This window comes from Curtobacterium guangdongense, from assembly GCF_049341845.1.
In the GTDB taxonomy this organism is placed as follows: domain Bacteria; phylum Actinomycetota; class Actinomycetes; order Actinomycetales; family Microbacteriaceae; genus Curtobacterium; species Curtobacterium guangdongense.
This window is the reverse complement of record NZ_JBMPIT010000001.1, coordinates 338,570-394,692: the sequence shown is the minus strand read 5'-3', so window position 1 is coordinate 394,692 and position 56,123 is coordinate 338,570. Positions and strand designations below refer to the sequence as shown.

The 56,123-nt window shown below is 71.2% G+C and carries 54 protein-coding genes (1 of these 54 cut by a window edge); 20 read left to right on the top strand and 34 right to left on the bottom strand.

Annotation, left to right across the window (positions count from 1 at the left end; all coding sequences use genetic code 11):
- Positions 1–64: 64 nt before the first annotated feature.
- On the top strand, positions 65–802 hold the full coding sequence (locus tag ACO0E1_RS01870; protein ID WP_422872619.1) for an SDR family oxidoreductase: 738 nt from the start codon (positions 65–67) through the stop codon (positions 800–802).
- Positions 803–814: 12 nt separating this feature from the next.
- On the opposite strand, the gene ACO0E1_RS01865 is transcribed toward ACO0E1_RS01870, so the two are convergent.
- The 3 genes from ACO0E1_RS01865 to ACO0E1_RS01855 are packed head-to-tail and all read right to left on the bottom strand — an operon-like array spanning position 815 to position 4,019.
- Positions 815–1,882, bottom strand: coding sequence for a threonine aldolase family protein (locus ACO0E1_RS01865; protein ID WP_422872618.1), 1,068 nt, complete (start codon positions 1,880–1,882; stop codon positions 815–817).
- Positions 1,879–2,556, bottom strand: a complete 678-nt coding sequence (locus ACO0E1_RS01860; RefSeq protein ID WP_422872617.1) for an SDR family NAD(P)-dependent oxidoreductase — start codon at positions 2,554–2,556, stop codon at positions 1,879–1,881. Before ACO0E1_RS01860 ends, ACO0E1_RS01865 begins: the two co-directional genes overlap by 4 nt.
- Entirely contained in the window at positions 2,553–4,019 is a 1,467-nt protein-coding gene (locus ACO0E1_RS01855; protein WP_422872616.1) for a DUF6421 family protein, read from the bottom strand. Before ACO0E1_RS01855 ends, ACO0E1_RS01860 begins: the two co-directional genes overlap by 4 nt.
- Before the next feature lie 194 nt (positions 4,020–4,213).
- Between ACO0E1_RS01855 and ACO0E1_RS01850 the strand changes: the two genes are divergently transcribed.
- Complete coding sequence (locus tag ACO0E1_RS01850) at positions 4,214–4,945, top strand: HAD family hydrolase (protein WP_422872729.1); 732 nt, start codon at positions 4,214–4,216, stop codon at positions 4,943–4,945.
- On the opposite strand, the gene ACO0E1_RS01845 is transcribed toward ACO0E1_RS01850, so the two are convergent.
- Together ACO0E1_RS01845 and ACO0E1_RS01840 are read right to left on the bottom strand one after the other, a co-directional pair.
- Positions 4,850–5,263, bottom strand: coding sequence for a hypothetical protein (locus tag ACO0E1_RS01845; protein WP_422872615.1), 414 nt, complete (start codon positions 5,261–5,263; stop codon positions 4,850–4,852). The two genes, ACO0E1_RS01850 and ACO0E1_RS01845, sit on opposite strands and share 96 nt — an antisense overlap.
- A 70-nt stretch (positions 5,264–5,333) precedes the next feature.
- Positions 5,334–6,311, bottom strand: coding sequence for an SDR family NAD(P)-dependent oxidoreductase (locus ACO0E1_RS01840; protein WP_422872614.1), 978 nt, complete (start codon positions 6,309–6,311; stop codon positions 5,334–5,336).
- A 132-nt stretch (positions 6,312–6,443) separates the two neighbouring features.
- On the opposite strand from ACO0E1_RS01840, the gene ACO0E1_RS01835 reads away from it, so the two are divergent.
- Positions 6,444–7,058, top strand: coding sequence for a TetR/AcrR family transcriptional regulator (locus tag ACO0E1_RS01835; RefSeq protein WP_422872613.1), 615 nt, complete (start codon positions 6,444–6,446; stop codon positions 7,056–7,058).
- 13 nt (positions 7,059–7,071) lie between these two features.
- On the opposite strand, the gene ACO0E1_RS01830 is transcribed toward ACO0E1_RS01835, so the two are convergent.
- Positions 7,072–7,728 (bottom strand): response regulator, encoded by a 657-nt coding sequence (locus ACO0E1_RS01830; protein ID WP_422872612.1) that lies wholly within the window; start codon positions 7,726–7,728, stop codon positions 7,072–7,074.
- Positions 7,725–9,389, bottom strand: coding sequence for a sensor histidine kinase (locus tag ACO0E1_RS01825; protein WP_422872611.1), 1,665 nt, complete (start codon positions 9,387–9,389; stop codon positions 7,725–7,727). Before ACO0E1_RS01825 ends, ACO0E1_RS01830 begins: the two co-directional genes overlap by 4 nt.
- A gap of 153 nt (positions 9,390–9,542) precedes the next feature.
- Between ACO0E1_RS01825 and ACO0E1_RS01820 the strand changes: the two genes are divergently transcribed.
- Positions 9,543–11,048, top strand: a complete 1,506-nt coding sequence (locus ACO0E1_RS01820; protein WP_422872610.1) for a CitMHS family transporter — start codon at positions 9,543–9,545, stop codon at positions 11,046–11,048.
- A 37-nt stretch (positions 11,049–11,085) separates the two neighbouring features.
- Entirely contained in the window at positions 11,086–12,648 is a 1,563-nt protein-coding gene (locus tag ACO0E1_RS01815) for an MFS transporter (RefSeq protein ID WP_422872609.1), read from the top strand.
- 16 nt (positions 12,649–12,664) lie between these two features.
- Here ACO0E1_RS01815 and ACO0E1_RS01810 read toward each other — a convergent pair whose 3' ends face one another.
- The 6 genes from ACO0E1_RS01810 to ACO0E1_RS01785 all read right to left on the bottom strand — a co-directional run bounded on the left by ACO0E1_RS01810 (position 12,665) and on the right by ACO0E1_RS01785 (position 18,470).
- A complete protein-coding gene (locus tag ACO0E1_RS01810; RefSeq protein ID WP_422872608.1) occupies positions 12,665–14,761 on the bottom strand; it encodes a glycosyltransferase family 39 protein in 2,097 nt (698 codons plus the stop codon).
- Positions 14,762–14,857: 96 nt separating this feature from the next.
- Complete coding sequence (locus ACO0E1_RS01805; RefSeq protein WP_422872607.1) at positions 14,858–15,565, bottom strand: HAD-IA family hydrolase; 708 nt, start codon at positions 15,563–15,565, stop codon at positions 14,858–14,860.
- Complete coding sequence (locus ACO0E1_RS01800; protein WP_422872606.1) at positions 15,562–16,986, bottom strand: PTS ascorbate transporter subunit IIC; 1,425 nt, start codon at positions 16,984–16,986, stop codon at positions 15,562–15,564. Before ACO0E1_RS01800 ends, ACO0E1_RS01805 begins: the two co-directional genes overlap by 4 nt.
- Positions 16,983–17,273 (bottom strand): PTS sugar transporter subunit IIB, encoded by a 291-nt coding sequence (locus tag ACO0E1_RS01795; RefSeq protein ID WP_422872605.1) that lies wholly within the window; start codon positions 17,271–17,273, stop codon positions 16,983–16,985. Before ACO0E1_RS01795 ends, ACO0E1_RS01800 begins: the two co-directional genes overlap by 4 nt.
- Complete coding sequence (locus ACO0E1_RS01790) at positions 17,270–17,728, bottom strand: PTS sugar transporter subunit IIA (RefSeq protein ID WP_422872604.1); 459 nt, start codon at positions 17,726–17,728, stop codon at positions 17,270–17,272. The genes ACO0E1_RS01795 and ACO0E1_RS01790 overlap by 4 nt, the downstream gene beginning before the upstream one ends.
- 19 nt (positions 17,729–17,747) lie before the next feature.
- Positions 17,748–18,470, bottom strand: a complete 723-nt coding sequence (locus ACO0E1_RS01785) for a GntR family transcriptional regulator (protein WP_422872603.1) — start codon at positions 18,468–18,470, stop codon at positions 17,748–17,750.
- 204 nt (positions 18,471–18,674) lie between these two features.
- Between ACO0E1_RS01785 and tkt the strand changes: the two genes are divergently transcribed.
- Both tkt and ACO0E1_RS01775 read left to right on the top strand, forming a co-directional pair.
- Positions 18,675–20,681, top strand: coding sequence for a transketolase (gene tkt / locus ACO0E1_RS01780; RefSeq protein ID WP_422872602.1), 2,007 nt, complete (start codon positions 18,675–18,677; stop codon positions 20,679–20,681).
- Between the two features lie 63 nt (positions 20,682–20,744).
- Entirely contained in the window at positions 20,745–21,134 is a 390-nt protein-coding gene (locus ACO0E1_RS01775; protein WP_422872601.1) for a hypothetical protein, read from the top strand.
- A 92-nt stretch (positions 21,135–21,226) separates the two neighbouring features.
- Here ACO0E1_RS01775 and ACO0E1_RS01770 read toward each other — a convergent pair whose 3' ends face one another.
- The 9 genes from ACO0E1_RS01770 to ACO0E1_RS01730 form a co-directional block, all read right to left on the bottom strand.
- A complete protein-coding gene (locus ACO0E1_RS01770) occupies positions 21,227–22,069 on the bottom strand; it encodes a DUF3761 domain-containing protein (protein ID WP_422872600.1) in 843 nt (280 codons plus the stop codon).
- A gap of 83 nt (positions 22,070–22,152) precedes the next feature.
- Complete coding sequence (locus tag ACO0E1_RS01765; RefSeq protein WP_422872599.1) at positions 22,153–23,730, bottom strand: phospholipase D-like domain-containing protein; 1,578 nt, start codon at positions 23,728–23,730, stop codon at positions 22,153–22,155.
- Positions 23,731–23,820: 90 nt separating this feature from the next.
- Positions 23,821–25,113, bottom strand: a complete 1,293-nt coding sequence (locus ACO0E1_RS01760) for a hypothetical protein (protein WP_422872598.1) — start codon at positions 25,111–25,113, stop codon at positions 23,821–23,823.
- Positions 25,114–25,116: 3 nt separating this feature from the next.
- Entirely contained in the window at positions 25,117–25,749 is a 633-nt protein-coding gene (locus ACO0E1_RS01755) for a hypothetical protein (RefSeq protein ID WP_422872597.1), read from the bottom strand.
- Positions 25,746–27,887, bottom strand: a complete 2,142-nt coding sequence (locus tag ACO0E1_RS01750) for a hydantoinase/oxoprolinase family protein (protein ID WP_422872596.1) — start codon at positions 27,885–27,887, stop codon at positions 25,746–25,748. The genes ACO0E1_RS01755 and ACO0E1_RS01750 overlap by 4 nt, the downstream gene beginning before the upstream one ends.
- A 93-nt stretch (positions 27,888–27,980) precedes the next feature.
- A complete protein-coding gene (locus ACO0E1_RS01745) occupies positions 27,981–29,654 on the bottom strand; it encodes an FAD-dependent oxidoreductase (RefSeq protein ID WP_422872595.1) in 1,674 nt (557 codons plus the stop codon).
- Positions 29,655–29,760: 106 nt separating this feature from the next.
- Positions 29,761–30,813 carry a LacI family DNA-binding transcriptional regulator gene (locus ACO0E1_RS01740; protein ID WP_422872594.1) on the bottom strand — a complete coding sequence of 351 codons (1,053 nt, stop codon included), beginning with the start codon at positions 30,811–30,813 and terminating at the stop codon, positions 29,761–29,763.
- 117 nt (positions 30,814–30,930) lie between these two features.
- Entirely contained in the window at positions 30,931–33,408 is a 2,478-nt protein-coding gene (locus ACO0E1_RS01735) for a polysaccharide lyase 8 family protein (protein WP_422872593.1), read from the bottom strand.
- Positions 33,409–33,547: 139 nt separating this feature from the next.
- On the bottom strand, positions 33,548–34,126 hold the full coding sequence (locus ACO0E1_RS01730; RefSeq protein ID WP_422872728.1) for a TetR/AcrR family transcriptional regulator: 579 nt from the start codon (positions 34,124–34,126) through the stop codon (positions 33,548–33,550).
- A 137-nt stretch (positions 34,127–34,263) separates the two neighbouring features.
- Between ACO0E1_RS01730 and ACO0E1_RS01725 the strand changes: the two genes are divergently transcribed.
- The gene (locus ACO0E1_RS01725; RefSeq protein WP_422872592.1) at positions 34,264–34,923 is read left to right on the top strand and encodes an SDR family oxidoreductase; all 660 of its coding nucleotides are present in this window, start codon (positions 34,264–34,266) and stop codon (positions 34,921–34,923) included.
- Here ACO0E1_RS01725 and ACO0E1_RS01720 read toward each other — a convergent pair.
- The gene (locus ACO0E1_RS01720) at positions 34,895–35,563 is read right to left on the bottom strand and encodes a GntR family transcriptional regulator (protein ID WP_422872591.1); all 669 of its coding nucleotides are present in this window, start codon (positions 35,561–35,563) and stop codon (positions 34,895–34,897) included. The two genes, ACO0E1_RS01725 and ACO0E1_RS01720, sit on opposite strands and share 29 nt — an antisense overlap.
- 108 nt (positions 35,564–35,671) lie before the next feature.
- On the opposite strand from ACO0E1_RS01720, the gene ACO0E1_RS01715 reads away from it, so the two are divergent.
- Genes ACO0E1_RS01715 through ACO0E1_RS01705 form a run of 3 tightly spaced genes read left to right on the top strand, consistent with a single transcriptional unit; the run spans position 35,672 to position 38,485 of the window.
- The gene (locus tag ACO0E1_RS01715; RefSeq protein WP_422872590.1) at positions 35,672–36,385 is read left to right on the top strand and encodes a DUF969 domain-containing protein; all 714 of its coding nucleotides are present in this window, start codon (positions 35,672–35,674) and stop codon (positions 36,383–36,385) included.
- Positions 36,382–37,470: a DUF979 domain-containing protein gene (locus ACO0E1_RS01710; RefSeq protein ID WP_422872589.1), complete on the top strand. Its 1,089-nt coding sequence runs from the start codon at positions 36,382–36,384 to the stop codon at positions 37,468–37,470. Before ACO0E1_RS01715 ends, ACO0E1_RS01710 begins: the two co-directional genes overlap by 4 nt.
- Positions 37,457–38,485 carry a DUF2891 family protein gene (locus ACO0E1_RS01705; protein ID WP_422872588.1) on the top strand — a complete coding sequence of 343 codons (1,029 nt, stop codon included), beginning with the start codon at positions 37,457–37,459 and terminating at the stop codon, positions 38,483–38,485. Before ACO0E1_RS01710 ends, ACO0E1_RS01705 begins: the two co-directional genes overlap by 14 nt.
- Before the next feature lie 28 nt (positions 38,486–38,513).
- Here the strand turns inward: ACO0E1_RS01705 and ACO0E1_RS01700 are convergent, their stop codons facing one another.
- The 5 genes from ACO0E1_RS01700 to ACO0E1_RS01680 all read right to left on the bottom strand — a co-directional run bounded on the left by ACO0E1_RS01700 (position 38,514) and on the right by ACO0E1_RS01680 (position 43,004).
- Positions 38,514–39,131, bottom strand: a complete 618-nt coding sequence (locus tag ACO0E1_RS01700) for an LppP/LprE family lipoprotein (protein ID WP_422872587.1) — start codon at positions 39,129–39,131, stop codon at positions 38,514–38,516.
- Between the two features lie 66 nt (positions 39,132–39,197).
- Positions 39,198–39,887, bottom strand: a complete 690-nt coding sequence (locus ACO0E1_RS01695; RefSeq protein WP_422872586.1) for a response regulator transcription factor — start codon at positions 39,885–39,887, stop codon at positions 39,198–39,200.
- The gene (locus tag ACO0E1_RS01690) at positions 39,884–41,152 is read right to left on the bottom strand and encodes a sensor histidine kinase (protein ID WP_422872585.1); all 1,269 of its coding nucleotides are present in this window, start codon (positions 41,150–41,152) and stop codon (positions 39,884–39,886) included. The genes ACO0E1_RS01695 and ACO0E1_RS01690 overlap by 4 nt, the downstream gene beginning before the upstream one ends.
- Before the next feature lie 5 nt (positions 41,153–41,157).
- The gene (locus tag ACO0E1_RS01685; RefSeq protein WP_422872584.1) at positions 41,158–42,315 is read right to left on the bottom strand and encodes an amidoligase family protein; all 1,158 of its coding nucleotides are present in this window, start codon (positions 42,313–42,315) and stop codon (positions 41,158–41,160) included.
- 2 nt (positions 42,316–42,317) lie between these two features.
- Entirely contained in the window at positions 42,318–43,004 is a 687-nt protein-coding gene (locus tag ACO0E1_RS01680; protein ID WP_422872583.1) for a hypothetical protein, read from the bottom strand.
- 264 nt (positions 43,005–43,268) lie between these two features.
- On the opposite strand from ACO0E1_RS01680, the gene ACO0E1_RS01675 reads away from it, so the two are divergent.
- Together ACO0E1_RS01675 and ACO0E1_RS01670 are read left to right on the top strand one after the other, a co-directional pair.
- Entirely contained in the window at positions 43,269–44,495 is a 1,227-nt protein-coding gene (locus ACO0E1_RS01675; RefSeq protein ID WP_422872582.1) for an LCP family protein, read from the top strand.
- 23 nt (positions 44,496–44,518) lie between these two features.
- Positions 44,519–45,091 carry a TetR/AcrR family transcriptional regulator gene (locus ACO0E1_RS01670; RefSeq protein WP_422872581.1) on the top strand — a complete coding sequence of 191 codons (573 nt, stop codon included), beginning with the start codon at positions 44,519–44,521 and terminating at the stop codon, positions 45,089–45,091.
- Here the strand turns inward: ACO0E1_RS01670 and ACO0E1_RS01665 are convergent.
- From ACO0E1_RS01665 to ACO0E1_RS01655, 3 genes are read right to left on the bottom strand one after another with little or no spacing between them, the layout of a single operon-like run.
- Positions 45,081–45,965 (bottom strand): 5-oxoprolinase subunit C family protein, encoded by an 885-nt coding sequence (locus ACO0E1_RS01665; protein ID WP_422872580.1) that lies wholly within the window; start codon positions 45,963–45,965, stop codon positions 45,081–45,083. The two genes, ACO0E1_RS01670 and ACO0E1_RS01665, sit on opposite strands and share 11 nt — an antisense overlap.
- On the bottom strand, positions 45,962–46,585 hold the full coding sequence (locus ACO0E1_RS01660) for a 5-oxoprolinase subunit B family protein (RefSeq protein WP_422872579.1): 624 nt from the start codon (positions 46,583–46,585) through the stop codon (positions 45,962–45,964). The genes ACO0E1_RS01665 and ACO0E1_RS01660 overlap by 4 nt, the downstream gene beginning before the upstream one ends.
- Before the next feature lie 26 nt (positions 46,586–46,611).
- Positions 46,612–47,379, bottom strand: coding sequence for a LamB/YcsF family protein (locus ACO0E1_RS01655; protein WP_422872578.1), 768 nt, complete (start codon positions 47,377–47,379; stop codon positions 46,612–46,614).
- A gap of 148 nt (positions 47,380–47,527) precedes the next feature.
- Here ACO0E1_RS01655 and ACO0E1_RS01650 point away from each other — a divergent pair, with 148 nt between their 5' ends.
- Genes ACO0E1_RS01650 through ACO0E1_RS01640 form a run of 3 tightly spaced genes read left to right on the top strand, consistent with a single transcriptional unit; the run spans position 47,528 to position 50,014 of the window.
- Entirely contained in the window at positions 47,528–49,243 is a 1,716-nt protein-coding gene (locus ACO0E1_RS01650) for an MDR family MFS transporter (RefSeq protein WP_422872577.1), read from the top strand.
- 1 nt (position 49,244) lies between these two features.
- Positions 49,245–49,694, top strand: a complete 450-nt coding sequence (locus ACO0E1_RS01645) for a MarR family winged helix-turn-helix transcriptional regulator (protein WP_422872576.1) — start codon at positions 49,245–49,247, stop codon at positions 49,692–49,694.
- 20 nt (positions 49,695–49,714) lie between these two features.
- Positions 49,715–50,014, top strand: a complete 300-nt coding sequence (locus tag ACO0E1_RS01640) for a hypothetical protein (protein WP_422872575.1) — start codon at positions 49,715–49,717, stop codon at positions 50,012–50,014.
- A gap of 61 nt (positions 50,015–50,075) precedes the next feature.
- Here ACO0E1_RS01640 and ACO0E1_RS01635 read toward each other — a convergent pair whose 3' ends face one another.
- The gene (locus ACO0E1_RS01635; RefSeq protein WP_422872574.1) at positions 50,076–50,525 is read right to left on the bottom strand and encodes a MarR family winged helix-turn-helix transcriptional regulator; all 450 of its coding nucleotides are present in this window, start codon (positions 50,523–50,525) and stop codon (positions 50,076–50,078) included.
- 36 nt (positions 50,526–50,561) lie between these two features.
- Here ACO0E1_RS01635 and ACO0E1_RS01630 point away from each other — a divergent pair, with 36 nt between their 5' ends.
- Entirely contained in the window at positions 50,562–51,197 is a 636-nt protein-coding gene (locus ACO0E1_RS01630; protein WP_422872573.1) for an MBL fold metallo-hydrolase, read from the top strand.
- Between the two features lie 64 nt (positions 51,198–51,261).
- Here ACO0E1_RS01630 and ACO0E1_RS01625 read toward each other — a convergent pair whose 3' ends face one another.
- A complete protein-coding gene (locus ACO0E1_RS01625) occupies positions 51,262–51,846 on the bottom strand; it encodes a TetR/AcrR family transcriptional regulator (RefSeq protein WP_422872572.1) in 585 nt (194 codons plus the stop codon).
- A gap of 178 nt (positions 51,847–52,024) precedes the next feature.
- Between ACO0E1_RS01625 and ACO0E1_RS01620 the strand changes: the two genes are divergently transcribed.
- Genes ACO0E1_RS01620 through ACO0E1_RS01610 form a run of 3 tightly spaced genes read left to right on the top strand, consistent with a single transcriptional unit; the run spans position 52,025 to position 55,386 of the window.
- Entirely contained in the window at positions 52,025–53,392 is a 1,368-nt protein-coding gene (locus tag ACO0E1_RS01620; protein WP_422872571.1) for an MFS transporter, read from the top strand.
- Positions 53,393–53,422: 30 nt separating this feature from the next.
- Positions 53,423–54,238, top strand: a complete 816-nt coding sequence (locus tag ACO0E1_RS01615) for a sugar phosphate isomerase/epimerase family protein (RefSeq protein WP_422872570.1) — start codon at positions 53,423–53,425, stop codon at positions 54,236–54,238.
- The gene (locus ACO0E1_RS01610; protein ID WP_422872569.1) at positions 54,235–55,386 is read left to right on the top strand and encodes a Gfo/Idh/MocA family protein; all 1,152 of its coding nucleotides are present in this window, start codon (positions 54,235–54,237) and stop codon (positions 55,384–55,386) included. Before ACO0E1_RS01615 ends, ACO0E1_RS01610 begins: the two co-directional genes overlap by 4 nt.
- 5 nt (positions 55,387–55,391) lie before the next feature.
- Here the strand turns inward: ACO0E1_RS01610 and hutI are convergent, their stop codons facing one another.
- Positions 55,392–56,123 carry the 3' portion of an imidazolonepropionase gene (gene hutI, locus ACO0E1_RS01605; protein WP_422872568.1) on the bottom strand. 495 nt of this gene lie beyond the right edge of the window, so 732 of the gene's 1,227 nt are visible here — the last part of the coding sequence; its start codon lies beyond the right edge, outside the window — the gene reads right to left on this strand; its stop codon occupies positions 55,392–55,394.

The following is a 56,123-nucleotide window of genomic DNA, read 5'->3' as shown; positions in this document are numbered from 1 at the left end:
GTGTCCGGTAGCCTCCCTCGGTGAAGCGGACAAGCGTCCGCTTCACTCTAGCGAAGGGAAGACCATGGAGGGGATCCAGGGCAAGGTCGTCGCCGTCACCGGAGCATCGAGCGGTATCGGCGAGGCCACAGCGCTCCGCCTCGCCGCCTCGGGCGCGAAGGTCGTGCTCGGCGCCCGCCGGGTCGATCGGCTCGCGTCCGTCGTCGAGCAGATCTCCGCGGCCGGTGGCGAAGCGGTCGCGGTCGAGACCGACGTCCGCAGCCGGGAGGCGCTGCACGCGTTGGTCGCGTCGGCCCGGTCCCGATTCGGTCGCCTGGACGTGCTCCACCAGAACGCGGGCAGCATGGCGGTCTCGCCGTTCGATGCCCTCGACGTCGACGGCTGGCAGCAGATGGTCGACGTCAACCTGGTCGGGGTCCTCAACGGGATCGCCGCCGCGCTGCCGGTGTTCCGCGAGCAGGGGTTCGGGCACTTCGTGCACACGGCATCGACGTCGGCGCACCGCATCGTGCCGGCGCAGGGTGTGTACGCGGCGACCAAGACCGCCGTGCGGGTCCTCAGCGAAGCACTCCGACAAGAGGCCGGCCCCGACCTGCGGGTCACGGTCGTCTCGCCCGGCTTCACCGCCACCGAGGGTGTCACGAAGACGGACGACCCCGAGCAGCGCGCTGCGCTCGCGGCCCGGATGGCCGCGATCGCCATGCCCGCCGACGCCGTGGCGGCTGCCGTCGCCTACGCGATCGCCCAGCCGGCGGGTGTCGACGTCGGCGAGGTGATCATCCGGCCCACGGCGCAGGACTGAACGGCGACGCAGTCAGCCGAGCTCCCGCGTGAGCGCCGCGACGAACGCGTCGATGTCCTGCTCCGAGGTGTCGAACGAGCACATCCACCGCACCTCGTTCCGGCTGGCGTCCCAGTCGTAGAACCGGAAGTGCTCGCGGAGCCGATCGGCCACGCCCGCCGGCAGCGTCGCGAACACCCCGTTCGCCTGGGTCTCCTGGCTGAACCCGACGCCCTGGATGCTGCCGTCGGCGATCCCCGCCTCGAGCGCACCACGGAGCCGCTGCGCCATGGCGTTCGCGTGCGAGGCCGAGCGGAGGTAGAGGTCGTCGGTCAACAGTGCGATGAGCTGCGCCGACACGAACCGCATCTTCGACGAGAGCTGCATGTTCATCTTGCGGAGGTACTGCAGCCCCTCGGACGCGGCGGGGTTCAGCACGACGATCGCCTCGCCGTAGAGCATCCCGTTCTTCGTGCCGCCGAAGCTCAGGACGTCGACGCCGGCGTCGGTGGTGAAGTCGCGGAGGGGGAGCCCGAGGGTCGCCGCGGCGTTCGAGATGCGGGCACCGTCCATGTGCAGCGTCATGCCGAGCGGGTGGATGTGGTCCGCGATCGCCCGGATCTCCTCGACGGTGTACGCGGTGCCGAGCTCGGTGGTCTGGGTGATCGACACGACGAGCGGCTGGGCACGGTGTTCGTCGCCCCAGCCCCATGCCTCGCGGTCGATCAGCTCGGGCGTGAGCTTGCCGTCTGGTGCATCGACGGTGAGGAGCTTCATGCCGCCGACGCGTTCCGGCGCTCCGGCTTCGTCGGTGTGGATGTGCGCGGTCGAGGTGCACACGACGGCGCCCCACCGCGGCAGCATCGACTGCAGTCCGACGACGTTGGCGCCGGTGCCGTTGAACACCGGGAACGCCTGGGCCTGCGCGCCGAAGTGCTCGGTGATGACCTCCTGCAGCCGCGCCGTGTAGACGTCCTCGCCGTAGGCGATCTGGTGGCCCTGGTTGGCCGCGGCGATCGCGTCGAGGATCTCGGGGTGGACGCCGGCGTAGTTGTCGGAGGCGAAGCCCCGCAGGTCCAGGTCGTGGAGTTGGAGGGTCACTGGTTCATCCTAGGGAGCGGGGAGAGGGGGAGTCGGGCGCCGTTCACGTCGGCGGGCGCGGCGGACCAGAGCCGGACGACCTCGTCGCCGAGCCGTTCCTCGACTCCGTCGAGTGTGCGCACGACGAAGATCGCGGCTGCGGCCTGCGGCGCGCGCTTCCGGAAGCCCTGCGCCACGGCACGCACCCAGGCGTCGGCCGCGGCCTTGGCGGCGGCGTAGTTCGCGCCGCCGGCCATGGGGGAGTCGACCGCGGTGGACGACACGATCGCGAGCCGTCCGGCCGGTGACGCGACGAGGTCGTCGTCGAACACCCTGGTCGTGTTCCGCAGGGTCCGGAAGCCCCGGTCGAAGAAGTCCCAGTCCTCGTCGGACTGGCCCGCGAGGCCACCGCCACCGCGCCAGCCGCCGACGAGGTGGACCAGGCCGTCGACGGGACCGACGGAATCACGGACCTCGGCGGCCAACGAGACGACCGCACCATGGTCGGAGAGGTCGCACGTGGAGGTGGTGACGCCCGGGACGGACGCGCGCAGTGCCTTCAGTGCGTCGGATCGGGTGCCGACGGCGACGACGGTCGCACCGGCGGCGGTGAGTGCGCGCGCGACGGCCGCGCCGCTGGCGCTGGTCGCTCCCGCGATCAGCACCACGCGGCTGGCCACGGGCCCAGCGCTCACGCTGCGTCCGCGACGTCGGCGGGCGTGACGGACGAAGCGCCGGTGATGCCGGCCGTCGACGCGATGACCGCTGCCATCTTCTTGTTGAGCGCCTCGTAGAACATGGACAGCGGGAACTCGTCGTCGAGCACCGCGTCGGTGTAGCCCTTCGGCGGCCCGGCGAGCGTCTCGGCGGGCAGCCCCTGCGCCCACCGGGAGGCCGGGTGCGGCGTGAGCGTCCGGGTCAGCATCTCGTAGGCGGCGAGCCAGTGCGCCGACTTCGGCCGGTCGATCGAGCGCCAGTACAGCTCGTTGATCTGGTCGCTGAGCGCGATGATCACGTCCGGCACCTCGTCCCAGTCGATCGTGAGCTGCGTGTCCGTCCAGTGCAGGACGTCGTGCTGGTGCATCCACGCGAAGAGCAGCTGGCCGCCGAGTCCGTCGTAGTTCCGGACGCGGCTGCCGGTGATCGCGAACCGGAAGATGCGGTCGAAGACGACGGCGTACTGCACGAGTCGCGCATGGTCGCGGATGGCGCGATCCGCGTCGGACAGTTCGTCGGTGCGAGCAGACAATTCGCGGTCGAGCCGGACCGATTCCCGGAATGCAGTCAGGTCGCACCGGAGTTCTTCGAGCGAGTAGAGGAAGAACGGCATCCGCTGCTTGATCATGAACGGGTCGAAGGGCAGATCGCCGCGCATGTGGGAACGGTCGTGGATGATGTCCCACATCACGAAGACCCGCTCCGTGAGTTCTTGGTCGTCGAGCATCGCCGCTGCTTCGGCGGGCAGTTCGAGTTTGGTGATGTCCGCAGCGGCTCGGACGACCCGCCGGTAGCGTGCGGCTTCGCGGTCCTGGAAGATCGCACCCCACGTGAACGCCGGGATCTCCCGCATCGCCACGGTCTCGGGGAACAGTACCGCGGAGTTCGTGTCGTACCCGGGGGTGAAGTCGACGAAGCGGAGTGCGACGAAGAGCGCGTTGTCGTAGGCGCCGGCTTCGAGGTCCGCGATGAACCCGGGCCAGATGACCTCGACGAGGACGGCTTCGACGAGCCGCGAGGAACTGCCGTTCTGCGTGACCATCGGGAAGACGACGAGGTGGCCGAGCCCGTCCACCCGGTGCTGTTGCGGCTGGAATGCGTTCAGCGAGTCCAGGAAGTCCGGGACCCCGAATCCCTGCTGTTCCCATCGCGCGAAGTCGCGCTGCAATGCATCGAGGTACGCCGCATCGTGCGGGAAGTGCGGTGCCAGTTCGGCGACGGCCGGGAGGATCGTGGCCAGGTACCCGGAAGCGGTGCGGTGATCCGACGGGTCGGGTATCGAGCCGTCCTGCGTCTGCAGGGATCGGAACGACACGACGGCGTCCTTGAGGCGGTGCCACGCGGGAAGTGCTGCGACCTCGCGCACGTCCAGGCGGTCCTCGACGACCTCGGGCTCACCGACGATGGCGTCCTGCGTGAACCTCTGGACGAATTGCGACATGTCGAACCTCCCGTCATCGGGTCGGCCGCTGCGGTGCGGCGTTGAACGTGCTTTTCCTGAGCCTAGGGAAAAGCGACGGACGGAAAGTTGCCCATCTCCGGCGGATTCGTGCGCAATCTGCGGCGTCACGCGGGGTATCGAGCATCGCGCGCAACGTTCCGCCATCCGGGTCCTACGCTGTGGGGGTGGGGACGATGCGAGCGGTCGGGTTCGACCTGGACGGGACGCTCTTCGACCATCGTGGGTCGGGGCGTGCGGGCGCGGCTGCGTTCCTCGGAGGGCTCGGGCTCGACGTCACCGAGACGGCACTCGATGCCTGGTTCGCTGCCGAGGACGAGCAGTTCGAGCGGTGGCGTTCGGGGGAGATCAGCTTCCAGGAGCAGCGACGGGAGCGTCTTCGAACGGTGCTGCCGCCGTTCGGCATCGACGTTCCGGACGACGAGGTCGGGCTGGACGCGCTGTTCGAGGACTACCTGCGCGTGTACCGGGCGTCTTGGCGGGCGTTCCCCGACGCGCTGCCGCTGCTGCACGAGCTCCGGGCCCAGGGGTTCGGGCTCGGCGTCCTGACCAACGGGTCGGAGGAGCAGCAGCGCGACAAGCTGGCACGGACCGGCCTGGACGTCGCGTTCGACGTCGTCTGCACGTCCGAGCGCATCGGCTTCCAGAAGCCGGACGAGCTGGCGTTCCTGACGCTGGCCGACGAGTTGGGCGTGGACCCGGCCGACTGCCTCTTCGTCGGGGACAACCCCGCGCACGACATCGCCGGCGCGCGTGCTGCCGGGATGCGGACTCTGCTGGTCGTCCCCGCCGTGGCCCTCCGTGACGTCGTCCTAGAAGAGGTGGCCCGCACTCGCGATGTGCGTCGCGACCTCGGCCGCGAGGAACGTGACGACCACGCCGGCGAGCGTGCCCAGCCCGACGAGTGACGCTGCTCGCCCGCGGACCCGGCGGAGGACGGCCCAGCAGGTCCCGAGGACGAGGACGACCGCGGTCACGGTCGGGTGCCAGACGAGCACGGCGCTGCCGGCACGGTAGTCACACCCCGGGGACGGCATCGCACAGGCGTCGAAGGCCATCTGGCTGATGACCACGGCGCCCCACGCGGCCGGGGCGGCGAGGTAGCTCACGGCGAGGGCAACGATCGTCACGGTGAGGTCGATCGCGCCCGGCTTCCGTTGTGGTTGCGTGGGACGGAGCACCAGGTCATCGCCGGGGTCGTCCCACGCGTCGAGTCGTTCCCCCATCCGTCCACGATAGGGGCCTCGGCTCGCGCCGGGCATCCCGATGCCACCCGCCCCTGACCCGGCAGGTTCGTCAGGCGAGGAGCTGCTCCGTGAGCGTCCACAGCCGCCGGGCGTCGTCGGGGTCCAGCATCGCGGAGTTCGCATCAGCGGGGATGCTGTCGGCGGTGAGTGGTCGGATCTCGTCATCGATCACGGCGACGTCGCCGTCCTTCAGGTAGACGCCGCCGATGCCGTCGAGCAGCGGGCTCGCGGCGCCGAGCACGAGCGTCGCGGCGCCCTGTTCGATCGTCTTCTTGCCGTTCGACGGGTCGATGATCGTCGCACCGTGCTCGTCGACGAGCCCCTGCTGGCGGTAGGACGCGATCCGGCTCGGGTCGTGCGGGCCGGGTCCGATGATCACGCCGGGGTGTGCGGCGAAGGCCCGGATGCCCTGGTCGGCGTACCGACGGTCGAGCTCCACCGTGAAGAGCACGTTCGCCCGCTTGGCCTGCCCGTACGCAGCGACGGCGTCGTATCCGCTGGCGAACGCCAGGTCGTCCCAGCGGATCTGTCCGACCCGGGCCGCGCCGGACGTCACGGTGAGGACCCGCGCACCACGAGCCTCCAGGAGGGCGGGGACGAGTGCCCGCGTGAGCTGGAAGTGCCCCAGGTGCGCCGTCGAGAACGAGCGCTCGTTGCCGCGCGCGTCGAGCTGGCGGTCCGGGGTGAAGAGTGTCGAGGCGTTGTTCACCAACGCGTGGAGCGGGCGGCCGGAGGTCGACCACCGTGCGGCGAAGGCGTCGATCGATGCCGGGTCGGTGAGGTCGAGCTGTTCCACTCGGACGCCGGGGATGTCGGCGACCGCGGCGGATGCGCGATCGGTGTCCCGTGCAGCGACGATCACGGACGCGCCGGCCGCGGTGAGTGCACGGCTGGTCTCGTGGCCGAGGCGGCCGTGGCCGCCGGTGACGACGACGTTGCGGCCGGTGAGGTCGATGCCCGCGAGGACCTCGTCCGCGGTGCTGGAGGCGGTGAAGCCGGTGCCGATGGGGTGCTGGTCGCTGGTCATAATGGTCCTTCCTGGAGGCCGTGGTCGCCGAAACGGAGCGACGTTCCGGAACGATACGGAACAGTGATCCGGATTGCAAGAGGAAACGGAGCAGCGCTCCGTTCTCCGTGGCGGGCATGGGATGATCGGGTGGTGAGCACGCTGCCGACCGGGGATGACGCGCCTCGGCGTCGGCGTGACGTCGAGCGGAACGAGCGGGCGATCCTGGACGCCGCCGGCGGGGTGTTCGCTGCGTCGGGCGTCGGCGCTCCCGTGCGCGAGGTCGCTGCGGCGGCCGGCGTCGGCGTGGGGACGCTCTACCGGCACTTCCCGACCCGTTCCGACCTGGTCGTCGCGGTCTACCGGCACCAGATCGTCGCCTGCGCGGAAGCCGGGCCGGCGCTGCTCGCGTCGGAGCCCACGCCGTTCGTGGCGGTCCTGCGCTGGGTGCACCAGTTCGTCGACTTCCTCGGGACCAAGCACGGGCTGGCGCGGGTCTGGGAGGGCGACGCCGACGGGTTCACGGCGCTGCACGCACTCTTCATCGACGAGCTCGTCCCGGTGCTCGGCCGGCTGCTCGATGCCGCCCGGGACTCGGGGGAGGTGGTCGCGTCGATCGCGCCGTACCAGCTGCTCCGTGCCGTCGGTGATCTCGTCGCGTGGAGCCCTCGGGATCCGGAGTACGACGTCCGGACGAGCGTGACGCTCCTGGTCACGGGGTTGCGGCAGCCGCAGCCCGCGGACGTTCCGGTGACGCCGGTCGACTGACCCGGGCCGCGTCTCAGCGACGCGTGTAGCGGTGCTCCGGCCTCCCCGCGGCCCCGTACCGCAACTGCATCGCCACCGTCCCGTCCGCGGTGAGCTGGGCGAGGTACCGCTGCGCCGTCGCCCGTGAGACCCCGATGGCCGAAGCGACGTCCGCCGCTGACCGCTCGACGTCGGAGGAGAGCTGCTCGAGCACGAGCGCCGCCGTCGCCGCGCGCGACGGGGAAGCGCCGGCACCCTCTCCGGCGTGCAGGATCCGGAACGCTCGCTCGACGGCCTCCTGGTCGAGGTTCGTCCGCTCGTCGAGCACGTTCCGGGAGCGCGCGTACGCTCGCAGCCGCTCCGCGAGCACGCCGGCGGAGAACGGCTTGATCAGGTACGCCAAGGCGCCTCGACGCATGGCACGGCGCACGGTGGACGAGTCCGATGCGGCGCTCAGCACGAACGCGTCGGTGTCGACCGTCCGGAGCAGGTCGAGTCCGCTGCCGTCCGGCAGGTAGACGTCGACGAGCACGAGGTCGACGACGGTCGACGACAAGGCGGACCGTGCTGCGGCGAGGGTGCCGACGGGTTCCAGCACGCGGAACCCCGGCACCTGGTCGACCTCGCGGCGGTGCAGGTCGGCGACGTGGAAGTCGTCGTCGACGACGAGCACGGTGAACGTCGCGGTCACGGGCGGACCACCCCCGCGAGCCGGGCGCAGAACACCGCGCCGTGGTCGTCGCCGCCGGCCGAGGCGAGCCACACGTCGCCGCCCCGCCGCCGGGCGATCTCCCGCGAGAGCGGCAGGCCGATCCGGAGCCCGTGCACCCGCGACACGTCGGCGTCGTCGGCGCCGGACCGCGTGAAGAGATCGGGCGAACCGACGATCCCGGCTCCGGAGTCCATCACCGACATGTGCAAGTCGGTTCCGTCGTCGAGGACCTCGACCTCCACCCACGGCGACGCGTCTCCTCCACCGAGGGCCGCTGCGACCGCGTTGTCCACGAGGTTGCCGAGCACCGTCGTGACGTCGCCCGGGTCTGTGATCGTTCCCTGCACGAGCGTCTCCGCACCGATCCGCACCAGCACCCCTCGTTCCGCCGCCTCGACACCCTTCGCCCCCAGGAACGCCTGCAGGTACGGTTCCGTCACCCGATCGGAGTGCTGCACCGGGTACCGCAGCGGCCCGTGGTCCTGCACGTCCGCCAGGTACGCCCGCGCGCGGTCGGTCTCGCCGATGTCGAGCAACCCCGAGATCGCGTGCAACCGGTTGGCGAACTCGTGACGCTGTGCCCGGAGCGCCTGACTCATCGAGCCGACCGCATCGAGCCGACGGGTGAGCGCCTCGACGTCGGTCCGGTCGCGCAGGACGGCCACCCGCCCCAGGTCGACACCGTCACGGGACACCGCCCGGACGTCGACGAGCAGCACCTGGTGTCCGACCACGATGGTGGCGCTCGCCGGGACCTCGGCGCCGGGGACGAGCATGTCAGCCAGCGTCGAGGGCAGGTCGGCGATCGATGCAGGCGAGGAGAGCAGTCGAGCAGCCTCCGGGTTGCACACGGTGACGGATCCGTCGGGTGCGACGGCGATGACGCCCTCACCGACTCCGCCGAGCACGGCCTCCTGGTTCTGCACGAGGGTCACGAGCTCCTCCGGTTGCAGGCCGAGCGTCTTCCGCACGAGTCGCCGGCGGATCAGCGCCGACGCCACGACGGCGAGCAGGACGGCGGCGAGACCGGCTCCGACCACCGGCATGCTGTCCTCGACGAGGGTGTCGTACACGCGAGCCCGGTTGAACCCGACGCTCACCTCACCGACGACCGCGCCCCGACTGGAGGCCCGGCTCGGCTCCGTCTCGCCGGCTGCGGGCGCGCGAACGGGCACCTTCGCCCGCGCCGACTCACCGAGGGTGCCGCGCGCCCAGGACACGGACTCGCGTCCGTCGAGCGCTGCGGCTGGTGAGGTGCTCACCATCTCCCCGATGCGGTCCGCATCGGGATGGGCGAGGCGGATCCCACGGTCGTCGGTCACCACCACGAACAGGGCACCGGTGCGTTGCTGTGTCGCGAGGGCCGCTCGCTGTACCGGACCGTCGTCGAGGACCGCTGGATCGAGGTCCGTGCCGTCGACGCTCAGCCGCGCGACCTCGGCTCGGACCTCGTCCTGCGCGGCGACGCTCTGCGCGATGGCCAGCGCCGTCCCCTCGGCTGCGCGCTCCAGCCGGACGACCTCGATCCGGACGAACACCGCGCTCGTGAGCACGACGACGGCGACCACGACGACGAGCTGCAACACCAGTACCTCGGTGGCGAATCGGAGCCTGGGGCGCCGTGAACGGTCGTCGGTCACGGCACCAGCGTACGGAGCACGAGCCGATGGCCGTGCGCAGAATGCACAGAACGCGGTCAACGCGCGTTGGTGGGCCAATGTGCAGAAGCGAGCCGAGCCTCCCGTCCGGGTCGTAGCGTGCCCGGACTGCCAGACACGGACGAAGGAGTCCTGATGCTCGTCATCCTCGGGTACGCGATGGTCCTGACCTTCATGGTCCTGATCATGACCAAGCGCATGTCGCCGATGCTCGCCCTGATCATCGTGCCGACCGTGTTCGGACTGTTCGCCGGTGCCGGGCTGGGGCTCGGCGACATGGTGACGAAGGCGATCGGGACGCTGGCGCCGACGGCCGCGCTGCTGATGTTCGCGATCATGTACTTCGGCTTGATGATCGACGTCGGACTGTTCGACCCGCTCGTGCGGTTCATCCTGCGGGTGACCGGGAACGACCCCGCGAAGATCGTGCTCGGGACGGCGCTCCTGGCGGGTGCGGTGTCACTCGACGGGGACGGGTCGACGACGTTCATCGTGGTGACGGCGGCGATGCTGCCGATCTACCTGAAGCTCGGGATGAGCCCGGTCGTGCTGACGTGCGTCGCCGGGCTGACGAACGGGACGCTCAACATCGTGCCGTGGGGCGGGCCGACGGCTCGGGCGGCGGCTGCGCTCAAGCTCGACCCGACGGACATCTTCGTGCCGCTCGTGCCGTCACTGGTCGTCGGCCTGCTGCTGTGCTTCGGGTTCGCGTGGTCGATGGGGCTGCGGGAGCGGAAGCGGCTCGGGCTGATCGAGTTCACCACCGGTGTGCGCGGCGGGCGGGCGGCCGAGGCGGGGAGCGGCTCGCGCGTCGGGTCGCGGATGCTCGCGGCGGTCGGTGGGAACGGCGGTGGGATGTTCACGAGTCCGACGGTGGCGCTCGGGCTGCGCGGCGGCACGGCGGACGGACGACGCGCGGACGGCGAGGGTGTGGACGGCGGGGTCGGCGGGATCGACGACGGGGTGGACAGCGGCGCGGGGACGATGGCCGCGACGATGCTCGACCCGAACCGTCCGACGCTGCGACCGAAGCGGATCTGGATCAACCTCGGGCTGACCGTCGCGGTCATGGTCGCGCTCGTCGTCGGCCTGTTGCCGCTGCACTTCGTGTTCATGATCGGGACCGCGATCGCGCTCCTCGTGAACTTCCCGCAGCTCAAGCAGCAGACCGAGCAGATCGTCGCGCACGCCCCGAGCATCGTCGGCGTCGTCTCGATGGTGTTCGCTGCGGGGGTGCTCATCGGCGTGCTCGACGGCACCGGGATGGTGTCCGCGATGGCCGACTGGCTCGTCGCGGTGATCCCGGACTCGATGGGGCCGTACCTCGCGGGCATCACCGGGGTGCTGAGCATGCCGCTGACCTTCTTCATGAGTAACGACGCGTTCTACTTCGGCATCCTTCCGGTGCTGTCCGAGAGCGCCGCCTCGTTCGGGATCACCCCGGCGGAGATGGCCCGGGCATCGGTCGTCGGGCAGCCGGTGCACATGCAGAGCCCGCTCGTGCCGGCGATCCTGCTGCTGGTCTCCCTGGCGAACGTGAACCTCGGCGACCACCACAAGAAAGTGCTCTGGCGTGCGGCCGTCGTGGCGATGGCGATGCTCGTCGTGGCGATCGGGGTACGCGTCATCCCGTTCGGCTGACGACGGGTGGGGCGGACGGGCCTACCGTGGGGTCCTCATGGCAGCCGAACACCGCAAACCCGTCGAGCCCGATGCGGCTCCCAGCGTCGAACACCACGGCGCGCACCACGTAGCGACCTCCGACGCGCCATCGAGCGGGTCGCCCGAGTCGCGTGCCACGCCGGCGGACTCCGGCGACCAGCCGGACCCGAACCGCTGGAAGGCGCTCGTCATCTGCCTCCTCGGCGGTGGCATCGTCCTGCTCGACGTGTCGATCGTCAACGTCGCCCTGCAGTCCATCTCGACGGGCCTGCCCGGGGCGAGCCCGGAGGCCGTCCAGTGGATCCTCTCCGGGTACGCGCTGTCGTTCGGCCTCTTGCTCGTCCCCGGCGGGCGACTCGGGGACGCCACCGGACGCCGTCGCATGTTCGTCATCGGCGTCGGGCTGTTCACGCTCGCGAGCGCCCTCTGCGGGTTCGCCCCGAACGGCATCGTCCTGGTGATCGCCCGCCTCGTGCAGGGTCTTGCGGGCGGGCTCCTCACCCCGCAGGTCACGGCGCTCATCCAACAGCTGTTCCGCGGCAAGGAGCGCGGCACCGCGTTCGGCCTGTTCGGGGCGACGGTGGGCATCGCCACCGCCATCGGCCCGCTCGTCGGCGGCCTCCTCATCACGGCGTTCGGCACCGAGAACGGCTGGCGGTTCGTGTTCTTCGTGAACTTGCCGTTCGGGCTCGTCACGATGCTGTTGGCGATGCGCTACCTCCCCGCGGCCAGTGCGCACGAGCGGGGAAAGAAGCACGACTTCGACCCGGTCGGCATCGCACTGCTCGGTGCTGCGGTGGTCGCGCTGCTGCTGCCGTTCGTGCAGTCGCAGGAGTGGAAGGGGAACGCGAAGTGGTGGCTCGTGGTCGTCGCGGTCGTACTCGCCGTGCTGTTCGTCCTGTGGGAGCGACACTACGGTCGGACGAAGGAGCCGGTGGTCGACCTCGCACTCTTCCGGCGCCGGTCGTTCTCGCTCGGCGTGGGACTCGCGACGCTCTACTTCGCCGGGTTCACCCCGCTGTTCTTCGTCCTGACGCTCGCCCTGCAGTCCGGGCTGCACTACTCGGCGCTGCTGGCGGGACTGTCCTCGGTGCCGTTCGCGATCGGCTCCGGCATCGCGTCGACGATCGGCGGCCGGATCGTGCACCGGTTCGGTCGTCAGCTCATCGTGATCGGGACGATCCTCGTGCTCATCGGTCTCGGAGCGGTGATCTGGGTCGTCGCGAACCACTACGAGTCGGACGTCGGCTGGTGGCTGGTCCTGCCGCTGCTGGTGGCGGGCGTCGGCTCCGGGCTCACGATCTCCCCGAACCAGACCCTGACGCTGTCCGAGGTGCCCGTCGCGCAGGGCGGCTCCGCCGGCGGACTCATCCAGGTCGGCGCGCGGGTCGGCTCGGCGATCGGCATCGCGGCGGTCGGCAGCGTGTTCTACTCGGCGCTCGCGAGCTCGCGAGGTGACTACGCGAACGGGCTGCCGCTCGGACTCGGTGTGGCGCTCGGGTTCGTCGGCGCCGCCCTCCTCGCCGGCATCGTCGACGTCGTGATCGGGCGGGTGCGGGGCACGGAGGCGACGGTCTGAGCCGGACGGCCGCCGCTCAGGAGCACTCTTCGAGTGCGAACGACGCGTCCGCTGGCGACCGCCACGGTGCCCCGGACGACGAGGCGAACGTCGCCCCCCAGCGGTGCACCACCCGACACCCGAGGGCCGCGGTCGCCTGACGCACCGGGTCGGTCGACGCCGTCCCGTTCGCGACGACGAACAGTCGCTCCTTCCCCGCACGGATCATCGACTCGATCTGCGCCGTCGTGAACACCGGGACCCGGCCGGAGAACCCGCCGTCCGTGAGCACCTCGTCGCCGGTGTCCCCGATGACGTCGGCGGCGATCCGCCACGAATCGGTCAGGAACAGCGGGGCGCCGTCCTTCCCGCCGCCGTGCCGTTCGGCGTCGGCGACGAGTGCGGCTTCCGACGCGTCGAGAGGAGTGTGGCCGCCGATGACGTCGGGCACCGAGATCCGGAACGCCGTCGAGGTGTCGCCGGTCCGATCGCGCGACGGTGACCTGCCGAGCGCGAACGCACGGGTGGGGAGGTGCCCGGCACCGGGGAAGGCGCCGGTGGTGATCCCCACCGAGGCGTCGCCGCCGCTGCCGTCCCGTGCCGCGTCGAGCGCCTGCAGGGAGAAGCACGCGGGGCCGAGCACCACGGCGGCGACCAGCAGCCCGGCGGCCGTCCGGCGTCCTCGGGTGGAACCGACTCCGAACGTCGATCGTCGGCGTACGAGCAGCGCCACCAGGGCGGCGACGGTCACGCCGACCGCGATCGTCGAGAGCACCGCCGGTTCGGCGGAGGACCGTGCGAGCCAGATCCACCACCCGCCCTGCACGACGAGCAGGCCCGTCGGCACGAGCCGGAGCCGGCGGTCGGGAGCGTCGAGCAGCCCGGCTGCGCCCCACCACCCGAGCGCGCCGAGGGCCGCGAGCTGGACGCCGATGCCGGCGACGTAGGCGGTGTGCGGGAGCCGCAGGACGGACAGGACCGCGACCGCCGTCGCCAGCCAGACGACCAGGGTGAGGAAGACGGCGGAGGCGGGGCGAGCCTCCCGGCCGGACCGACGCGGCCACCATCGGACCGCGCCGATCCCGGTGCCGGTGAGCGCGGCGGGCCAACTCCAGCCGACCTGCGACGCGTAGCGCGGTGAGAAGAGCTGCAGGACGGAGTGCCCGCCGCGACCGGCTCCGCCGGCGGTGTGGAACAGGTCGGCGACGTGCGTGCCCGCGTGTCCGACCGCTGCGCCGATCGCGCCGACCGCTCCCGGCCACAGGCCGGGAAGGAACCGGTCGACCCCGTTGTAGCCGAGGACCATCGCGAAGACGCTGTCGTCGGTCGACCCGTCGATGTAGGGGTGGTCGGAGGAGGGGAGGAGCGCGACGACCACGGACCAGCCGAGGCTCGTCACCAGCGTCGCGCCGACGAGCACCGCGGAGTGCGCGACAGCCCGACGCCACCGCGCCCCACCACCGCTGCCCGCCCCACCACCGCTGCCCGCCCCGCCACCGCTGCTGGCCGCGACGACCGTGCCGACGACGAGCGCCGGCAGGATCAGCCAGGCCTGCAGCATCTTCGCCTGGAACCCGATCCCGACGAAGGCACCGGCGAGGACCAGCGGCCACCATGCGCCGGTGATCGCGGCGCGCTGCCACCAGACGAGCGCGACGGCGAGGGCCATCGTGAGGAGCCCGTCCTCCATCGGGTGCCCGAACATCGACACGAAGATCGGGGTGCCGGCTGCGAGGGCCGCTGCGACGAGTCCGGCCCGGGCTCCGAGCCAGCGCAGCGCCACCACGGCGACCGCGACGGTCGTGACGGCGCCCTCGAGGACCTGCGGCAGGGCGAGCGAGGCGGTGGACATGCCGAACAGGTGGACGCTGATCGCCTGGGGCACGGCGAAGCCGGCGAGCTTGTCGAGCGTCACGGTCGCGCCAGGGTCGAACGACCCGGACAGGAACGCCGGCAGGGACTCGGACATCGAGCGGGCCGCCGCGGCGTAGAACTCGGAGTCGCCACCACGGGCGAGGTTCCAACTGGTCAGCACCGCTCCGAGCAGCACGATCCCGGCGAGGACGGCCTGCTGCCCGCGGGTCTGGTGGAGCCAGCGCGCCGGGCGGACTCCGACGCGGTCGTTCGTGGTCATGTCGGAAATGTCCTGCTGCCGTCGATGAGGAAGCCGTGGAGCGCGGGGTCGCGGGCCTCCGGTTCGCTCAGGAGCGGGTCCAGGAAGGGGCGGCGCTCAGCCGATCGGATGCGTGAGCACGAGCCTGCCGCCCTCGACCGTCACCGAGCGGAGGTCGAGGACCACGGCGGCGGGGCGGGCATCCGCGACTGCGTGGGCCTCATCGAGGCCGTGGCCCACGCCGATCACGGCGGTCACGCCGGCGGCTCGTGCCGAACGGACTCCAGCCGGGGCGTCCTCGAAGACGGCGCACGACGACGGTGCGAGCCCGAGCCGGTCGGCCCCGGCGCCGTACGGCTCGGGGTCGGGCTTGCCGGCCGAGACGTCCTCGGCCGTGACGACCACGTCGGGGACGGCCAGGCCGGCCGCGCGGAGTCGACCGAGCGCCAGGGGGCGGAGCCCGGACGTGACGACCGCCCACGGCACGCCGTGGTCGGTCAGCGCGCGCGTGAGTTCGACCGCTCCCGGCACGGCCGTCGTGCCGGCGACCGTGGCGAGCTCCTCGGACGCGAGCTCGGCCGCGGCGCGCTCGACGTTGGCGGTCGGGACGAGCTCCGCCACGAGGTCGATCGCCCGCACGCCGTGCCGCACCTGGGTGCGGAAGTCGAAGTGCGGAGCCCAGCGGGCGGACCAGCGGTCCCAGGCGACGGCGGCGGCCTCGAGCGAGTCGACGAGCACGCCGTCGCAGTCGAACAGGACGCCGTCGACCGGGAACACCGCGGGCGCGGGACCCCCTGCGGAGTCCCGCGCCCGGCGGTCCGTCATCGTGCGGCGCTCGTCTCGGCCTCACGGCTGTCGTCGGCGTTCGCGGCTTCGAACTCCTCACGACGCCTCGCGCGGTTGCGGAGGACGAGGGAGGAGCCGTAGACCACGAGGAGTGCGACCACCAGGGCGATGATCACCGCGACCTGGCCACCACCACTGCTGATGTGGCCGAGCACGAGTCCGACCACACCGAAGTCGGCGTCCGAAAACGTCGAGTTCGAGAGCCCGACGTCACCGAGCACGGGCAGCAGCAGGAGCGGCAAGAACGTGATCGCGAGGCCGTTCGTGAACGCACCGAGCACGGCTCCGCGTCGTCCGCCGGCACCGTTGCCGATGACGCCGGAGGCGGCACCGGTCATGAAGTGCGCGACGATGCCCGGGATGATGATCGCGGTTCCAGAAACCGCCATGACCACCATGCCGACGATGCCGCCGACGAAGCTGGACAGGAAGCCGATGAGCACGGCGTTCGGGGCGAACGTGAACGTGATCGGCACGTCGAGCGCCGGCTTGGCGTTCTTGACGAGGCGTTCGCTGATGCCCTTGAACGCAGGGACGATCTCGGCGAGGACGACGCGGACACCGGCCAGGATGATGAACACACCGGCGGAGAACGTCGCGGCCTGCATGATCGCGAACAGCACGAAGTTCTGCCCGTCGCTCAGCTTGCCCTGGATGAACTCGGGGCCGGCGAAGAGCGCCACGATGATGTAGATCACGGCCATGGAGAGTGCCACGATCACGGTGGTGTCGCGGAGGAACCCGAGTCCCGACGGGAACTTGATGTCCTCGGTGGACTTCGACGGCTTCGTCTTGCTGCGGGTCAGGGTCGCGACGACACCGGACAGCGCGATGCCGGCGCCCCCGGTGTGTCCGAGCGCGACGTCGTCGGTACCGGTGACCTTCCGCATGAAGGGCTGCACGATCGCGGGAGAGACCGTCATGACGAGACCCTGCGCGATCGACCCCCAGAGGATGACCTGCCACGTGCTGAATCCGGCGACGCCGAAGATCACCGCGATCATCGCCGCCATGTAGAAGGCGACGTGCCCGGACAGGTAGATGTACTTGTACTGGGTCGTCGCCGCGAGTGCGACGTTGACGATCATCCCGAAGAAGAAGATGAGCGCGGCGGCGGACCCGTACTCGACCAGGACCTGTCCGACGATCGCCTCGTTGTTCGGGACGACGCCCTGCACGTGGAACGCGTGCTGGAACATCTCGCCGAACGGGGCGAGCGAGTTGCTCACGACACCGGCGCCGGCGGCGAGCACGAGGAAGCCGACGAGGGTGCGGACGGTGCCCTTGAAGACGTCGCTGCCGCTCTTGCGTTGGATGGTCAGCCCGATCAGCGAGATGAGCGCGACGATGATCGACGGCTGGCGGAAGACGTCCAGCAGGACGCTCAGGACGCCGTTCACGAGGGCACCTCGATGCCGTGGCGCTCGAGGGTCGCGGCCACCTTGGTCTGGATCTCGTTCTGGTCGATGAGGCTGTCGAGCACGACGACGTCACCGAGTCCCTGGGCCGCCTCGGCGATGTCGCGACCGACGAAGACGGCGTCGGCCGAGTCGGCGCTGACGGAGCCGAGGTCCGCGTGGTCGACCTCGACGCCGCTGACACCGAGGTTCTTCAGGGCCTTGTCGATGTTGAGGTGGGTCATGAAACTCGAACCGAGGCCGGTGCTGCAGACGGCGAGGATCTTCATGCGTTCTGTCCAATCTGGGAGAGAGCCGACGTCACGTCGGCCGGGCTGACGGCTTCCAGGAGCCGGGTGCGCGCGTCCTCGTCGGTGAGGAGCATCGCGAGTTCTTGCATGGTCTGGACGTGCTCGGACGAATCGGTGGCGGCGAGCAGGAGGAAGACGTCGATCGGGTGCGCCGGATCGTCGGCGAGGTCGACGGCCGGTCGGACCCGGAGGTACGACAAGCCCGGGCGGACGACGCCGCGCTCGGGGCGGGCGTGCGCCAGCGCGAACCCGAACCCGAGGTCGATGTAGGTCCCGCCCGGTGCCGCGATCGACTCCGTGACGGCGTCGACGTAGTCGGTGGTGATCGTCCCGTCGGCGACGAGCGGTTCCGACAGGAGCGTGATCGCGGTGCGCCACGAACCGACGTCGTCGGCGAATCGGATCCGGTCGGGGATGAGGAGTTCGGTGAGCATCAGTGGTCCCTTCGGGTCGTCAGCTGTGCAGGCCGAAGAACAGTTCGGAGTTCTGCGGCGTGAAGTCGGAGATGCCGTAGGCGACGGCGCGGTCGTCGTGGTCGAAGACGGTGGAGGCGACCCGGAGCAGCTTCTCCCCGGGGTCGAGCATGAGCGCGTCGGCGGTGACCGAGTCGGCGGCGGCGATCGAGACGAGGAGGTCGTTCCGACCGAGGGCGACCTGGTACTCGCTGCGCAGGAACTCGAAGAGCGAGCCGTCGGTGAAGTCGCGGGTCTCGGTCGCCGGGAAGCGGTCGAACGGCAGGAACGTCGTCACGAGGTGGTGCAGCGACCCGTTCACGAAGCGCAGGCGGAGGAGTTCGACGACCTGGTCGGCGGAGGAGAGGTCCAGTTGCGCCGCGACGGACTCCCCGGCGAGGACGACCCGCTGCCGGAGGACCTGGCTCGTGACCGTGAAGCCCTCTTCGGTCTGCTGGACGTAGAACCCCTTGACGTCGTCGGCGAAGCGCTCCCGGTAGTGGGTGCGGAACTGCGGTTCGGTGACGAAGGTGCCCCGGCCCTGCTCGCGGACGAGGTGCCCGTCGGCGATGAGTCCGTCCACGGCGTGCCGGAGGGTGATCCGGCTCACGCCGTACTCCTCGCAGAGGACCGGCTCGGGGGCGAGCCGGGTGCCGGGCGCGAGCTTGACGATGCGCGAGAGCAGGTGCTCGCGGACGGCGACGTACTTGCTCGTTCCGCTCATCGTGCGCATGGTTCCTCCACGTCGTTGTGTGGTGTCGTCGGTGCCGGTGGGGCTGTCGTCTGATCGTCATGACGACTTGACGTCTTGGACGGTAGTCGCGATCGGGTCCGGAACGCAAGCCGAGCAAGCATTCATCCTAATACGTCATGACGACATGATGCATGGATCTACCCTGATCCCACACCGACGCACAAGGAGTCCCGAATGGTCAACGACGCCGACCGGCTCGCCATCGACACCGCCCGTATGCTCGCGCTCGACGCCGTCGAGGCTGCAGGATCCGGCCACCCCGGGACCGCGGCCGCGCTCGCACCGGTCGCCCACCTGCTCTTCCAGCGGCACGTTCGCCACGACCCGTCGGATCCGGACTGGGCAGGACGGGACCGCTTCGTCCTGTCGTGCGGGCACGCGAGCATCCTGCAGTACACCCAGCTGTTCCTGACGGGGTACGACGTCTCACTCGACGACCTCCGGGCGTTCCGGTCGTTCGGGTCGCGGACCCCTGGGCACCCCGAGTTCGGCCACACCCCGGGGATCGAGACCACGACCGGACCGCTCGGCCAGGGGCTCGCGACCGCCGTCGGCATGGCCATGGGGCTGCAGCGGGACCGGGCTCGACTCGATCCCGGCGCGGACGAGTCGCCGTTCGGACAGCGCGTGTTCGTCCTGGTGTCCGACGGGGACCTGCAGGAGGGGATCTCCTACGAAGCCGGAGCGCTCGCCGGGCACCACCGTCTGGACAACCTCGTCGTGGTCTACGACGACAACGACATCCAGATCGAGGGCAGCACGACGCTCACCTCCTCTGAGGACACCGCAGCCCGGTTCCGCGCGCAGGGCTGGCACGTCGATCTGGTCGGACTCGCTCCCGACGGCGACGTCGACGTCGACGCGCTCGACGCCGTGTTGTCCGTCGGTCCGCACGCGGGGAAGCCGCACCTGGTGGTCCTGAAGTCCCGCATCGCCTGGCCCGCCCCGAACGCGCAGCACACCGCATCGGCGCACGGAGCGCCCCTCGGCGCCGACGAGGTGGCGGCGACCCGCCGCGTCCTCGGCATCGACCGCGCGCCGTTCGACGTGCCGGCAGCGGTGCTCGACACGACGCGTGTCGCCGTCGACCGAGGCCGGCGGCTGCACGAAGCGTGGGACGAACGCCACCGTGCATGGGCCAGCACGCACCCGGACGCGGACTGTGAGCGGAGCCGCGCGCGATCTCGACGGCTCCCCACCACACTCGCCGGAGCACTTCCGATCTGGGACGCGGGCGACAGCCTCGCGACACGCGATGCCTCCGGTGCGACCATCCAGGCGCTCGCATCGGCGATGCCGGAGCTGTGGGGTGGGTCGGCGGACCTCGCCGAGCCGAACCGCACGGCGATCGTCGGCGGCGGTTCGTTCCTGCCCGCCGACCGCACGGGTCGCAACGTGCACTGGGGCGTCCGTGAGCACGCGATGGCCGCTGCGATGAACGGGATCGCGCTCGTCGGGGGTTCGAGGTTCTTCGCGGGGACGTTCCTCGTCTTCAGCGACTACCAGAAGCCCGCGATCCGCCTGGCCGCGCTGATGCAGCTTCCGGTCACCTACCTCTGGTCGCATGACTCGGTCGCCCTCGGCGCGGACGGACCCACGCACCAGCCCGTCGAACACCTTGCCGCGCTCCGTGCCCTGCCGGGGTTCGCCGTCGTCCGTCCGGCCGATGCGAACGAGACCGCTGCCGCGTGGCTCGCGATCCTGGAGCGGGACGCGCCCGCGGGTCTGGTGCTGGCGCGGCAGCCGCTGCCCGTCGCGCAGACGACCGTCGCCGCCGTGCGCAAGGGCGTCGCACGCGGGGCATACGTCATCCGCGACGACGAGGGGGCCGACGTGGTGATCGTCGCGACCGGGAGCGAGGTCGCGCTGGCGCTCTCGGCAGCCGATGCCGTCGGCCTGCCTGTGCGGGTGGTGTCCATGCCGTCGCGCGAGTGGTTCGCCGAGCAGGACGAGGAGTACCGCGAACGGGTCCTGCCGAGCGACCGGACCGCGCGCGTGGTCGTCGAGGCCGCGAGCTCGTTCGGTTGGGAGGGCATCGCCGGTCCGCACGGCATGGTCGTCGGGATCGACGGGTTCGGCCTCTCGGCGCCGGCTGACCAGGCTCTCACCGCTCGGGGGATGACGGTCGAGCACGTGGTCGATGCGATCAGGACCGTCGTCGCCGCGCACGCCACCGCCTGAGCACACTCCTCCTGCCGGGCGGCTTGTGGCAGGCTCTGATCAGGCAGTCGGGAGGGGACCGCGATGGACGAAGCACTGATGTACGACCTCTGCAGTCGAGCACGCCTCGTGCAAGTCGGGTTCGTCAGTTCCGAAGCCGGGCTCCGTGGACTGACCGACTTCATCGCCGCGGCGGCCGACTGCTCCGACCGGTACTCGCACCAGCAGCTCCTGCAGATCATCCAGGCCGCACCGCGACCGATCGGCTTCCGCTACGGGATCCGGCGGGTCGAGGCGATCAGCACGGTCCGGACCACGGCGCCCGAGGACTTCTCGGGCGAAGAACGGAGCGAGTACGAGGCGGCGCAGGCTGCGCTGCGCCGGGCCGTCGGCCGCGACTCCGGCGAACCGGCGACCGGGGTCGTCGGCGTCGTCCGGAACGTCGTCGAGCAGTTCGCCCTCCGCTGGTTCTGATCCGCGGCCGTGGGGCCGCCACGGGTCGGACGGGAGGCTCGGTGCCGGCTGGCACCGAGCCTCCCGTCAGAAGCGGATTGAGTCGGGCAAGATCAGAGCCAGACCGCGACGCCCCCGTGTGACGAGCAGGTGCCGCGACGTGACTGGCTGAAGCTGTAGGTGCCGTCGCCGCACTTCGCGGTCGCGCCGCTCGGGGCGGTCGTCGACACCTCCGGTCGGCAGACCGTGTTGCCCGCGGTGTTGACGTACGTGCCGTTCGTGCAGGTCGGCGCCGCGGGTGGTGGCGGCGCGACGTAGGTCCCGACGGTCGTGACCTGCGTGACCGGCTGCGTCGTGGTGACGTCGCTCGCAAGGGTCCGCCCCGTCTCGACACCGTCGGTGTAGGACACCGTCCACGTCTTGGTCTCGACGCCGTCCACGCCGGCTGTCGTGACCGACGACGTTCCGCTCGCGAGGGTCGCGCTCTCGACCGTGCTCGCCGTGAACGGGATCGGCAGAGTCTCGGTGACGGTCTTCGTCGTGAGGACTGACGTGGGCGTGGGGGTCGGCGTCGCGGTCCGGTGCGGTGTCGCGGACGTGTGTGCCGCTGCGGGTGCTGATGCGAACGAGACCGGTCGGTTCTGCGTCGTCACCTCAGGGTGCGTGGCACCGTACGCCGACGTCGACCCGATCAGCACTGCGAACGCGACCGCTGCACCGATCCCGGCGGCGGCGCGCTTCCGGGGGAGGCGGAGCCATGTCGTCCGACGGAAGAGCACGCCGTACACCGCGGTGAGCAGGACCACGATCGATGCCATGAACACCATCATCCAGAAGCCGCCGGACGCGAGTCCGATGAGCGCCATGAGCGCGGTTCCGATGATGCCCACCCAGGTGGAGACGGGCAAGCGGCGGCTCTTGCGTGACTGTGGCTGCTCGGGCTGGGGGCGGGGCATGCGACTCCTTGTAACTTGAGAACCGCACAAGTCTGGGGGTGGTCGCGCCCGGGGCACAGCCCCCACTTCGAGTGGAGCGGCTGTCAGAAGCGGGTCGAGCCCCGCAGTCCACGCGGACGCCCGTCGGGATCGACCGCCAGGCGCGTCGCCGGCCGCGCCCACAGGCGCTGCAGCGCCGACACCGGCTCCGGCTCGTGCCGGCGGATCCGGCCCGGCGGTCGTTCGCCGGGGCGCCCGTCCTCCTGCCAGTGGTCGAGCGCGCGGGCTCGGGCTCGCCACAGCGCCAGGAGTTCTGCACCGGAGCCGATCAGGCTCGGGTCGTCGGGTGTCGTCGCGAGGTGCTCGGCCCAGAGCTGCAGCCGGAGGTCCTGCGCGAGGGAGCCGTCGCCGGCGGAGCCGTCCACCACGGCACAGGTGAGTTCGCTGTCGGACGTCCACGACCGGCGGTTGAAGTTGTCCGACCCGATCGTGAACCACTGGTCGTCGACGACGCAGATCTTCGCGTGGATGTAGATCGGTCGGCCGTCCTCGTGCTCGAGGTCGAACACGCCGACCCGGTCCGGAGCGGTCCGGCGGAGGGAGCGCAGCGCCTCGATCTGCCCGAGTCGGCTGGGTGGACCACCGAGCGGCCCGTCGGAGTTCGGGTACCGCGGCACGAGGATGATCACCCGGAGGTCCCGGTTCCGCTCGAGGGCCTCGGCGATCCCCGACGCGACCTCGCGGGACCAGAGGTACTGGTCCTCGATGTAGAGCAGGGACTTCGCCTTCGAGAACGCCTTCGCGTAGGCGCGGGCGATGCTGCGCTCACCCTCCGGCGCGAAGGGGAACGGCGGCCGCTTCACCCCGTACGTGCGCAGCAGTTGCACGGCGTGGTCACCGGCACGCGGTGGCGGGGGCGTGCGCTCGGGCAGCGGCTCCGGCCGACGGGGCATGTGCGTGAGGCGCTGCAGCAGCATCCGGTACGGCAGGCTGCGGTCGAGCGGGTGCGGGTCGTCCCACCGCTCGGCGAAGACCGCCAGGACGTCGGCGACCACCGGCCCGCGGAGCTCCATCGAGGCGTCGTGCCAGGCGGGGCGCTCGCCGTACCTGGCGTCGATCGAGACGGGCTGCGGGTCGCCCTGGTGTGCGGCGTCGTCGCGGCGGCTGTGGCAGAGGTCGATCCCGCCGACGAACGCTACGTCCCGCGAGGGGTCGTCCCGGTGCTGGATCACGAAGAACTTCTGGTGGTGCGACCCGAAGACGCGCACGCGCTGGTCGAGGAGGACCTCGCCGCCTGCGTCGTTGATCTTCCGGCCGAGCAGCTCGTTCGAGCGGGCGCTGATCGACGCCGAGACGCGTTCGCCGTGGGATCGCCAGATCAGGCCGCGGACCTCGACACCGTCGCGTGCGCGTTCGGCGAGCAGGTCGCCGATCGTCGGACCGTCCGGCAGGAGCCGCTCGTCCGCGTCGCCGCGCCAGTCCGTGAACCACACCCGGTCACCCGGTTGCAGCGCGCACAGCTCCGCGTGGATGCGAGCGAAGTACGGGGCGCCGTGCACCAGCGGGCGTACCGCGTTGCCCTCGGACCACGGTGCGGCGTCGTCTCCGCCGGCGTGCACCTCGGTGGCGAGGTTGCCGCGTTCGTCGCGAGCGAGGAACCAGTGACGCGGGTCGGTGGGCACACTCGAACACTACGGGCGGCGGTCGTGCGGTGTCCGGCGAGGAGCGGCCGATCCGTCCCGTTGACCGGATCGGCCGCCCGCGGCCCGTCGTCAGAGGTACTTGACCGCCGACAGGACGATGCCGGCGATGGCCACGACCCACACGTACGGCAGCACACGGAGCATCACGGCCTGCGGGGAGACGCCCGCGTACTGCGACGCCCACACCGTCTGCGTGCTCGTCGGGTCTGCGACACCGAACACCTGGTTGTACGAGGTCATCAGCCCGAGGACGGCCATCGGTGAGTAGAAGCCGATGGCTGTCATCGCGCCGGCGATCCCCGCACCGAGACCGAAGATGTTGAGCGGACCGCGGTACAGGCACAGCGGCACGAGCACCGAGAACACGATCACGTACAGCCAGATGTTCGTCGGCGCGACGGCCTCGACGATCGGACGCAGGGCGGCGACCGACCCCGGCAGGCCCACGGCGGCGAGGAGCATGCCGATCGCGATGAACAGCGTGATCGGCGGTGCGGCGACCTTGAACCCGTCGTAGAGCGACCGCAGCATCGTGGTGCCCCAGAGGGCCGGTCGGGTCGTCGTGACGACGGCGAACAGCACACCCGCCAGGAGCGACGGGATGATCGGCACCTGCAGCACGAGCGCCAGGACGATCGGCACGAGCGGGGTCAGCAGCGCGAACCACGGCGCATCGCCGAGGCGTCGACGCCGGCTCGTGACGACGCGGGCTCCGTCGGCCGGGGCCGCGAGGGACCAGGCGTGCACCGTGCCGCGTCGTCGGGTCTCGACGATGACGTAGGCGACGGCTGCTGCGGCGGCGAACGGGAACAGCAGGATCATGAACGATCGCACCTGCGGGATGGGGAGGTGCAGCGCGGTCGAGAAGAACTGCCACACCGGCAGCTCGAACGGCACCCCGGCGCCGATGCCCATCAGGATCGTGCCGGCGGCGGTGACCTTCGGGACACCGACGGCGATCATGGCGGGGATGCCGATCACACCGGCGAGCAGGGCAGCGGGGGCCGAGCCGGTCACCGCGCCGCAGAGGGCCGAGATCACCAGCACACCGAGCGCGATCACGACGGGACGGTCGCCGCCGAACTCGACGGTCTTCCGGACCAGGGTCGAGGCGATCGCGGTGTCCCGCATCAGGGAGCCGAGCCACGAGCCCAGCAGGATGGCCACCATCGTGGAGGCGAGGGTGATCGCCCCGTTCTGGATCACGGTGGTCAGCACGCTGTTCTCGGCGCCGACGAACGAGGCACCACCCGCGAGCGCGATCGCCACCGCGAGCAGTACGAGGGCGAACGCCGTGGGGAGTTTGCCGGTGAGGATCAGGGCGACCCCGATCGCCATGATGACGATGATTGCGATGCCCATTGGTCAGTTCTCCTTCGGGTTCGAAGCGGAGCGCGCATCGTTGCGCGTCCGGATCGCGGCCGTCGCCGCTCGGGTGAGGAGGAGCGGGGACCGGGTGAGTCCGAGGCTCCTGGCGGCGAACGCGTGTGCGGCCACCTCGTCGGTGCCGGCGATGTAGGCGAGCCGGCGGAAGCGTCCGAGTCGGAACACCTGGTGGTCGAGCGCCGCACGGAGGGCACGGGACCGGTCGGCCGTGACGAGGTGGTGCGCCCGCTCGTGCTCGACGGCCGCCGCGCGCACCGAGCCGACCGGGAACAGGTGTCGCCACCCGAGGTCGTCGACGAGCCGCTCGCAGAACGCGATCGTGTCGGTGAACAGGTCGATCCGGTGGTGCCCGGAGTCGTACTGCGCGAGCAGCGCTGCGCCGAGGCCTCCGGCGTGCTCGACGATCGCCGGCGTCGAAGCGGCCGTCGAGCCGGCCGGCGTCGAAGCGGCCAGCTCGGTCCCGAACGCGGTCGCCCTGGCAGCGTGTCGCAGCAGTTCCTCGTCGCTGCGGAGCTCGTTCGTCGGCACGCCACGGAGCAGCTGCGCGCCGAGCTCGGCGTCGTCCAGGTCCTCGAGCGCGCGCATCGCCGCTGCCTCGGCCACGACGGTCACGACCGGACCTCGAGCACGGCCACGAGTGACTCCGCCCGGTCGTGTCCCTCGACCTCGGTGCGCGCGAGCGACACGAGCTGCGACTCGTCGAGCACCCCGGACAGGTCGGCGATCCGCGGCCCGACGAGCAGCTGGAGCGCCGGCGCACGGGACCCACCGTCACCGTAGGAGGTGTGCTCGGTGATGAGCCGGGGGATCGCTTCGGCGCCGGCTCCCGCCGTGGTCTGGTCCACGAGTGCGTCACTCGATGCGAAGCGGATGACGCCGTCGCGGTCGAGCACGCGCACCGGGTGCTTCGGCTTGCGGAGGAACCGACGCTCTTCCGGCGACCCGAACACGACGTGGCTGTCGGTGGACGCGAGGACGGTCAGCGCCCGCGCGTCGACGCCGAGGCTCCCGGCGGCGACGGCCCGGAGGTCGTCCTCGGTGAGCCGCGCCGTGCGGTCCTGTGTGCGGAGCTCGGTGGCGCCCGTCGCGACGGCACGGACGGTGTTCGACTGCGGGTCGACCGTGACGTCGACGGACACCTCCGCCGGTGCGGCACCCTGCTTGATCACGGCCTGCTCGGCCTCGCGACGGACCGCGAGGATCTGCTCGTCGGTCGCACCGGGGATCACCCGCTCGACCTGCTCGCGGATGAGGGCGAGCGCGACGCCGATCGGGCTGATCACCTCGCTGTGGTCGGCGATCCGCCACGGCTTGCCGGCTCGTTGCCCGGTGTGCGGGGTGACCGAGGCAGCGCCACCGCCACCGCCGACGAGCTGCACGGTCTCCTCGGGGATCCGGTAGTCCTCGACCATGCGCTCGACGACCGCACGGACCGGTGCGACACCGGCATCGAGGACGGCACGTGCGGCACCGTCGACGTCGGTGCCGAGTGCGCTCGCGAGCGGTGCGAGTGCGGCACGTGCGACCGCCTGGTCGGCGTGCGCGTAGTCGGCGTCCGGCACCAGACCGAGGGCGTTGGCGGCGCAGGTCATCGTGATCGCGAAGCGGCCACCGGCCGCGTCCACCACGGCGTGGTCGGCCGGGTCGCCGTCGACCGGCGCGACCGTGGACAGCGTTGCACCGTCCAGGTCGGCGAGCGTCGCGAAGCACGCGTAGGGGAGTCCCGCGATGTGCGCGCTGCGTGGGCCGACGTGCGTGACCTGTGCCGAGCCTCCCGTCCGGATCCGGACCATGGAACCGCCACCGACGCCGACGGTGCGGACGTCGAGCGCCGACAGGTACGTCGAGCTGCCGCCGAACTCGGTGTACTGCACCGCGACCTTGCCGCGGCGGATGACCGAGATGTCGGTCGAGGTCCCGCCGGTCTCCAGGAAGACGCCGTCGGAGAGCTTCTCCTGCATGAGCGCCCCGGCGACGCCGGCGGCGGGGCCGGACAGCACCGTGAGCAGCGGGCGCCGCCGCATCTCGTCGAGCGACATCACGCCGCCGTCGCACCGCATCACCATCAGCGGAGCGGTGATCCCGGCCGCGTCGATGCTCGACTGCACCAGGTCGGCGGTCGCGAACATCCGCGGCAGGATGACCGCGTTGAGCACCGCCGTCCGCGTCCGCTTGCTCAGCCCGTAGAGCGAGCTGATGTCGTGCGTCGCGGTGACGAGGAACCCGCGGGCGCGTGCTCGTCCGGTGATGCGTTCCTCGCCGATGGGGTCGTCGACGGAGAACGGCTCGGTGACGACGATCGAGCGGATCCCGGCCTGCTCGAAGCGGTCGAGGACACCGTCGACGTGCCGGTCGTCGTCGGCGCGCGGGACGTGCTCGTACGCGACGGGGAGCTTCTTGCCGTCCGCGATCTCGATCTTCGCGAGCCGTCGGAGCCGCTTCGCGAAGAAGCCGGCCGGACCGGTCCCGACGCCGATGAGGCCGACCGGGTCGACGTCGCCCTCGAGCAGGGCGTTCGTCGCCTGGGTGGTGCCGTGCGCCAGGAACACGACGTCCTCGGCGGAACGGCCGATCCGGTCGAGCAGCTGGTGGAGCGCCTCGACGATGCCGTGTGCGACGCCGTCGGGGTGGTCGTGGCTGGTCGGGACCTTGGCCTGCCCGATGAGCTGCAGGGTGGCGGCGTCGATGGCGACCGCGTCGGTGAACGTGCCACCGACGTCGATGCCGATGCGCAGTGCGTTGGGTTTCACGTCGTTGTGACCTTTCGGGTGAGGTGGAGCGTCAGGAGCCCTGGCCCGCGGGCCGGGGAGCGTCAGGAGCCCTGGCCCGCGGGCCAGGGAGCGTCAGTAGCCCTGGACCGCTGGCCAGCGCCGTTCGACGCCGTCGCGGTCGAGACCGGCGGCGAAGGCGGCGAAGCGGGCGTCGTCGGCCTGGACGGCCTGGGGGGTGGAGTCGGTCGCGATGCAGTGGGCCGCGAGTGCGCCGGCGACCTCGCCGACGTTCCACTCGACGGGGTGCAGCCGGTAGCAGCCGTTGGTGATGTGGGTGGTGCCGATGTCCTTGCCGGCGGGCAGCAGGTTCGTCACACGCCGCGGGACGAGGGCACCGAGCGGGATCTCGAACGGGACGCTCGCGATGTCGACGTAGTTGTCGCCGCCGGTGGACGGGTGCAGGTCGAGTCGGTAGCTTCCGACGCCGACCGAGTCGCGGTAGCGCGTCCGGCCGGTCACACCGACGACCTCGGCGGAGACGTCCTGCTCGACGATCGTCGTCACCGCACGGATCCGGCGGGACTCGCGGATGTAGGCGGCCTTGGCGAGACCGTCTTCGCTGCCGGTGACGTCGCCACGCAGTCGGAGACCGGGGAAGCCGGCTCCGCCATCGGGCCGGGGTGCCTCGGTCTGCAACCAGTACAGGACGGAGCGCGAGAGCTGTCGTGCCTCGTGCAGGGCCTGCCTGGTGGTCTCCGCGTCGACCTCGGCGTCGCCGGAGGTCCCGATCACGGGCTTCAGCCAGTAGTCGTTGAGCGGCCAGTTGACGAGGCAGATGTCGGACTCGAACGCCCCGTCCGCGAACAGCTTCCGCGCGACGATCCGCCGGAAGCCCCACAGCTCCTTGTCGCCGGCGTCGGCGCTCTGGTCGGCGCTGACGGCGAGGGGGTCGGTGTCCGGGTTCGGCTCGAAGGTGCGCGGGTGTGCGTCGAGCGTGCGCGGGTCCGGTGCGAGGAACCCGATGAGCGGCGCCGGCCAGAAGTCCGGCTGGTAGGAGCGCCAGAAGTCGTACATCTCGGGGCGCTCGATGGTGTGGTCCTCGCCCTCGTGGTGCGACACGGCGAAGCAGAACGTGATGCCCTGCTGGTTCGCCGGGTCGGCGACCTCCGGTGCGTGCGGCTCGCCGTGCTCGTCGCGCGACTCCGCGCCGACGACGTGCTCGACGCCGGCGAGCGGCAGGACGTCGCCGGTCTCGGTCGCGTCCAGGACGAACGCGCCACGGAGCTCGGTCCGGCGACCGTCCGGACGTTCGACGGTGACGCTCGTGACCCGGTCCCCGTCGGCCGTCGCGGCGACGGGGCGGTGGTCGAGCTTGACCGTCAGGAGCCCGGCGGTGCGGTACGGCTGGAGCATCTCCTCGATCACCGCGAGTGCGACGCGCGGCTCGTGGCAGAGCTTGCTCACGCGGCCGGCACCGGGGTTCAGGTCGGGGAGCGCGGCTGCCTCGGCGCGGAGCGGGTACGCCCGGCGGTAGTGGTCGCGGATGCCGTCGCGCAGGGCACGGTAGCTCCGGGTGACGCCGAACTGCTCGACCCACGGGTGCTCGTCCGGCGGCACGGCCTGGCTGGTCAGCTGTCCGCCGAGCCAGTCCGTCTCCTCGGTGAGGACGGCGCGTCGACCCGCTCGGCAGACGGCGATCGCGGCAGCGACGCCGCCGAGGCCGCCGCCGACGATGACGACGTCGGTCGTGACGGCCTCCGTGGTGGCGTCGACGGTCGGGGGCGGTGTTGGGGTGGTTCCGGGCATGGTGGAGCGACTCCTGACGGATGGGGCGGTTCGGGGAGCGGGCGGGAGCGGGCGGGATCGGGTGCGCGCGGGCGGCCACGATGGTGTGCGGTCGGGCGCGTTCGGCTCAGCGCGGGGGCGGGCCGAGAGTGGTGCCGGCGACGAGTGTGCAGGCGAGCAGCTCCTGCACCGGATCCGGGGCGTCGCCGCGTTGGACGGCGGCGATGCGCTCGGTGAGCGCGGCGACGGCGCGGGCACCGAGTTCGGTCCGCGGCGCGCTGAGCCGCGTGACGTCCGTCCCGCGGTCGCGGTGACGGGTGTGCTCACCGAGCACGACGACCGACACCCTGGCAGGGACGTCGTCGGCGAGCAGTTCGAGCAGCTCCTCGCCGTCGTCCGGGTCCTCGACCAGGACGACGGTCGGACGGGAGGCCCGGATCGCCTCCCACGCGTCGGCCACCGTCCGGTGGTCGGTCACCGCGGTCTCCACGAGTGCGTCCGCCGTTTCGAGCCCGGCTCGGGTGAGGGCGGCGACGATGCCGGCACGCCGGTCGCGGGACGACTCGGCACCGAGCGGCAGGCGCAGCAGGCCGAACCGGACGTGCCCGAGGTCGAGCGCACGCTGGACGAGCGCCTGCGTCGCGGCCGCGTAGTCGACACCGATGTAGGGCACCCGGCCACCGGCTACGTCGCGACGGCCGATGGCCACGAACGGGTAGTCCGTGTCCAGCAGCCGTTCGAGCTCGTCGGCGTCCATCTCACGGCCGAGCAGGATGCAGCCGTCCGCGAGCCGCAGGCGGTTCGACTCGTGGAACAGCCGCCGCCTGCCGTTCACCACGGGGGTGCTCGTGAACACGAGCAGGTCGGCCCTGACGTGTTCCGCGGCGCTCTCGATGCCGGTGAGCAGCGGCGTGTAGAAGTCCGACGAGCGGTTCGGGAACGCCGGCTCGTACGTGAAGACGCCGATGAGGTCGTTCGTCGCGCCGACGAGGCTCCGCGCGACCGGGTTCGCGACGTAGGTGGTCTCGCGGATGACGTCGAGCACGCGGTCCCGGGTCGCCGCCGGGATCCGACGGGTCTCGTCCGCCTTGCCGTTCAGCACGAGCGACACGGTGGACTGACTCACGCCGGCGATGTCGGCGATCATGCGCTGTGTGACGCGTGCGTGGGGTGCTGGCATGGGGTCTGCTCCGGAGCTGTCGACCTCGTCGATGAGGTAATACGGATGACCGTACGCGATATCGCGCGTTCATACGTATGAGCAGCGAAATATCCTGAAAATGATCTCCCAGCCGGTTCAGGAGGTCCGGAATCGAGCCACGAACGACCTTCCCGCTGCGCCGCCGACCGGGACCGCGATCTGCAGCCGCGGGCTCGTCGAGACCACGCGGACCTCGGTGTCGCCCGGGTCCGCCGGGTCGCGTTCGAGCACGGCGCTGTCGAGTGTGACGACGACCTCGCCGGTGACGCGCTGGGTCGGGTCGCTGACGGCGACGGAGAGCTGGTCGCCCTGTCGGCTGAGCACCACGGACGCCCGCTGGTCGACCTGGATGCCGGCGGCCTTCGGTGGCGTGGTGGCCTTCCAGAAGTTCGCCATCGTGACGTGGTCGGTGCTCGTCGCCGCGCCGGTCTTCCTGGTGACGGCTTGCACGTCGTCGGTGTTCGCGGCGATCGTCACGTCGGCCATCGTGGCTGCGGCCCCGGCGACCTGCGCCTGGGTCGCGCCGGGGAGCTGGATGTACGCGTACCGGGCGTCGGTCGGATCGATGCCGTGGTCGATCCAGAGCCCGATGAACCGCCGCGAGTACGTCGTGTCGTCCCCGTACGTGCCGCGGTCGTCCATGTCCGTCCACTTGCCGGTGCGGTCCTCACGCACGACCTGCACCGTGGTGCCTCCCTGCGGGAAGAGGTACCCGCAGGTGCTCGGGATGTACGCCCACTTCGGTGTGAACGCGGTCGGGGTGTTCCGGACGGTGTCGAAGGTCGTGCCGTCGATGATCGGTGCCGTGCGCCCGGACGGTCCGACGTTGCGCTGTTCGACGATCGTCTGGACGACGTTGCCGTCGGTGCTCGTGATCCCCGCGCCGAGGCAGACGACCGCGTCGCCGATGCAGAACCACGACTTCCGCGCACGGAGCGGCTGCGTCGTGAACGACAAGCCCATCCCGATCGCCGCGTCGCCGTCGAGCACCGCGCCGCCGGCCCAGGTGTTCGCCACGGTGGAGCGGACGCCGACGCCGACGGTCGGGGTCTTCTGGACGACGGTCGTCCCGGGGATGCGGGTCTTGTCCGCGGTGGGCCACCACTCGTTCGCCCAGTGCCCCAGCTGGTTCGGCAGGTACAGGTAGACCGCGCCTTCGCCCTGGTACCAGCCCATCCGGTTCTCGCCGTTGGCGCACTCGTAGGGCTTGATCGCGGTGGTCTCCATCGCGAACCCCATCGCGAACCCCGGTCGGCGGTGCACCGCTCGTGCCATCGAGGTCGCGACGACGGTCCTGGTCGACTCGTCGCCCACCGGGACGCCCGTGTCGGCCATCAGCGCGCGGCCGAGGACCACCGACGTGAACAGGACCTGCTGGACGGGGACGGGGTCGTACGTGAAGAACCCCGGCTGGCGTTCCCCCGGCGTGCTCCCGGTGAACGAGTACGAGTCGTAGGCGGTGAGCCACCCCTTGACCTGGGACCGGAGCTGCTGTGCTCCCGTCGTGGGGAACACGGCCGCGAGCTGGAGCAGGACACCGAGCACCAGCCTGCCCTGCCGGCGATCGGTCTCGTAGAACCGGGAGATCCCTCGACCGTGGTTCATGTCCATGAAGCCGCCGCCGTAGATCCACGGGGCGAAGTTGTCCTGCGTCCAGTCGAAGACCTCGGCGACCTGTGCGGTCGAAAACGCCCACGGGGTGCCGAGCGAGGCGACCATCATCGAACTGAGGACCTGCAGCAGCGACAGCCCGTACCCAGCGGTGTACGCGTAGGTCACGTGCTGGACGAACCCGCCGTCCGTGTACATGCCGTCGCCCGACGTCGCGTACGGGAAGATCGTCTCGAGGTCGTGGCGTGCACCGTCGATGACCGCCTGGTCGCCGCTGATCGCACCGCGCAGCATCGTAACCGCGCATGCCCAGTTGCGGTTCGCGCCCGTCGAGGTCGCGCCGCCGGTGACCTTCGGGTCGGGTTCGTAGTGCTGGATCGCGGCCATCGCCGTGCTGATCTGCGCGGCGGACAGGTCGTCGTACATCAGCACCACGAAGTCGTTCAGTGCGAGTGGGGTCCCGATCTGCCAGTCCCACCAGTTGTCGTAGTACGACGTCGCGTCGTACTTGTGCGCGAGGAACCAGTCCAGTGCGGAGACGAGGTCGGCGCGCAGGGCGCTGTTGCCGGACAAGCTCGAGCCGGGGGAGCGCAGCGCCAGGGCGAGCTGTCGCAGCCGGTTGGCGGTGCTCGTCACGGTCGACGAGGTGGTGGGGCTCGCCAGGTCGGCCCAGAGCGTCGTGCGGTTCGCCGAGGTGTCGAGCGGCGTCGCGCCGTGCCAGAACGCGTTCGCCGCCTTCGCGGTTTCTTGCACGTAGGCGTTGAGGACAGGGTCGGATGCGTCGTAGTCCGCGATCAGCGTGCCCAGCCACTGCGACCGGTACCGCGCGAAGTCCGTGGGGGCTGCGGCCGCTGCGCGCCACGGGCCCACGACGGTGTCGGCGGTCGCGAGTGCGGCGACGGCAGAGGCACCGACGATCAGGGACCGGCGGGAGAGACCGAACGAGGTGGATCGTGCAGGCATTGCGTCCTCCGGGGATCGTTCCGTGGCGGGCGGCGTTGCCCGTCACGACCCCGATGATCGACGCCGCGATGTGCTCCGGTCAAGGTGCTCATACCTATTACTACTGCTCATCAAGATGACCGCGTCGTCGGCGCGGTGATCAGTGCGTTCGGTGTCCTCGTGTCGCACGTCGCGGGAGCCCGGCGACGTACGCCCCGAGGATCGACCCCTCGTCCAGAGGGGCCACGGCTGCCGTGCGGTACAGCAGGAGCGCGTCGACGAGCCCGACGAGATCGACGGCGCACCGCTCCGGTGCGACGACGTCGATCCGCTCCAACAGGGTTCGCGCCGTGTCGATGAGCGCTGCCCGGACCGGGTCGGCCCCGGTGAGGGGTCCGCGGAGTTCCGCGTCGTCCCGGAGTTCGAGGAGCAACGCCAGTCGGACGGACTGTGCGACGTCGCGGGCGGCGAGGTGCTCGAGGAACCCCACCGCGATCGAGACAACCGCGTCCTCGTCGACCTGCTCGGGGATCTGCAGGGCGACGAGGTCCTCGGCGAGTTGCGACGTGATCCGGTCGACCACGAGCGCGGTCAGCTCGCGTCGTGTCGACGCGTAGTAGGACGTCGATCCCGACGGCACGCCGGCTTCTGCGTCCACGGCCCGGTGCGTGAGTGCCCTGGTTCCCCCTCGTGCCGTCAACCGCACGCCGGCGTCGGCGAGGTCCTCGCGTCGTCCCATCACTTCCCTCTCCGTCTCTACCATCGTAGTGTTCTCTACATGTGTAGAGAACGGACTGTGTCATGCACGCGGTAGTGGTCGGAGGGGGCATCTCCGGGAAGGCGATCGCTGATGCGGTGGCGGCGCGGGGTTGCACGGTGACGCAGCTGTCCCGGTCGACGGGGTTCGACGTCTTGCTCGACGACGTCGACGCCGCCCTGGGGGATGCGGACGTGGTCATCGAAGCCACCGGGCTGTTCACGACGAGCCGGAGGCGTGCGACGGACTTCTTCACGCGGTCGACGCGAGCCATCGGCGCTGCGACCGCCCGACGCGGCGCGCGGCACGTGCTGCTCTCGATCGTCAACTGCACGCGACCCGAGGTGCAGGGGTACGGGTACTTCGCGGGCAAGACGGCGCAGGAGCAGTCGGCAGCCGCGGTCAGCCCCCTGCTCACCGTCGTCCGGTCGACGCAGTGGTTCGAGTTCGCGCGGCAGAACACCGAGCGGATGCGGTTCGGGCCGTTCGTGCTCGTCCCGGGCATGACGATCGCTCCCGTCTCCCTCGACGCGGTCGCCGGGGTGATCGCGGACGTCGCGGTCGGCGCGCGGACGGCCCCGGTCGTGGAGGTCGCCGGTCCCGAGACCACGACGCTGTGGGCGATGACGCGGGCCCTGGGCCTTCCTGGGCTCGTGCCGGTGCCACTCCGGATCCCCGGACGGACCGGTCGGGCGTTCCGCGTCGGCGCCCTGCTGCCGGAGCGTCACGTCGAGGTGGTCGGCCCCCGGTTCAGCGAGTGGCTCCGGTCCGCCCCGTGACGTCCGTACCCGCGGCCGTCCGGAGTGTCCGCTCCGCGTCGTCGAGGTAGTCGGTCAGCAGCGCTGATGCAGCCGAGGTGTGCCCGGCGCGCAGCGCGGTGACGATCGCGGCGTTCCGCTCCACGAACCCGGCGTGGAACGCCGCAGGGTCGTCGGTCGTCAGGAACGCCAGTCGCATCTCCGCGAGCAACGAGTCCATCAAGGCGTGGACCCGGGTGCTCGGCACAGCTCGGACGAGCGCCGAATGGAACGCGATGTCCGCGGTGCCGACCGCGCGCCAGTCACCGGCGGCTGCCGCTGCGTGTGCGGTGTCGACGGCGTCAGCGGCCGACGCCAGCGCGGGGGAGTCGGGCAGGATCGCGCGGACCGCCGCGTCCTCGAGCACCCGTCGGGCGGCGTAGAGGTCGGCGACGTCCTCGGCGGAGAGCCGACGGACGAACACCCCGCGGTTGAACACGTGCTCCACGAGACGGTCCCGCGCGAGGAGCCGGAACGCCTCGCGCAGGGTGTTCCGCGAGACCCCGAGCTGCTCGCTGAGCCGTTCCTCGGACAGCTGCGCACCGGGGGAGAACTCCCCGGCGGCGATGGTGGAACGGAGCCGGTCGGCGACGGACTCAGCGCTGCCGACGGTTCGGGTCATGTCCACGATCCTGGCACGATCCCTCCACAGAGCAGGCGTGTGACCACGGTGTTACAGATCCCGGCAGGGTCTTGCGATTGTTGAACAATCACGTCCAGACTGTCCCGCATGTTCGTCCTCATCGGCGTCGCCGTCGTCATCGTCGGGTTCGCGTTGCGTGTCAACGCGCTGCTCGTGGTGACCGTCGCGGGCATCGTCACCGCGGCCATCGGCGGGATCGGTCCCGTCGGCATCCTCGACGCGTTCGGCAACGGGTTCGCCTCCAGCCGGTCCGTCACCACCTTCGCGTTGGTCCTGCCGGTGATCGGCCTGATCGAGCGCTACGGCCTGCAGGACCAGGCGAAGCGCCTCATCGCGAAGCTCGACAAGCTCACGACGGGCAGGATCCTGGCCGGGTACCTGGCGGTCCGGCAGATCACCGCGGCCGTCGGCCTGACCAGCATCGGCGGTCCTGCGCAGACCGTCCGTCCGCTCGTGCACCCGATGGCAGAAGGCGCGGCGACGAAGAAGTACGGCCGGATCGACGAGCGGATGCGCGAGAAGATCAAGGGCTACTCGGCGTCGTCGGACACCGTCGGGGTGTTCTTCGGCGAGGACGTCTTCGTCGCGGTCGGCTCCATCCTGCTCATCACGACCTTCGTCGACGCGACGTACGGGCTCTCACTGGAGCCGATCGATCTGGCACTGTGGGCGATCCCGACGGGCATCGCCGCGCTCCTGGTGCACGGCACACGGCTGCTGCTGTTCGACCGAAAGCTCGACCGGATGGCCGCGGACATGCGCAATTCGGAGGCGGCGACGACCATCGGAGCGAACGCGTGATCACCAGCGAATGGCTCTACTGGCTCATCGGGGCGTTCTTCATCGCCGTCGCGGTGCTGATCGTGACGGACACCACGCACGCCAAGCGGCTCGGCAACGCCGGCTTCTGGGGGATCCTCGGCCTGTCGTTCTTCTACGGCACGTTCGTCGCGGCGAAGACGGCGCCGGCGTGGGTGCTGGGGATCGCCGTCCTCGTGATGGTCGCGCTCGCCGGGCTCGGCTTCACCGGGACGACGGCGCGGGGTGGCCGGCCGAGCCGCACCCGGGTGGCGACCGTTCCCGGAGCGGGCGCGGGGGCGGAGACGGGACCCGCGGAGCCCACCGGCGTGACGGTTCGCCCGAGCCGTGCGACAGGCGTGCTCGCGACGACCAGCCCCGCGGAACGCGCGACCCTCGCCGCGCGCTACGGCAACCGGCTCTTCGTGCCGGCGCTCGTCGTACCGGTCGTGGCGGTGCTCGTCGCGACGCTCGGCCCCCTCGTGTCGATCGGCGGCGAGCCGCTCCTCGCCGAGGGCAGTGCGACCCTGACCGGACTCGGCATTGGGTCGGTGCTCGCGGTCGTCGTCGCGGTGTTCATCCTGCGCCCACCGAAGGTCGCGACGCCGTTGCGCGAGGGCGGCCGTCTGCTGCAGGCCATCGGCTGGGCAGCGCTGCTGCCGCAGATGCTCTCCACGCTCGGCATCGTCTTCACCCAGGCCGGGGTCGGCGACGCCGTCGGGACGATCATCAAGACGATCCTGCCCGGTGGCTCACTGATCGCCGCGGTGGTGGTCTACTGCCTCGGCATGGCGCTGTTCACGATCATCATGGGCAACGCGTTCGCCGCGTTCCCGATCATGACCGCCGCGATCGGCTGGCCGGTGCTCGTCCAGGGCTTCGACGGCAACCCGGCCGCGATCTTCGCGATCGGCATGCTCGCCGGCTTCTGCGGCACCCTCGTCACCCCGATGGCCGCGAACTTCAACCTCGTCCCCGCTGCCCTGCTCGAGATGCGGGACAAGTACGGGCCGATCAAGGCGCAGATCCCGACCGCCGCCATCCTGCTCGTCGTCAACATCGGAGTCATGTACCTTGTCGCATTCTGATCTCGCCCGCGCCGCCTGGGCCGACCGCTTCGCGGCCGTCGCCGTGGAGAACACCACCCGCGAGTACCCCTACGCGGCGCACCACACGACGTCCGGTCCGGACGACCGGGCGCTGCCCGTCGAGCTGCACCCCGCGTTCGCCACCTCGTACGACTGGCACTCCTCGGTGCACATGCACTGGCTCGCCACGCGCCTGGTCGCATTCGGCCTGCCGGCCGGACTGGAGGCACGGGTCACCTCCGTCCTGCAGGCCCACCTCAGCGCGGATCACCTCGCGACCGAAGCGGCCTACCTCCGCGGGACGCCGCACTACGAGCGCCCGTACGGATGGGCCTGGCTGATGCGGCTCGCCGCCGAGGTCACCGCGTCCGAGGTCCCGGTGATCCGGTCCCTCGCGCCCGGGTTCGTCCCGTTGGTCGACGTCGTCGAGGAACTCGTCACGAACTGGGTCGAGGGCGCCGCCCACCCGGTGCGCCACGGCGTGCACGCGAACTCCGCGTTCGGACTGCTGCTCGTGCTCGAGGCCGCACGCTCCCTCGGACGCGACGCACTCGCGGCGACGTGCGAGCGCGCTGCTCGGGAGTGGTTCGGCGACGACGCCGGGTGGCCGTTCGCCTGGGAGCGCAGCGGGCACGACTTCCTGTCCGCGGGCCTGGCAGAGGCGGACCTCATGCGTGCGGTGCTGCCGGCGGCGGAGTTCGCGCCGTGGGCCCGCGCGTTCCTGTCCGAGGTGCAGCCGGGCGACGCGATCCTCACCCCGACGACCGTCCGCGATGAGAACGACCCGCAGCAGGTGCACCTCTTCGGGCTCGACCTGTCGCGCGCCGGTGCTGCCCGTCGCATCGTGGACGCGCTCCATGAGGGTGACCCGCTCGCCGGCACGCTCGACGAGGCCGCCGATCGGCTTCTCGCATCAGGGCTGGCCGCGAGCGTCGGCGAGGAGTACTACTCGACCCACTGGCTCGCGAGCTTCGCCTGGGACGCGATGGAAGCGCGCGAGCACGCCGCCCGCTGACGACACGGGCGGCGCGCATCCCGACGGGTCAGGAGGACGCCGGAGGAACCGCACCCGCCATCTCGACCTTGCCGGCCGCGTCGTCCCACGTGAAGGTGGCGTTCGCGGTGCCCGACGGGTTCGCGTTCGCGTCGGTCTGCTTCGCGTAGCGGTAGGTGACCGCGATCGACGTGTCGGACTTCCGGGTGACCGTCGGCTCGAACGGGTACTGCACCTTGGTGGCGGTGCCGAGGTACTTGCCGTCGTGGAACAGCAGGACGGCATTCGGGGAACTCGGCGTCCCGTCGGTCACCGAGACGACGGACCACGCGAGCGCGGCGCACGGGTCGTACCCGGAGGTGTCCGCGTGCGATGCGTCCCACGTCGCGTCCGGCAGGTTCGGGACCGGGCGGGGCAGGGTCGCGACCGCCTGCTGCACCGCAGCCGCAGCGGACTGGGTGCCGCACGTCCCCTGTGCCGTCCCCGTCGTGGACGGGGACGGGGACGCCGGGGGAGTCGCGTGCTGCGTGGCGGTCGTGGTCGTGGCGTCGGCGGTCGACGAGGCGGTCGGCGACGCCGTCGGGGTGCCGGTGCCCGAGCAGGCGGAGAGTGCCGCCAGGGTTGCGGTGGCGGCGAGGAGACTGAGACCGATCCGGTTGGTGCGCATACCTCCACGGTGCGCGTTCGACCGGCCTCGCGTTCCTCCCTTCGGCGGAATCACCACGGTTCGCGGTCAGCCCGATGGTGGAACGGGCTCGCCGGTGCTCGGCTTCGTGAACCCCGTCGCGAACGCGAACACAACCGCCTGCACGCGGGTCTTCGTGCCCGTCTTCGCGAAGACGCTCGAGATGTGGCTCTTCACAGTCGCGGTGCTGAGGAACATCTCGCTGGCGATCTCCCCGTTGCTCAGGCCCCGGGCGACGGCGCTGAGGACGTCGCGCTCGCGGTCACTGAGCGACGCCAGGGCCGCTTGCTGGACCGCGTCGGCTCGTCGAGCCGGAGCGGGGGCGATCGACTGGTCGATCAGCGCACGCGTCATGGCAGGGTCGATGAGGGAGTCGCCGCGGGCGGCGGCGCGGACGGCGGCCCCGATGAGGTCCGGTCCGGAGTCCTTCAGCAGGAACCCGGACGCTCCGGCTGCGATGCCGTCGAACAGGTACTGGTCGTCGTCGAAGGTCGTGATGAGGACGACCGCGCAGGCCTGTGCGCCGAGGATCTGCCGTGTCGCACCGATGCCGTCGAGGCCGGGCATCCTGATGTCCATCACGATGACGTCCGGTTCGGTCGCGCGAGCCGTCCGCACCGCGCTCTCGCCGTCGTGCGCCTGGCCGACGACGTCGATGTCGTCCTCGGCGTCGAGCATCGTCGCGAGGCCTGCCCGTGCGATCGCCTGGTCGTCCACGACGAGTACCCGCAGCGTCATCTGGTCGTCTCCTTCTTCGAGGGGGTGAGCATGGGGATCGTGGCGGACACCGACCACCCGGAACCGTCCTCGGTCGGGCCGGCGACCAAGGTGCCGCCGAAGGTGCCGACGCGTTCCCGCATCGATGGGATCCCCGAGCCACCGCGGGGCACGGTCGGGAACCGCTCCTGCTTCGGACCCGGGTCGGTCACGTCGACGGTCCACGACCACTGCTGCTCCTGCACCGTGATGCAGATCGTCCGCGCGGACGAGTGCAGCATGACGTTGGTCAGACTCTCCTGGACGATGCCGAGGACGGCGGTGCGTTCGCGTTCGGGGACCTCTCCGCGGACGGTCACGGTGCTGTCCACGTCGTACCCGATGGCGCGGATGCGCTCGGCGAGGGCGAGGAGCTCGTCGGCGAGGCTGCCGAGGACCGGTGCCGTCTCCGGGGGTACCCGCAGGACCCGGACGACCGAGCGGATGCGGGCGAGGACGTCCTGACCCCCCTCGGCGACGACCCGCATGGCGTCGACGAGCTGCCCGGGGTCGCGGTCGGCGATCCGCAGGGAGGACTGGGCGTGGATGACGAGTGCCGCGACGTGGTGCGCCACCTCGTCGTGCACCTCCCGGGCGACGCGGGTGCGTTCGCGTTCGGCGGCGTGCGCGATCGTGGCGGCCTGCAGCCGCGTCAGCTCGCGGTTCTGCTCGGCGAGCTGCGCGGTGACCCGCCGCTGCCTTCGGAGCATCACGGCGACCAGCACCACGAGTGCGCAGCCGATCAGTTCGCCCAGCAGCACCGACCGGTCCGTCCCGGAGTCGATGAGGGCGGCTTCGGACCACGGACGGCGTTCTGCGACCAGCTGCACGACGTCCTTCCACGGGACGATCGTCAGGACCGACAGCGTGCCGAACGTGGCAGCGGGCGCGAACACCGGGCCACCGTTCGAGATCATCAGGAACGTGACGAGCGCGAGCGGGACGAGCGCCTCCGGCGGGCGGACGTACAACCCGTACATCTCCTCGGGCAGCGGAGCGAGGCAGACGTACGCCGTGAACGCCGTGAGGTTCATCAACGTCTCCAACGGCCACCGCACACAGGTCGCGGCGGCGACGGCGGCGGCGACCCCGAAGAACACGTACCCGGGGAGCCCCTGCGGGTACCAGGCCATGTGCAGCGCCACGGCGAGACCGACGAAGTACGCAGCAGCGCCCGCCGCGATGACGACCAACCGTCGCCGCGAGGGCCCTCGGAGCCAGGCCATCGGTTCGCGTCGCCGTTGCACGGGTCTCACGCTAGTGCCGGGTGCGAGCGTCCCCGCAGTCGGGAGTGCGCGTTGGCGAGGAGGTGGTGCAGCGCCTCGTCGGACGGGACGCCGGAGGGTGGCTCCGGGATCGGGGTCGGATCGAGACACCGTTCGAGGAGGGACGCCACGACGGCCGCTCGTCGCGTGATGTCCGCCCCGTCCAGCATGCCGGGCAGGATCCGGATCTCGATGGTGTCACGGGGCGGGGGGTCGGTCAGGAGCGCGGTGAGGTTGACGTCGAGGTACTTCGTGAGTCCGAGCTCCCGGACCGCTTCCTGCAGACGCGGCCACTCCGCGCCGGACCGCGACTCGGTGTCGACCACCGTCGTGAGGGCTTCGGGGAGCGCGCCGGTCCGGACACAGTGCGGGTTCGTCCCGAGGACGGCGTGCAGCCCGCTGCGGTACGCGGTGAACAACCGGACGACGTTCGCGAACGCCGGGACGCTCCGGAACGGACCGGCATCGAGGTGCAGGTGCACGGCAGCTTCGACCGGCACCAGGAAGCCGAGCGCCCGCGCCGGCCCGAGCAGTGCCTCGAGCGCCTCGGTGTGCCCGGAACGGATCGGCGGCGTCACGATCTCGCACGGTCGTTCGCGCCCCGGTGCGAGGGCGGCCGCCATGGCGATGCTCGCCCCGGTGCGGTCGCGGACCCGTCGAACGGCGCCGATCGTCTCGACCTCGACGTCGAACACGTTCGCGATGCCGTCCAACGCGTGCCGGAACGAGGTCTGCTCGCCGGTGGTGTCCCCGGCGAGCCGGAGGAGTCGGAGGTCGTCGGACAGGATCCGGAAGGCGTCGGGGTCCGTGTCCGGTCGGCAGAGCCGACACCCTCGGTGGTCGGGGCCCCCGCACCGCGCGGCGAGCTGGTCGCGTCGGATGTCCTCGACGATGGTGATGTCGTCGACCAGGGTGGCCAGCTCGTTGCCCGCGGCGTCGTCGATCCGGTACCCGGGGGTCAGGTGCCAGAACTGGCCCATTCCCGGCACGAGCGACGGCTCCGAGTCGACGTGGAGCACCCGGTGGACGCTGCCGCCGTGCTCGAGGGCGATCCGCTCGGCCAACGCGCGGCGACTGCTGCCGGCGGGGGCGAGCAGCTCGACCTCGAAACCGACCCGCGCGGTGAGGGGCTCCGTGGTCGGCACGATCAGAGCGGCAGCGTGGCGCCGGCGAGGAGCGCCTTCCCCGCCGTGACCTCGGCGCTGTAGGTCGAAGGACTCTGCCAGAGGGCCGCCAAACGGGCGCCGTCGCCGTCGTCGTACCCGCTCGCGGTGAACGCCCGCGCGTACTCGGCATCGGTGTACGTCGTCGGCGGTGCCGGCATGGGTCGGTGGGCGATCACCCCAGCTCCGAGCTTCGTCTTCACGGTGTCGACGTCGGGCACGCCCCAGGCGACGGCGAGCCCCAGAGCCTGCTGGAAGTCCCCGTACCCGAGGAAGAAGGCGTTGCGCTGCTGCTCCTGCGTGAACGGGTAGCTGGCGGCGGCCCCGGCGGCGAACGGCAGCGCGGTCCCGGCTCGCAGATCGGCGCCCGCTCGACCCTTCGCCGTCGTGACGTCGGTGTTCCACGCCGCGGCCAGTGCGACCGCGTCGTCCGCGTACGGCGATGCCTGGAACCGCGCGATGTCCGCATCGCCGTACTGCACCTTCGGCACGGGCGTCGGCTGGGCGGTCGGAGTCGAGCCGTGCGCCGAGGTGCGTTCCGGTGCGGCGAGTGCGCCGACGGAACCGAGACCGACGAGCGATCCGGCCACGGCGCAGGCGACCGCCGCGGTGGCGGCAGAGCGACGGAACGCGGCTCCGGTGGTCCGGGGGTCGGTCTCGCGGTTCGACATGCAACGCTCCTCGTCCGCTCGACGGCTCGTCCGCCAGCGACACGTCGACACTACGAGCGCCGTCGCGGGCCGGCAACGCGGACGGACCGATTCAGACCATCGGTGCCCGATCGTCGACCAAAGGATGATCCGGTGTCCACCAGCGCTGGTCGAGACTGACGACATGCACGATGAGGGGTTCGCGACGGGGACGATCCGGTGACGCGCGGTGGGGTACCCGCTGCTCGACACGGTCGGCAGCGTCAACACGGCACGCTCGGTCCGATGGTCAAGGCCGTCGCCGCGGTCGCCGCGATCGGGTTGGTGAGCGTCGGTTCCGTCGCCGCGATCGCGTCGTGGCAGGTGGTGCGTGATGCGAAGCCGACGGTCTCGCTCGCGATGCCGGGCAGTCACACGAGCGCCGCACCGCAGCTGACGGCCGCGACCGGCGAGGTGAACATGCTGCTCGTCGCGACGGACACCCGCGAGGGGCAGGGTGCCGGCTTCGACGACGCGGCGAACCTCCGTGCGAGCTCCGGCGTCGGGCACAACGACTCGAACCTGCTGGTGCACATCTCCGCGGACCACACCAACATGGCGGTCGTCAGCTTCCCGCGCGACCTCGTCGTCCCCATCCCCGCGTGCGAGAACGACCAGGGCACGGTCGTGCCCGCGGTGCCGGCAGCGATGCTCAACACCGCGCTCGGCCGAGGGGGCGAGCAACACGGGCTCGCCTGTGTCGCGAAGACGATCGACCAACTCACCGGACTCCAGATCGGCTACGCCGGCATGATCACCTTCGACGGCGTCGTGGCGATGGCGGACGCCGTCGGTGGGGTTGAGGTGTGCCTCGCGACCCCGATCCACGACACCGACGTCACCCCGGCGCTCGACCTGCAGGCGGGCGACCGGAAGCTGTCCGGAGCGGAGGCGGCCGCGTTCCTCCGGTCTCGGTACGGCGTCGGGGACTCCAGCGACCTCGCCCGGATCAGCAACCAGCAGACCTTCATGGCGGCGCTCGCGCGGCAGACGGTGTCCGCCCGCACGCTCACCGACCCGGGGAAGGTGCTGCGGCTGGCCACGACGGCGTCGAAGCACATGACCCTCTCGGACACGCTCGCGGACCCGACCACCCTCGCTCGGCTGGCGCTCGCGGTGAACTCCGTCGGGCTGGCGAACATGACCTTCGTCCAGTACCCGGTCGTCGACGATCCCTCCGACCCGGCGCGCGTCCTGGTCGCGCAAGGTGCCGCGAGCGCCCTGGACTCGGTGTTGCAGCACGATCAGCCCGTGGTGCTCGGGGCCGACAGTCTCGGTCGGTCCGCGGTCCGAGACCCGTCGGCAACGGAGCCGCCGGCAACGGATCCGCCGCCGGCGACGCCGCCGCCGTCAGGGGCAGCAGCACCAGGGGCATCGGCACCGCCCACGTCGGCTCCGCCCACGTCGTCACCGCTCCCCGCCGACGTCTCCGGTCAGAGCGCGGCCACCGTCACCTGTGCGGCGAAGCGCTGACGCGAGTCGGTAGCGTGGTGGCCATGGCCGCATTCACGCCCCCGCCCGCCGACGCCGTCCGGGCACGACTCCTGCTCGCCGGGCGCGACGAGTTCGCGGCCGTCGGGCTCGCGGCGTCCCGGATCGAGCGCATCTCGGCGGCGTCGTCGAGCAACAAGGCGCAGGTCTTCCACTACTTCGGGAGCAAGGAAGGGCTGTTCGACGCGGTCGTCGCGCAATCCGTCGCGGAGACGCTCGAGGACGTGCCGCTCGACACCGACGACCTGCCCGAGTACGCCGGGCGACTGCACGACAGCTACGTCCGTCGACCCTGGGCACTCCGTCTGGCGACCTGGTACCGCCTGGAACGCCAGGACGCCAGCCCCGTCGAGGACGTCGTCTTCGCCAACGAAGCCGTCGTGTCGGCGATCGAGCACGCGCAGCGCGCCGGCGTCGTCCCGCGGAGCTACCGGCCGGCCGTCCTCCTCGCACTCGTCCTCACCACGGCGGCGATGTGGAGCACGACCCCGGCAGGGTTCGAGCCACTCGTCCGAGCGGTCACCCCGGCACGGCGGCGGCAGATCGTCGTCGACGCCGTGGCCGCGCTCATCCGCTGACGCGGAAGCGGACCGTGTCGCCCGGGCGGAGCTGCGATGCACGGCCGACGGACCCCGGCGTGAGGACCGCGACGACCGGGTAGCCGCCGGTCACCGGGTGGTCGGCGAGGAACAGCACGGGGAAGCCCGCCGGTGGGACCTGCAGCGAGCCGGTCTCGACGCCCTCGCTCGGGAGCTCGTGCGTGACCGCCCGGACCAGCGGTTCGGCCGCGGTCGTCCGGACCCCGACACGGTCGCTGTCCTGCGTGACGTGGTGGTCCTGCCCGGTGAGCGTCGTCCGCCACTCGGGCGTGAACCAGTCGTCGCGGGGACCCGGCACGACGTCGAGCACGACGGGCTCCCACGGCCAGGGCCCGAGCGGCGGGGCGACGGCGTCGACGACGGGCCACGCGTCGGCTGCGTCGCCGATGCCGAGCACGTCGCCGACGACGGCGGGTGCCGGACCGAGCTGCGCGAGCGAATCCCACGACCGGCTCCCGAGGACCGGCGCGACCGCGAACCCGCCACGGACCGCGACGTAGGTGCGCAACCCGGTGTCCGGCACGCCGATGTCGAGCGTGTCGCCGGGGGCGAGCGTGACGACCTCGTACGCGGCCGCGCCGCGGAGCGTGTCGTCCGCCCGCGTGACGTGGACCGCGGGAGCTGCCCCGGTGACGGCGGCGACCACGTGTGAATCGGCGCGGAGCGTGACGGAGCCGAGCAGGGCCTCCAGGACGGCCGCGTCCGGACGGTTGCCGACCATGCGGTTGGCCAGTGCTGCGGACCCGCGATCGGCGGCGCCGGCTGCGCCGAGGCCCATGTCGCTGAGGCCGGGGCGGCCGAGGTCCTGGGTCGTGACGCCGAAGCCGACGCGCAGGACGGTGAACGTGCTCACGAGTCGGCCCTCACGAAGCGGACCCGTGTGCCGGCGGGGGCGAGCGCCGCTGGGTCGCGGTCGACCGACCACATCGGGACGTCGGTGCGGCCGATGAGCTGCCAGCCGCCGGGCGAGACCCGCGGGTAGACCGCGCTGAACTCGCCCGCGAGGGCGACGGCCCCGCTCGGGACGGCGGTGCGCGCGGTGTCGCGACGGGGGAGGTCCAACGAGGGCGACGTGCCGGTGAGGTAGCTGAACCCCGGGGCGAAGCCGCAGAACGCGCTCGTCCAGACCTGACCCGTGTGCCACGCGACGAGCTCGTCGCGGGTCAGGCCGGTGACGGCGCAGACGGCCTCGAGGTCGTCGCCGTCGTAGGTGACGGGGATGACGAGCGGGTCGGTGTCATGAGCTCGCTCGCTGTCCGCGGGCACGACGCGTGCGAGGTCGGCGCGGAGTCGTCCGGCGTCCGTCCGAGCTGGATCGAACCGGACGAGGAGCGTCCGCGCCCCGGACACGACCTCGGTCACGCCGGGCAGCACCGCCGCGGTGATCCCCTCGCGGAACGCCACGACCTCGGCCAGGGACCCGAACGTGACGAGCAGGGCGGTGCCGCCAGCTGGCCGAACGTCGGGTGTCACGGCGTCGGGTGTCACGGCGTCGGGTGTCACGGCGCCGGGGCGAACGGCGCGATCGTGATGCCCTGCTCGGTGAGCAGGGCCCGGATCGCGCGGGCCATCGCGACGGCGTCCGGAGAGTCGCCGTGCACGCAGACCGAGTCGGCGCGCACCGGGACGTCCGTGCCGTCGACGGCGGTGGCGATGCCCTCGGTGACCATCCGGAGCACGCGGGCCGCCACGACGTCCGGGACGTGCAGCACCGCGCCTGCTCTGCTCCTCGACACAAGCGACCCGTCGGGTTCGTACGCGCGGTCCGCGAAGGCCTCGGTGACCGTCCGCAGCCCGTGGCGTTCGGCGGCACGGAGGAGTTCGGACCCCGGCAAGGCGAGCACGGCCAGGGACGGGTCGACGTCGGCGACCGCCCGGGTCACCGCGTCGGCCTGGACCGGGTCCGCGCACGCGGAGTTGTACAGCGCGCCGTGCGGCTTCACGTAGGTCACGGTCGTGCCGGCGACCCGTGCGGTGGCCGCCATCGCGCCGAGCTGGTGGACGACGTCGGCGTGGAGTTCGTCCGGCGTGACCTGGACCGGTCGGCGACCGAAGCCCGCGAGGTCGCGGTAGGCCACGTGCGCCCCGACCGCGACCCCGCGCGATGCCGCAGCGCGGGTCGTGGCGAGCATGATCGTCGGATCGCCGGCGTGGAAGCCGCAGGCGATGTTCGCGCTCGAGACGACGTCGAGCATCGCGGTGTCGTCGCCCATCGACCAGGCGCCGAAGCCCTCGCCGAGGTCGCTGTTCAGGTCGATCGTCGTCACGCGCGCTCCCTGTCGCCGAAGTTGTTCAACAATCTAGCGGCGACGCGAAGCGACCGCACTAGTTGACGTGTGTCAACGATGTGAGATGATTGACACTGGTCAACCATTCGGATGCAGCGTGGCATCGAAGTCTCGTCGAGGGAGCCCGATGTCGCACACACCACCACCAGCAGCCGCGCTGGACGAGTCGTCCGCAGCGCCCGCGATGTCGCACCGGCAGGTGCTCGAGGCGCTGTCCGGTCTGCTGCTCGGCATGTTCGTCGCGATCCTCGCGTCCACGGTCGTCAGCACGTCGCTCCCGCGCATCATCGGCGACCTCGGCGGTGGGGAGAGCGCCTACACCTGGGTCGTGACGTCGACGCTGCTCGCGACGACCGTGTCGACCCCGGTCTGGGGCAAGCTCGCCGACCTGTTCAACCGCAAGCTGCTCATCCAGCTCTCGCTCGTGGTCTTCGTCCTCGGCTCCGCGCTCGCCGGCTTCTCGGAGAACCCGGGCACCCTGATCACCTTCCGCGTCGTGCAGGGCCTCGGTGCCGGCGGTCTGACCGCGCTGAGCCAGATCATCCTCGCCGACATCATCAGCCCCCGTGAGCGCGGGCGCTACGGCGGCTACTTCGGCGCCGTCATGGCGGTCGGCACCGTCGGCGGCCCGCTGTTCGGCGGCCTGCTGACGGACAGCCTCGGATGGCGCTGGAACTTCTTCGTCGGCGTCCCGTTCGCGATCGCCGCGATCATCCTGCTCCAGCTCACCCTGAAGCTGCGTGCCCTGCCGAAGCGCAAGGTCTCGATCGACTACCTCGGCATCGCGTTCATCGCGGGCGGTGTCTCGCTGCTGCTGATCTGGGTCACGCTGGCCGGCAAGAACTTCGACTGGGTGTCGCCCACGTCCTTCGTCATGGTGATCGGCGCGGTCGTCCTGCTCGTCGCCACGGTGTTCATCGAGCTGCGCGCCACGGAGCCGGTCATCCCGATGACCCTCTTCCGGAACCGCACGTTCACGATGGCCGTGATCGGCTCGATCGCCGTCGGCATCGCCATGTTCGGCGCGACGGTCTACCTGGCGCAGTACATGCAGCTGGCCCGCGGGGCGACCCCGACGCAGTCCGGCCTGCTCACCATCCCGATGATCGGCGGTCTGCTCATCGCCTCGACCGTCGGCGGCATGCTCGTCACGAAGACGGGCAAGTGGAAGCCGATCATGACGATCGGGTCGATCGCACTCGTGGTCGGTCTCGCGCTGATGGGCACGATCCAGTACGACACCCCGTACGTCGTCGTCGCGGTCTACATGTTCGTCATGGGCGCCGGTGTCGGATCGGTCATGCAGAACCTCGTCCTCGTCGTACAGAACACCACCGAGCCGAAGAACATCGGCGCTGCGTCCGCGGGAGTCGCGTTCTTCCGGTCCCTCGGTGGCGCGCTCGGCGTCTCGGTCCTCGGGACCGTCCTCGGCACCCGGGTCTCGGACCTGATCGGTGACAAGCAGGCGGAGCTCGGCAAGGCGATCGCGGCGCTCGGCGAGAAGGGCGCAGCCGTCGCGAAGGAGCTCGCCTCCGGCAGCATCCCGGCCGTCAGCCAGCTGCCGCACGGCGTCCGCGAGATCATCGAGTCCGCCTACGGCCAGGCGGTCGCGAACATCTTCCTCATCGCCGCGCCGATCGCGATCCTCCTCGTCCTGGCGATCGTCTTCATGCCGAACAAGCCGCTCACCACGAAGACCGTCGCCGAGCGCTCCACCGACCAGGGGCCGCTCGCGGGATCCGCCGAGGACTTCGCCGGCGTCGGGACCGTCACGGGGTCGAACCCGGTGATCGAGACCAGTGGTTCGCAGGACGGTGGCAGGGCACATGGCCGACACTCATGAGGTGACCACGCCCACGACGCCCGGGGTCCCCGACGGGATCGCGACCCGCATCGACACGCTCGAGCGCCAGTTCGCCGCCCTCTACAACGCGTACCGCCAGCAGATGCGACAGCGCTCCGACGACATCGATCCTGCCTTGCAGCCGTCCGGGTACCGGACGCTGGTGGAGCTCGTCGTCGGTGGTCCGACGGGTGCGCGCGACCTCGCCGAGGCCCTCGGGTTCGACAAGAGCGTGCTCAGTCGGCAGCTCCACCAGCTCGAGGAGCTCGGGCTCGTGTCGCGGTCGACCGACCCGACGGATCGGCGGGCGATCATCGTCGCGGCCACCGCGGACGCGATCGAGCGGATGGAACGCACGCGGAGCACGGCTCGGGACGAGTTCCGGGGCGCGCTCTCGCGGTGGTCCGAGCACGACCTCGACGAGCTCGCCCGGTTGCTCCGGCAGCTCTGATCGTCCCGTAGTCTTCGGCGGTGGATGCAGTGCTGCCCTCGGGGACGACCAGACGTCGCGTCGAGCTCCGGATCGTGAAGCCCGCGTTCGCGTGGTTCGCCCGGCCGACCGTGACGATCGACGGCGTCGGGCACCCGGCGCAGTGGGGGACCGGCACGTGGGCGGTCCCCGACGAGGGCACGACGGTCCTCGGTGTCTACCTGTTCAACCGGGCGTGGCGGTTCGGTGCTGCATCGGTGACCGTCGCCGCGTCCGACGGCGTCCTGGAGTACCGCGGCGGGCTGCTCCCCGTCGGGCCCGGCCGTCTCCGCGCCGTCTGACACGTCGCCGACCGGTCGCGGTGCCGGGACGCTGCGGCACCGGCCATCCGCGGCTCCCGGGTCACTGCCCGTCGGCGTGCAGCGCCGCCGTCAGCTTGTCGAGCGCGGCGGCGGCCTGTGCGAGGACCGCTCGCTCGGACGGTGTCAGCACACGCTCGGCGGCCGCCAGGATCCGCGTCGACCGGCGGACGCGCGAGGACGCGATCGCCTCCCGACCGGTGTCGGTCAACGCGACGAGCACGCCCCTGGCGTCGGTCGGGTCCGGGGTCCGTGCCACGAGCCCCTGGTCCTCGAGATCCGCCACCGTCACCCGCATGGTCTGGTGGCGCACCCGTCGCAGCCGTGCGAGCGCCGCGATGCTGTACGCGCCGTCCCGGGCGAGGAACCCGAGCACCTCGAACTGCCCCTCCGGAGTGGTCTCCGTCCGGCGGATCGCGCGCACGCTCTCACCGATCGCCCGTCGGAGTTCGTTCGCGTCGTCGAGCGTGAACGTCTGCTCATCGATGGCCATGGGAAAACTGTACAGGCAGCCTGTACAGTTACGGACATGGAACTCACGAAGTACACCCACGCCACCGTCGTGCTCACCAAGGGCGAGCACACCCTCGTGATCGATCCGGGCGCCTACACGCCGAACTCCGCGGAGCTCGTCGCCGCCACCACCGCGGTGCTCGTCACCCATGACCACCCCGACCACTTCGACGCCGGGGGCCTGGGTGCGGCGCTCGACGCGCAGCCCGACCTGCGCGTCTGGGCTCCGGCGAACGTCGCGGCCGAGCTCGGCGACCGTGACGGTCGCGTCACGACGGTCACCGCGGGCGACGCGTTCGAGGCCGCTGGCTTCGCCGTGCGGGTCGTCGGTGGTGACCACGCGGTCATCCACGCGGACATCCCGCTCATGAGCAACGTCGGCTACGTCGTCGACGGCAACGTCTACCACCCGGGCGACGCGTACTTCGTGCCCGAGGAACCGGTGCAGACGCTCCTCGTCCCGACCTCCGGCCCGTGGGCGAAGCTCGGCGAGCTGGTCGACTTCGTGCGCGCCGTGCACCCCGCCCGTGCCGTGCAGATCCACGACCTCATGCTGAGCGACGCCGGCAAGGGCTCCTTCGCGCAGTTCACGGGACAGCTGACGGGTGTCGAGCTGGTCACCGTCCCGGACGGCGACACGATCACGGTCTGACGCGGGTGCGCGCGGACGGGAGGCTCGGTGCCAGCTCGCACCGAGCCTCCTGTCCGTCTGTCCGTCAGAGCACGCGCTCGAGCAGGCGCAGGGTCCCGGCGATGTCGACGCTGCGGTCCAGCAGCCACTGGACCTGGAGGCCGTCGAACGCGGCGACGATGAGCGACGCGACCTGGTCGAGGTCGGCGTCGGAGTGTCGACCGGAGGCCTGCAGCTCGTCGCGCAACTGCCCGGCGAGGTCCGCGCGGGCGATCTCGAACCGCTCCGCGAAGAAGGCGCGGGAGGTCTCGTTGCCCGGTTCCACCGACGTCGCGAGGAGCGTCGTGTACATCGTCACGAGCCCGGGCACGCTGACGTTGTGGTCGGCTGCCTCGGCCATCCGGTTCAGGACGCCGTCGACACCCTCGAGACGACGGGTCGAATCCGCGTCTCGCTCCCGCAGGACCTCGAGGAGGAGCGCCTCACGCGAGTCGAAGTAGTGCCGCAGCGCCGCGTGCGAGACCCCGATGGCCTCGCCGATCGCCCGGAAGGAGGTGCCGTCGATGCCCTTCGACGCCACGACGTCGAGCGTCCGGTCGAGGATCTCCTGTCGACGCTGCACGCCCTTGGCGTAGGGGCCTCTCGTGCCGGATCCATCGTTGGAACTCACCCTCGAAGGCTACCCCGGACGGCCACGCCGTCTCGGTGACACCTGTTGCCCAAAGCAACTGCGATGAAATCGAGACGCAATACCTCCGCGCGGAGCTTTTCGGTGCTACTGTCCCTCAAAACCTAGCGCGGCTAGGAATCTAGGAGGGCATCTGCCCCTGATGACTCGAGGAGGAGTCATGTCGACACCGACGTCGAAGGAAGAACCGCAGTCCGGTCTCGCCGGTACCGCCAGCCCGCCGGTCACGGCCGCCGCAGGCGCGACGAGCACGGATCCGGCAGCGGCATCCCGTGCGTTCTCCGTCGAGGGCCTCACCCAGTCCGTCAGCACCGTGCGTGTCGGGCGGAAGTACATGTGGGCGCTCAGCCTCGCGCAGTTCGGGCTCTTCGCCGCACTGCTCACCCCGGTGTTCGTCGGCATGACCATCAAGGCGACCGAGCTGAACCCCGCGAGCCCCGAGACCATCGTCGGCTCCGTGCTGCCGTTCGGTGCCCTCGGCGCGCTCTTCGCGAACCCGCTCGTCGGCGCGTTCTCGGACCGGACCCGCACCCGCTGGGGTCGTCGGCGCCCGTGGATGGTCGGCGGCGTCCTGGTCTTCGTCGTCGCGCTCGCCTGGATCGCCTTCGCGCCGAACGTGCCGCAGCTGACGGTGGCCTGGGTCCTGGCGCAGGTCTCCGCGAACGCCGCACTGGCGGCGCTGACCGCGAGCTTCGCCGACAACGTGCCCGAGTTCCAGCGCGGCAAGGCGTCGAGCGTCATCGCCCTGGCGCAGAACCTCGCGATCCTCGCCGGTCTGTACCTCGCCGTCTACCTGGTGGGCAACCTCCCGCTGCTCTTCACCGCACCGGGCATCCTGGCGATCGCCGTGATCCTCGTCTACTCGTTCGTCGCCCGTGACGACCTGCCGACGACCACGATCAAGCCGTTCAGCTGGATCAACCTGATCTCCTCGTTCTGGACCAACCCGATCAAGCACCCCGACTTCGGACTCGCCTGGTGGGGCCGCTTCCTGATCACCTTCGGGACGTTCATGTTCACGACCTACCGACTCCTGTACATGGAGGACCGCATCGGGCTCCCGCAGGCCGAGGCGGTCGGGGTGGTCGCGTTCGGTGTGCTCCTGTACACGGTCGCGCTGCTCGTCAGTGCAGCGGTCTCCGGCTGGGTGTCCGACCGGCTCCGTCGCCGCAAGGTGTTCGTGTGGAGCTCCACCGCGCTCACCGCGGTCGGCCTCGTGATCCTCGCGCACGTCGACAGCGTCGGCGGGTTCTACTTCGCCGAGATCGTGATGGGCTTCGCCTACGGCATCTACGCCGCCATCGACACCGCGCTGGTCGTCGACGTGCTGCCCGACCCGGAGCGCCCCGGCAAGGACCTCGGCGTCATCAACATCGCCAACGCGCTGCCACAGTCGCTCGCCCCGGCGGTCGGCCTGTTCCTCCTCGGCATCGGGGGCGGGCAGAACTACACGCTCATGCTCTGGGGTGCCGGTGTCGCCGTGCTCCTCGGTGCGCTCGTCATCCTCCCGATCAAGTCGGTCCGCTAGCCGGTCCTGGCACCAACGAAAGGACTCCCCATGGCACCCGCCATCTCGCTGCAGCTCTACACGGTGAACGCCGCGCTGGAGCCGGACCTCGACGCCGGGGTCGCACGGCTCGCCGCGATCGGCTTCGACACCGTCGAGGCGTTCGCCTTCGTCGGTCGCTCCGCGGAGCTCAAGTCGGCGTTCGACGCCCACGGCATCACCGCCAAGACCGGCCACGCCTTCCTCGTCCAGCAGGAGATCCCCCTGCCGGACGGCACGACGATGACCGCACCGTCGCACGCCGACACGTTCGCCGCGGCGAAGGAGCTCGGCCTCGAGATCGTCATCGACCCGTTCGTCGGCCCCGACGAGTGGACCACCCGCGAGGGCGTCGAGCGCGTCGCCGCCCGGCTCAACGAAGCCGCCGACGAGGCCGCGACCCACGGCCTCCGCGTCGGCTACCACAACCACGACCACGAGCTCCGGCCGCAGATCGACGGCAAGCCCGCACTGCAGGTGCTCGCCGAACTCCTCGACCCGCGCGTCGTGCTCGAGCTCGACCTGTACTGGGCCTCGGCCGCCGGCGTCGACGTCGTCGCCTTCGTCCAGGAGCTCGGCGACCGCATCGTCGCCGTGCACGTCAAGGACGGCCCGATGCGTCCGGGCATCTCCACCGCCGAGATCCCGCAGGACCAGACCCCGGCCGGACAGGGTGACGTCCGCATCGCCGAGGTCCTCGCCGCTGCGCCAGCCCTCGAGTACGCCGTGATCGAGTTCGACCACTCGGAGCTGGACGTCTTCGAGGCCGTCGAGCAGTCCTACCGGTGGCTCGCCGCGACGCTCGACAAGGAAGCGGTGTCCGCATGACGCGCACGGGCAAGGTCGGCATCGGGTTCATCGGTGCAGGCATGATCAGCGAGCAGTACCTGACGAACCTCACGACGTTCCCGGACGTCGAGGTCGTGCGGATCGGCGACATCGACACCGAGCGCGCCGCGGCGTCGGCAGCGAAGTGGGGCGTCCCCGCGTCTGGTACCGGCGACGAGGTCCTCGCCGACCCCGACGTCGAGATCGTCATCAACCTGACGCTCCCCGCCACCCACGTCGAGGTCTCGACCGCGGCACTCCGCGCGGGCAAGCACGTCTGGAGCGAGAAGCCGATCGGGGTCGACCGCGAGTCCGCCGCGGGGCTCGTCGCCCTGGCGGACGAACTCGGGCTGCAGCTCGGCATCGCGCCGGACACCGTGCTCGGCCCGGGTTGGCAGACCGCCAAGCGCGCGATCGAGTCCGGTGCGATCGGCACCCCGCTGACCGCCGTGACGAGCATGCAGTGGCAGGGACCGGACGTGTTCCACCCGAACGCGTCGTTCCTCTACGCCAAGGGCGCCGGTCCGCTGTTCGACATCGGCCCGTACTACTTCACGGCGCTCGTGCACCTGCTCGGCCCGGTGGCGTCCGTCGTCGCGACCGGTTCGAGGTCACGGGAGACCCGGGACCTGGTGGTCGGGCCGAACGCCGGGCAGTCCTTCCCGGTCGAGGTCCCGACGCACGTGTCCGTGTTGACGGCCTTCGAGCAGGGCGGTCAGGCGCAGTCGCTGCTGTCCTTCGACACCCCGCTGTTCCGGCACGGCGTGTTCGAGGTGAACGGCACCGAGGGCACGATCGTGCTGCCCGACCCGAACACGTTCGGGGGCGGGCACCCGATCCGCATCGCGCGGCCGTTGACGAAGGACGCGACGTTCCCGTTCGAGCAGTCCTTCGAGACGGTCCTCGACGAGGAGCCGACGGTCGGTCGTGGTCTCGGCGTGCTCGACATGGCGCGGGCGATCCGCGGCGGTGGCTCGCACATCGCCACCGGCGAGGTCGGGTACCACGTGCTCGACACGATGGTGGCGGTGGAGGAGTCGATCGCCGCGCGGTCGTTCGTCGAGGTCGAGTCGACGGTGGAGCCGATCGCCTCGCTCCCCGAGGGCTTCGATCCGCTCGCGGCGACGCTGGAGACCGTGGCGGTCTGACCGGACTACCGGGGCCCGCCCACGGCGGTGACCCCGGTGGTCCGTCGGCCGCGTCGCCAGACGGCGGCGGTCAGCGGTGTGCCGATCCGGTAGGGGATGTGTGCGGCCGTCGGCGCGTCGACCACCTGCAGGTCGGCCGGCCCGCCGACGCGGATGCTGCCGACGGCATCGGCTCCGGTGTCGAAGCGGAGCGCTGCCGCGCCACCGAGGGTCGCCGCACCGAGCGCCTCCTCGAGCGTGAGCCGCTGCTGGAGCACCGCGGTGGCGACCTGGAACTGCATCGACGACGTGAAGGACGTGCCCGGGTTGCAGTTCGACGCGAGCGCGATCCGGGCTCCGGCGTCGACCAGTGCTCGGGCCGGCGCGAACGGCGCCCTGGTCGACAGGTCGCACGCCGGCAGCAGGGTGGCGATCGTGTCGGACCCCGCGAGCGCGTCGACGTCCGTCGCCGACAGGTGGTTGCAGTGGTCGACGCTCGCTGCGCCGAGCTCGACGGCGAGCGCGACGCCGCCGGTCTCGCCGAGCTGGTTGCCGTGCACCCGGAGTCCGAGCCCCGCTGCGCGGCCGGCGAGGAGCACCGCACGCGCCTCGTCGGGGGAGAACGCTCCCGATTCGCAGAAGACGTCGATGAACCCCACGTGCGGGCGGACGGCGTCGAGCATCGGGCCCGTGACGAGGTCGAGGTACGTCCGCCGATCGACTCCCGGTGGTACCACGTGGGCGCCGAGGAAGGTCAC

Coding starts and splice junctions, on each gene's coding strand:
- ACO0E1_RS01870 (WP_422872619.1), top strand. CDS start 65: ATGGAGGGGATCCAGGGCAAGGTCGTCGCCGTCACCGGAGCATCGAGC.
- ACO0E1_RS01855 (WP_422872616.1), bottom strand. CDS start 4,019: ATGTCGCAATTCGTCCAGAGGTTCACGCAGGACGCCATCGTCGGTGAG.
- ACO0E1_RS01850 (WP_422872729.1), top strand. CDS start 4,214: ATGCGAGCGGTCGGGTTCGACCTGGACGGGACGCTCTTCGACCATCGT.
- ACO0E1_RS01845 (WP_422872615.1), bottom strand. CDS start 5,263: ATGGGGGAACGACTCGACGCGTGGGACGACCCCGGCGATGACCTGGTG.
- ACO0E1_RS01840 (WP_422872614.1), bottom strand. CDS start 6,311: ATGACCAGCGACCAGCACCCCATCGGCACCGGCTTCACCGCCTCCAGC.
- ACO0E1_RS01820 (WP_422872610.1), top strand. CDS start 9,543: ATGCTCGTCATCCTCGGGTACGCGATGGTCCTGACCTTCATGGTCCTG.
- ACO0E1_RS01815 (WP_422872609.1), top strand. CDS start 11,086: ATGGCAGCCGAACACCGCAAACCCGTCGAGCCCGATGCGGCTCCCAGC.
- ACO0E1_RS01810 (WP_422872608.1), bottom strand. CDS start 14,761: ATGACCACGAACGACCGCGTCGGAGTCCGCCCGGCGCGCTGGCTCCAC.
- ACO0E1_RS01805 (WP_422872607.1), bottom strand. CDS start 15,565: ATGACGGACCGCCGGGCGCGGGACTCCGCAGGGGGTCCCGCGCCCGCG.
- ACO0E1_RS01795 (WP_422872605.1), bottom strand. CDS start 17,273: ATGAAGATCCTCGCCGTCTGCAGCACCGGCCTCGGTTCGAGTTTCATG.
- ACO0E1_RS01790 (WP_422872604.1), bottom strand. CDS start 17,728: ATGCTCACCGAACTCCTCATCCCCGACCGGATCCGATTCGCCGACGAC.
- ACO0E1_RS01785 (WP_422872603.1), bottom strand. CDS start 18,470: ATGAGCGGAACGAGCAAGTACGTCGCCGTCCGCGAGCACCTGCTCTCG.
- tkt (WP_422872602.1), top strand. CDS start 18,675: ATGGTCAACGACGCCGACCGGCTCGCCATCGACACCGCCCGTATGCTC.
- ACO0E1_RS01775 (WP_422872601.1), top strand. CDS start 20,745: ATGGACGAAGCACTGATGTACGACCTCTGCAGTCGAGCACGCCTCGTG.
- ACO0E1_RS01770 (WP_422872600.1), bottom strand. CDS start 22,069: ATGCCCCGCCCCCAGCCCGAGCAGCCACAGTCACGCAAGAGCCGCCGC.
- ACO0E1_RS01760 (WP_422872598.1), bottom strand. CDS start 25,113: ATGGGCATCGCAATCATCGTCATCATGGCGATCGGGGTCGCCCTGATC.
- ACO0E1_RS01745 (WP_422872595.1), bottom strand. CDS start 29,654: ATGCCCGGAACCACCCCAACACCGCCCCCGACCGTCGACGCCACCACG.
- ACO0E1_RS01740 (WP_422872594.1), bottom strand. CDS start 30,813: ATGCCAGCACCCCACGCACGCGTCACACAGCGCATGATCGCCGACATC.
- ACO0E1_RS01735 (WP_422872593.1), bottom strand. CDS start 33,408: ATGCCTGCACGATCCACCTCGTTCGGTCTCTCCCGCCGGTCCCTGATC.
- ACO0E1_RS01730 (WP_422872728.1), bottom strand. CDS start 34,126: ATGGGACGACGCGAGGACCTCGCCGACGCCGGCGTGCGGTTGACGGCA.
- ACO0E1_RS01720 (WP_422872591.1), bottom strand. CDS start 35,563: ATGACCCGAACCGTCGGCAGCGCTGAGTCCGTCGCCGACCGGCTCCGT.
- ACO0E1_RS01715 (WP_422872590.1), top strand. CDS start 35,672: ATGTTCGTCCTCATCGGCGTCGCCGTCGTCATCGTCGGGTTCGCGTTG.
- ACO0E1_RS01700 (WP_422872587.1), bottom strand. CDS start 39,131: ATGCGCACCAACCGGATCGGTCTCAGTCTCCTCGCCGCCACCGCAACC.
- ACO0E1_RS01695 (WP_422872586.1), bottom strand. CDS start 39,887: ATGACGCTGCGGGTACTCGTCGTGGACGACCAGGCGATCGCACGGGCA.
- ACO0E1_RS01680 (WP_422872583.1), bottom strand. CDS start 43,004: ATGTCGAACCGCGAGACCGACCCCCGGACCACCGGAGCCGCGTTCCGT.
- ACO0E1_RS01675 (WP_422872582.1), top strand. CDS start 43,269: ATGGTCAAGGCCGTCGCCGCGGTCGCCGCGATCGGGTTGGTGAGCGTC.
- ACO0E1_RS01670 (WP_422872581.1), top strand. CDS start 44,519: ATGGCCGCATTCACGCCCCCGCCCGCCGACGCCGTCCGGGCACGACTC.
- ACO0E1_RS01650 (WP_422872577.1), top strand. CDS start 47,528: ATGTCGCACACACCACCACCAGCAGCCGCGCTGGACGAGTCGTCCGCA.
- ACO0E1_RS01635 (WP_422872574.1), bottom strand. CDS start 50,525: ATGGCCATCGATGAGCAGACGTTCACGCTCGACGACGCGAACGAACTC.
- ACO0E1_RS01630 (WP_422872573.1), top strand. CDS start 50,562: ATGGAACTCACGAAGTACACCCACGCCACCGTCGTGCTCACCAAGGGC.
- ACO0E1_RS01620 (WP_422872571.1), top strand. CDS start 52,025: ATGTCGACACCGACGTCGAAGGAAGAACCGCAGTCCGGTCTCGCCGGT.
- ACO0E1_RS01615 (WP_422872570.1), top strand. CDS start 53,423: ATGGCACCCGCCATCTCGCTGCAGCTCTACACGGTGAACGCCGCGCTG.
- ACO0E1_RS01610 (WP_422872569.1), top strand. CDS start 54,235: ATGACGCGCACGGGCAAGGTCGGCATCGGGTTCATCGGTGCAGGCATG.